We start from the raw sequence: 54,892 nt of genomic DNA, 5'->3' as shown, positions 1-54,892 counted from the left end.
CAGAATGACTGTCGTCCATTCGATCTCTCGGCCACCGAAGAGCTTCAGATCTTGCGGATTGTCCAGGAATCGCTGGCCAATATCCGCAAGCATTCCAAAGCGCACACCGTGAGGGTGATGCTGGCTCGGGAGTCCAACGGCCAACATGTGTTGCTGATCGAGGACGACGGGGTCGGCTTCAGCACCCCGGCGGAGGGATCCAATCCGGGCGAGCACATCGGCCTGACCATCATGGAGGAGCGCGCGCGGCGCATCGGTGCCGAGCTGCGCATCGAGAGCGAGGCCGGGGAGGGCACGCGTGTGGAGGTGATCTTCGACGGCAATCGGCGCACCCCGCGCCAGGGAAGGGTGGCGGCCTGATGCGCGTCCTGCTGATCGACGATCATGCCCTGTTCCGTTTCGGGCTTCAGGAGTTGTTGGAACGCCGAGGCATCCAGGTGGTCGCGGCGGTGGGCGATACCGCGATGGGTCTGAAGCGCGTCGCCGAGACCCTGCCCGACGTGGTCTTGCTGGACATGCGCATGCCGCAGCTCGACGGCCTGGAGATGCTCCGCCGGTTGCGTGCGGCTCATCCGGGGATGCCGATCGCGATGCTCACGACGAGCGCCGAGGAGCGCGACGTGATCGAGTCGCTGCAGGGCGGTGCGCAGGGCTATCTGCTCAAGGATATGGAACCGGATGCCCTGATTGCGGCGCTGAGCGAGATCGTCCAAGGCCGCACGGTGGTGGCACCCGAGCTGGCGATCGTCCTGGCCAAGGCCGTCCAAGGCGAGGCCGCGGGCATGGCCGCCGAGGGCCGGATCGCCGACCTGACGCCGCGCGAGCACGAGATCCTCTGCCATCTCGCCGAGGGTCAGAGCAACAAAGCGATCGCGCGCCGTCTGAATATTTCGGATGGGACGGTCAAGCTTCACGTCAAGGCGATCCTGCGCAAGCTCGATGTCCACTCGCGCGTGGAGGCGGCCGTGATTGCGGTGGAGCGCGGTCTGTGCGAGCGCAGAGCGGGCCGGGATATCGGATGAGGCCAAGACCGGGCCTGGAGAAAACCGAGGTTTGTCATGCGAGATAAGCGATGAAGAAATTTCTCGAGCTGATCAAAGACTGTGTGAGCGATGTGAAGGAGGTCATGCCCTGGGATCTCGAGGAGCGGCTTGCGGCAAACCCGGATCTGCTGCTGGTGGATGTCCGCGAGCCCGATGAATTCGCGGCCATGCATATCGAGGGGTCTCTGAATGTCCCGCGCGGTATCCTCGAGTCAGCCTGTGAATGGGACTACGAGGAGACGGTCCCGGAGCTGGTGCGTGCGCGCGACCGGGAGGTCGTGGTGGTCTGCCGCTCCGGATACCGCAGCGTCATGGCCGCCCATGCGATGAACCTGCTCGGCTACGGAGACGTTTCCTCGCTGCAGACGGGCTTGCGGGGCTGGAAGGACTACGAGCAGCCGCTGGTCGACGCGGCAGGTGAGTCGGTCGACCTGGACGATGCGGACCGCTATTTCACACCGCGCCTCAGACCGGATCAGATGCGCCCGGCAGACTGATGGCTGTTTCGGAAAACCTTTCGAATGCTCAATAAAACCAAGCGCTTGTTCACTTCGCTCTTGCCGGTCGACCCGGATCGAACGGGCGCGTGCAACCGTTGCGGTGCTTGCTGCAAGCTGCCCTACCCCTGCCCGTTCCTGCGTTTCGACGACGCGGGTTTGAGCAGTTGCGCGGTCTATGCGATGCGCCCTCCGAGCTGCCGGAAGTATCCGCGGGTGGCCTCCGAGCAGCTGACGCCGCAGGAATGCGGCTATTCCTTCGCCTCCGCAGACAAGCCCGTGACGGACGCGATCGGGCTTGATCCCGCGACCGATCTCCTCTGAGCGTACCTTTAGGCAGCACGGCCTCTCGGTGTCGGCAAGCGCAGGTTGTGCTCCTGTCGTCAGCACCACGCGTCTGGTCGGGAGGGGGTAGGGGCGATTGACGGCAGCACGGTCTCTCGGTGCCAGCCGGAGTGACCGTGGATCAGTGCCTCGCCGTGGTCCGGGTGCCATTCGGCCAGAACCGAGCGCACGGCCTCTCGGCCGTCGATCCGCACGCGATGATCGCCCGGACGGTGGGTGTGTCCGTGGATCAGGCGCACGGCGCCGTAGCGGTGTAGATAGCGGGCGACCGTCTCCTGGTTGACGTCCATGATGTCCGGGGTCTTCTCCGCGGTCGCGGCTCCGCTCTTGCGGCGGTAGTCGGCGGCGATCTTGCGGCGTGCCGCGAGTGACCGCCAGAGGAAGAGGCGCTGGAGGAGCGGGTTGCGGATGCGGCGCCGAAATCGCTGATAGGCGACGTCGTCGGTGCAGAGCAGGTCGCCGTGCATGAGGAGCGTGGGCTCGTCGGCGAACCGGGCGAGGGTCGGGTCGCGCAGGAGTCGGCACCCGGTCTCGCGGCAGAAGGCACGCCCGATCAGGAAGTCGCGGTTGCCGTGCATCAGATGACAGCGGACCCCGGATGCGGTAACCGCGGCGAGCGCGGCCTTGACCTCGGTGTTGGGCGTGCCCTCGTCGTCGTCGCCGATCCAGGCGTCGAAGATGTCGCCGAGTAGAAAGAGCTGATCGGCCTCGCGGGCGCGCCCGGCCAGGAAGGCGAGGAAGAGATCCACCGTCGCCGGTCGATCCGGCGACAGATGCAGGTCGGAGACGAAGACGCTGACGCCTTGAATGATCACGCGGCGGTCGTCGCTCCGGTCCCGGCGCGGGGCGTTACTCGACCACACCCGCCTGCTCGAGGACGACATCCTCGACCGGGACATCCTGGTGCCCGTGACGCGTTCCGGTCTGCACGCCGCGGATGGCGTTGACGACATCCATGCCCTCGACGACGTGTCCGAAGACGCAGTAGCCCCAGCCGTCCTGCCCCGGATAATCCAGGAAGCCGTTGTCCGCGACATTGATGAAGAACTGCGACGTCGCCGAGTGCGGATCCATGGTGCGTGCCATGGCGAGCGTGCCCTCGAGGTTCTTCAGTCCGTTCTTTGCTTCGTTCTCGACCGGAGCGCGTGTCGGCTTGGGCGTGAAGTCCGGCCTCATGCCGCCGCCCTGGATCATGAAACCGTCGATGACGCGGTGAAACAGCGTCCCGTCGTAGTGACCGTCGCGGACATACTGCTCGAAGTTCGCGCAGGTCTTGGGCGCCTTCTCGGCATCCAGCTCGAGGAGGATGTCGCCGTGGTTGGTGGTGAGCTTGATCATCAGAGATCTCCGCAGGCTGTACTGGCGCGCCGGCGGCGCACTCGGGTTTAAACCGCGCCCGGCGTGGTATGCGTCGTTTGTTGAATTGGCATGGCCGCGCCGGCTCCGAGACATGTTCGGAGCCTGCGCGGTTTAAAGTATTCAAAAAGATCAAGTTTTAAACCGCGTCCCCGCTAAGGGAGGTGGACGCGCCAAACGTCGAGTTCACTCGAAAGTGCGCATCTCGCTCTGGACGCGGTTTAGGTTCAATGGTACGGGCTTTGCGCAGTCGGGGAAAGGCGGGTTCACGCCTGCATCCTCGGCTTTGTTACCATGCCTGGCTTGCCGGAACCCGGCTCCGGACCTGTTGCGGCCCGGACCAACCCACTCGCGAGTGCATTCCATGTTGCAGATCCACAATAGCCTCACACGCCGCAAAGACCCCTTTCAGCCGATCGAGCCCGGCAAGGTGCGCATGTACGTCTGCGGGATGACCGTCTACGACTACTGCCATCTCGGCCATGCGCGCGTGATGGTGGTCTTCGATGTCGTCTATCGCTATCTGCGTGCGCTCGGCTACGAGGTGACCTATATCCGCAACATCACGGACATCGACGACAAGATCATCCGCCGTGCCGCCGAGGCCGGCGAGCCGATGCAGGCGCTGACCGAGCGTTTCATCCGGGCGATGCACGAGGACTCCGATGCGCTCGGTATCCTGCGGCCGACCGACGAGCCGCGCGCGACCGCGCACATGGACGAGATCCTCGCCATGATCGGCACCCTGATCGAGAAGGGGCTCGCCTATGTCGCCGAGAACGGCGATGTCTATTACGCGGTTGCGCGCTTTCCCGGCTACGGCAAGCTCTCGGGCAAGGATCCGCAGGACCTGCGCGCGGGCGCCCGGGTGGAGGTCGACGAGGCCAAGCGCGATCCGCTGGACTTCGCGCTCTGGAAGTCCGCCAAGCCCGGCGAGCCGGCCTGGGAGTCGCCCTGGGGCTCGGGCCGGCCGGGCTGGCATATCGAGTGCTCGGCCATGAGCACCTGCGCATTGGGCAGCCATTTCGACATCCACGGCGGCGGGGCGGATCTGCAGTTCCCGCATCACGAGAACGAGATCGCCCAGTCCGAGGGCGCGACCGGCGAGCCCTTCGTGAACGTCTGGATGCACAACGGGTTCGTGCGCGTGAACGAAGAGAAGATGTCCAAGTCGCTGGGCAACTTCTTCACCGTGCGCGAGATCCTGCAGCGCTTCCGGCCCGAGGAGGTGCGCTATTTCATCCTGACCAGCCAGTACCGCAGCCCGCTCAACTACGACGACGAGCACCTCGAGCAGGCCCGTGCGGCACTCACACGACTCTACACGGCCTTGCGCGGCGTGCCGGACCTTGCGCCCGAGGCCGTGGATGCGTCCGTTGCCACGCCCTTCGTCGAGCGTTTTCACGCCGCGATGGACGACGACTTCAACACGCCCGAGGCGCTTGCGGTCCTGTTCGATCTGGTGCGCGAGGTCAACCGTATTCGAGCGGATGATCCCGGGGCCGCCGCCGGCCCGGCGGCGGTGCTGCGACGACTCGGCGGCATTCTCGGCATCCTGCAGGAGGATCCGGAGCTCTATCTGCGCGGCCGGGCCGACGACGGCGGGATGTCGGACGCGCAGATCGAGAGTCTGGTTCAGGCGCGTATCGCCGCCCGCGCCGCCAAGGATTGGGCCGAGGCCGATCGTCTGCGCAAGCTGCTGAGCGAGGCGGGCATCGGTCTCGAGGATGGGCCGAGCGGGACGGCGTGGCGTCGCGGGGCTTGATCTTGGATCCGCAACGACTATGAATGCATCCGAACCGAGTGATCCGCGCGACGATCGCTTCCGCCGGAGGTGCGTTGGCGGGGCTGGGTTCAGGCGTTCGAGCGGGGACGACGGGTTTCGCTGCGCTTAACCATACTACGAATTTTTGGGGGGGTCAGGGGGCGTTGCGTGCCCGGCAGGCTTGCTCGCACTCGACGGCGCGATTGGCGCAGTAGCCGTAGAGATTCTCCGCACAGGACCACCAGGGATAACCGCAATCGGAGCGCTCGAATGCCGAAGCTAGACACCGGCGGTAGTCGACGAATGCCTCGCTGTAGCCGGCTTGGCACTGGCGATAGTCGTAGCGCGCATCGGCGTTGCACCTGTCGCGGGCACTTTTGCATGCGCCGATACAGCTGAGTTCCGCGAGTTGTCCGGGCAAACCCGGCGATTGGGCGCAGCCGCCCGACAGGACCGCGAGGAGCAGGCTCGAGAGGCCGAGGAGGAGTAGACGCGGGCTCGGCCGCGCGCCGAGCCGAGTCGTCTCGGGTAGCCCCTCGCCGAGCCCCTCTCTGAGCTTGATTCCGTGTATGAATGGCCTGGTTTGCATCCCTGAGTCGCTCCGTGTCGGGTTGATTTCGAGATCGGGGGCAGCCGCATCCGGGGCTCGCCGTTGCGGCAACTCTAGTCCGAAAGCGCCCCGCTGTGCAGGGCGGGATGCACGGGCTTCACGCGCCGATCCCTACATCGGCCGAGCAATGGACCGCGGGACCCGGGATTCGGGAGAGGGGTTGAAATGGCTCCCCGGCGGGGCCGATTGGGCCTAAACTGATCGCGTGCTTATCGGGCAAGGATCCGAATCGACGCGGCCTCGACCGGCACCCACAGCCGTCCTGACCCGACCGGCCGGCCCGCGACGTTCAACGGTCGTCTTGCGCGGAGAACGCTTATGACCCGACGCCATCTCGTCGCCCTGTTGCCGATCGTGCTCGGGGCCTGCGGACTCGTGCCGCCGAATCATCTCGGCGGGATCGGTGCGAGCGTTTCGCCGATGGATTATGCCCGGCGGCTCTGCGCGCACCTGGATCCGGAGTCCTACTCCTCCTGCGTGAGCCAGGTGCTCGACGAGATCGACCTCGGCCAACCGGATCCGCTGCCTGCGGGCTATTCCACCTCCGGCCCCTTCGCCGTCGTCATGGGCGGGGAGGTTTACGTCGGCGATTACCGTTCCAATCCCTTCAAAGCCGATTTTCGTGTCTCCAACGGCCGGAACGGCTGCCGCGGCGCCTACAACGCCATCACCGGATCGGCCGACGCCGTTTTCGATGTTTATTGCGACGACGGGCGCAGCGGCTGGGCCGACGTCATCCGCGCGGGCGACGGCCGCAACGGCATCGGCAAGATCGCACTCGACGACGGGGCCGAGGGCGATATCGTCTTCGGTCATCTGCCCCTCGGCGGTCTGGATCGGAGGCGGAACGACGCGCTGTAGATGGTGTAGGTGGTGTAGGGGCGACTTTAGTCGCCTCCTGGTCCCATGTAAGCGTTGGCTGGGCGACTAAAGTCGCCCCTACACCGCCCTACACCGCCCCTACACCGCCTGCACCACGGGGCTCTCCAGTGCCCCGATCCGCTCGATCTCGACCGTGACCCGGTCGCCCGCGCTCAGGAACAGCGGCGGGGTGCGCGCGAAGCCCACACCGGGCGGGGTGCCCGTGATGATCAGGGTGCCGGGCAGGAGTGTGGTGTCGCGGCTCAAGAAGGCGATCAGCTCGGCGATGGTGAAGATCATGTCGCTGGTGTGGCCGGTCTGGACGCGCTCGCCGTTGAGTGTGCAGATGACGCTCAGTGCCTGCGGGTCGGGGATCTCGTCCGCGGTGACCAAGACCGGTCCGAGCGGACAGAAGCCGTCGAAGCTCTTGCCGCGAATCCATTGGCCCGCACCGCCTTCCTTCTGCCAGCGCCGTGCGGAGATGTCGTTGGCGCAGGTGTACCCCAGCACGTAATCGAGCGCGGATGCGACCGAGACATCGCGCGCCGTACGACCGATGACGACGGCCAGCTCGGCCTCGTAGTCGACCTCGGGGCCGTGCTCGCAGGCGTTCGGCAGAATGATGGGTTCGCCCGGGTCCGTGATCGCCGTCGTGGGCTTCATGAAAACGACCGGGTTGGACGGGATGGCGGCCCCGGTCTCTTCGGCATGGGCGCGATAGTTCAGGCCGATGCCGTAGACGTTGACGGGTGCGATCGGCGCCAGCCAGCGTGCCACCGCGATCTCGTCGGTGGTCTCGGTCAGGCCCTCGTAGAGGTGCCCGCCAAGTCGGATGGCATGCCCGGCGTCGATCGGGGTTCCGTAATGGATGGTGCCGTGGATGTCCAGAAAGCGGGCGATCTTCATGTTCGGGTTCTCGTCGATAGCGTATGGATAGGGGATTCAGCCGGGGCTGCGGGCACGCAGCTGCTCGGTGAGTTTTTGGAATTCGCGTTGCATCTCCAAGTTTTCAAAGGGGCGCAGGGCCGGGACCTGGCGATTCATGAGTCCTTCGAGAAGCTGCTGGCTCGATCGGACCAGGCTGACCAGCTCGCCGGACACCCGCACCGTCTCGTAGGTATTCCAGGCGGCGGCGATATCCTTTTCAAGCTCGCGTCGAGCTTGCTTCACCTGTGTCGCCTGGTCCCTGAGATATCGGCGATAGATCTCGGCGGCCTGCACGGTCAGCTCTTGTGCCTCCAGGTTGGCCGCGAGCACCTCCTGTCGCCCCGGCGACTCGCGCTGCAAGCGTCGGGTCTCGCCGGAAAGTGTCTGCGCACGCGCGATGATGGCGTCGATCTGCGGCACATACTGCTCCCCGATCGCCTCCTCGATCTGCAGGTGCATGCGGTTGAGCGCCTGCAGCAGGACGACATAGAGGCCGTAATAGCGTCGCGCGCTCTGCAGATCCTCGCCGCTCTGGGCGACCAGCACCTCGAGCTGGGCGGTGATGGCCTTGACGTTGTCGAACAGAATGCCGAGGTCGACCATGTTGTCGCCGACCACGGTCGAGAGCAGCAGCTCGATCTGATCGTCGCCCAGGTCGATGCCCATTTGGCGCAGCTCGCCCGCGAACTCCCGTTTGACCGCGGCCAGCTCGCCGTTCAGACGATCGATGTCGTCCTCCAGCGACGCGATCGAGCGATCGTAATCCGCGACCGTCTTCTTGAGGGTCGACTCTGCAGGTGCGGAGATCCGTTTCTGACGGGCATCGGCGATCCCGACACGGGCCCTCTCGATCTCGGCTTGAAGGATCCGGATTCGCTCGCGGTAGTTTTGGATCGGCGAGGTCGAGAGGATCTCCACCGCGGCGTCGAGCAGTGCGTTGATCTCCTCTCGATTGGAGCGCTGGTCGGTCTCGAACCAGGCCCGCTCGGGCAACTCGCCGTGGCGCTCTTCCAGCACCAACGCCGAATCCAGCTTGGGGACAACGTTCTCCCAGACCCGGGCGAAATCCCGATCCTCGGCGAAGAGTCCTTTGGCGTCGGCGACCGCCCGGTCGGCGAAATCGCGCGAGCGTTGCCACCATTCGGTGGCGGTCTCGAGGGTTCGGTTCCAGACATCCGGCTGGGTTCGGGATGGCTCGGCCGCTGAAAGGTCGGTCTCGGCGGCGAGCGCGCCGGCGCCGCCGCCGATGAGGAGCGTCCCGAGGAGAAGGATGGGCGGTGAGATGGCGCGCATTGGGAATCAGGATGCCTCGGCGGGTCTGTTGGTGCGGGTCCCGAGCCGGCGGACTCGGCCATGACCGACGCTCGGACCCGGCCAAGGGTCGGACGCGACAAGTCTGCCACGCCCGAGCGGTCGGGTCGATGCGGGTGTCGGGCAAGTGCAGAAGGGCGCCTCGGTCCGGCGCGGATCGTCGGGCGTTTGTCTTCGGTCGTGCGCTTTGTTAACCTTGCACGTCGACTCGGGCCATGGTCCGGATGTCGATGTCATGGTGGCTTGCGCCGGTCCCCTCGCAACGCGAAACCGTGAACCCGGTCAGGCCCGGAAGGGAGCAGCCGCAGCGGTTGAAGCGTGTGCCGGGGTGTGGCTGGCGTCGGCCGCCGCCCCCGCCCGATCCGGACGGGCAAGTGGACGTCGTCGCGCAGGCCGTGAAGATCGGCTCGGCCGACATGACCCTCGAGTCCGCGCACTCATCGCCGGATGGACGGCAGTGTGGTCACCGGCAAGACCCGGCACCGGATGCCCGTTACCGTTCCTATCAGTCGCCTCCACACGGAATTCGTCCGACTCGAATCACGCATGTCCTACCAGGTGCTCGCCCGCAAATGGCGCCCCAAGAGCTTCGATGATCTGGTCGGACAATCGCATGTGGTCCGCGCACTCTCCAACGCGCTCGATCGCGACCAGCTCCATCATGCCTACCTCTTTACCGGCACCCGCGGTGTCGGCAAGACCACGCTTGCCCGTATCCTCGCCAAGGCGCTGAACTGCGAGGAGGGCGTGAGCGCGCGTCCCTGCGGTGTCTGCTCGTCCTGTCGAGAGATCGACGGCGGTCGATTCGTGGATCTCATCGAGGTGGATGCCGCCTCGCGCACCAAGGTCGATCAGACCCGCGAGCTTCTGGACAACGTCCCCTATGCCCCGGCCCGTGCACGCTACAAGGTCTATCTGATCGACGAGGTGCACATGTTCTCCAACCACAGCTTCAACGCCTTGTTGAAGACCTTGGAGGAGCCGCCGCCGCATGTGAAGTTCCTGCTCGCGACCACCGACCCGCAGAAGGTCCCGGTCACGGTGCTCTCGCGCTGTCTGCAGTTGAATCTGCGACGCCTCTTGCCCGAGGAGATCCGTGCCCGGCTTCAGCATGTCCTGGAGGCCGAAGGTCTCGTGTTTCAGGCCTCCGCGCTGCCCTTGCTGGCCCGCGGGGCCGACGGGAGCATGCGCGACGGCCTGAGTCTGCTCGATCAGGCGATCGCCTTCGGCGGCGGGCGGGTCGAGGAGTCGGGCGTGCGCACCATGCTCGGGACCCTGCCTGGCGATCTGACCCTGGACCTGCTCGATGCGCTGGCCGCGGGAGACGGGGCGCGTGTCTTGGCAGAGGTCGAGCGCGTGGCCTCGCTGACACCGGATTTCGAAGCGCTGCTGCGCGAGCTGATCGCGCTGCTGCACCGCTTGGCACTGCTTCAGCAGGTACCCGAGACGCTGGCCCCGGACGATCCGGACGCCGCGCGCCTGAAGGCGTTGGCGGATCGGCTCCCGGCCGAGGATCTTCAGCTTTACTATCAGGTGGCGCTGATCGGGCAAGGCGACCTGCCGCTCGCCCCGGATCCGCGTGCCGGCTTCGAGATGGTCCTTTTGCGCGCCCTGGCGTTTCGGCCGGGCACGAATCGGGACGAGCCGACCCGCGCGCCGCCACGCCCCGCGACCCTGCGCGAGACCGCGACCGGCGGTGCGATGCGTCCGGCCGAGTCCGCCGGCGGTGCGGCGGGCTCGCCGGTATCCTCGCCCGTATCCTCGCCGGTATCGATGCTCCGGCCGGTTGCCGAGCCGCGTCTTGCCGAGCCGGCGCCGGCGCATCGGGCCGCTGCCGCGACTCATGCGCCGACCGAGATTGCAGGCGCCGCGCGCGCAGTCGTACTCACCTCGCACGCGGAATGGCTCCAACTCGTCGATCGTTTGGAGCTGGGCGGGATCGCGAGCCAGATCGCCCATCATTGCGATCTGAAAGGCTGGGCCGACGGACAACTCTCGCTCGGCTTGGATCCGGCCGCCGAGCATCTGCGCTCGCCGGGTGCGGAAGCGCGCCTGCACGCCGCTCTGGAGAAGGCCATGGGGACGGCGGTGAAGCTCGACATCCAGGTCGCCCGGCCGCAGCGCGAGACCCTGGCTCGGCGACGCGAGCGCGAGACCGGCGAGCGTCGCCAGGCGGCGGTCTCCGCGATGGAGGAGGACCCGATCGCGCGCGCGATGCAGGACGAGCTCGACGCGAGCTGGATCGCCGGGAGTATCGAGCCGGCCGATTGAAGACCGGCGGGCGGTAGAGAACCGTCTCCCCGGGTGTTTCTGTTGCGCTGAATCTCCGCTCGGAGATTCGGATGGACTGGGGTCGCACTGCGACTGATTCTTCCAAAGAGATAGCCAACCGAGAAGAGAGGATGCGGGAGATGGACGGCGTTCGGCGCCGTGCGCTATCCCGCCTCGGCCCCGCGGCCGGGGTTTCCCGCGACGATGCATGATGAAAGGTGGAATCGGCAACCTGCTCAAGCAAGCGCAGAAGATGCAGGAAGACATGAAGCTGGCCCAGGAGCGGCTCGCCTTGGAAGAGGTCGTCGGCGAGTCCGGCGGCGGCATGGTGAAGGTGACCATGAACGGCCGCTATCAGGTCAGTCGGGTGGAGATCGACCCCGGTGTGATGGGCGACGATAAGGAGATGCTCGAGGATCTCATCACCGCCGCCGTCAACGGTGCAAGCCAGCGCGTCGCCGAGAAGGCGAAGGAGAACATGGCCGAGCTGACCGCCGGGCTGCCCTTGCCGCCCGGGATGAAGCTGCCCTTTTAGGCGCGGCCCATTGCCATGTCCGAGCGCCCGCTTCTCGGTCAATTGATCGATGCCTTGCGGTGCCTGCCCGGGGTCGGACCCAAGTCGGCGCAGCGTATCGCCTTCCACCTGCTCGAGCGCGATCGTGAGGGCGGGGCGCGTCTGGCGCGGATCATGGCCGATGCCATGATCCGGATTCGGCGCTGTCGCCGCTGCCGGACCCTGACCGAGCAGGATCTGTGTGCGCTCTGCACCAACCCGCATCGCGACGCTGCACTCCTGTGCGTGGTCGAGCAGCCGTCCGAGATTCTGGCGATCGAGCAGGCGACGGACTTTCGCGGACTTTATTTCGTGCTCGGCGGGCGGCTCTCGCCGCTCGACGGGATCGGCCCGGAGGAGCTTGGCCTGGACTCGCTCGACGCGCGTCTACAGGGCGGGGAGGTCCGCGAGGTCATCCTCGCCATCAGCCCGACCGTGGAGGGGAGTGCGACGGCACACTTCATTGCCGAGTCCGCCGATCGGCACGGTGTGAGCGCGACGCGCATCGCCCACGGTGTCCCGCTGGGCGGAGAGCTCGAATATTTGGACGGCGGCACGCTGGCGTTGGCCTTCAATGGTCGGCGCCGACTCTGACACCACTGGTTTCTGAACGGAGCGGATTGCAACGATGTCTGATACCATTTTCGGCAAGATCGCCGCAGGCGAAGTCTCGGCCGACATCGTCTATGAGGACGACGACCTGGTCGCTTTCCGAGACCTCCACCCGCAAGCGCCGACCCATATCCTGGTGATCCCGCGCAAGCCGATTCCGACCCTCAACGAGGTGCAGCCCGAGGATGCCGTGCTGATCGGCAAGCTGTTCCTGGCCGCGGCCAAGATCGCCGAGCAGGAGGGGATCGCGCGCAGCGGCTACCGGACCTTGATCAACTGCAACGCGGCGGCCGGGCAGACGGTGTATCACCTGCACCTGCATATCCTGGGCGGGCGCCCCATGCAGTGGCCACCCGGCTGATCCTTGTTGCGGGGTAGCGCGCGGTACGTGTAGGGTCTTGACGTCGTCGCCGAACGGCGACCTTGTGATTCATTCCAGCGGAGATCGACGGGCGTTTGCCCCGAAAGCAGCAACATGGCAGGGTATCAACGCACGTCTGTCGGGGATCGCCCCGCCGTCTTCGAGCTCAAGGCGGCCGGTTTCACCCTGCCGATCATTCGTCTGCTCGAGGCCGATATCGAGGCGGTCGCCGCCGAGCTGGGTGCCCGGGTCGAGCAGGCGCCGGAGTTTTTTCGCAATACGCCCGTCGTGATCGATCTGAGCGCCTTCCCCGAAGGCGGTGCCAAGGTCGAGTTTCCGCTCTTGGTCGGTTTGCTGCGCGGCTACGGCATGATTCCATTCGGCGTGCGCGGCGGCAACAAGGCCCAGAACGAGGCTGCCGAGGCGATGGAGCTGGCGATCCTCGGCGAGCACGAGACCCGCGCGACGCGTACCGAGCGCGCCATCGTGCCCGAGGAGCCCGCGCCGAGCGCCCCAGCGGCGGCCGCGCCGTCGGTGCAGCAAGGCGAGCCCGCGCCAATCCCGCGTGCAGGAGCCGGTGCGGCCTTCACCTTGGTGACCCGCCCGGTGCGCTCGGGGCAACGCGTCTACGCCGCCGGCGGAGATCTGTCCATCATCGCCGCGGTGAGCTCGGGCGCTGAGCTGATGGCCGACGGCAACATCCATGTCTACGGTCCGTTGCGCGGTCGTGCGCTGGCCGGCATGAAGGGCAACACGGACGCGCGGATCTTTTGCCAAGACCTTCAGGCGGAGCTGGTGTCGGTCGCGGGGCATTACCGGGTGAGCGAGAACATCCCGATGGAGCTGCGCGGCGTGCCGGTCCAGATCTATCTGGACCAGAAGATTCTGAGAATCGAAAAACTTTGACCCGATGCAGGGTTGGGCGACGGACCATCCCATTTTGGAGGCGGCTACTTTGGCGAGAATTATTGTGATCACCTCGGGCAAGGGCGGGGTCGGCAAAACGACCACGTCCGCCGCGTTGGCCATGGGACTGGCGCAACGCGGTCATCGCACGGTTGTCATCGACTTCGATGTGGGCCTGCGCAACCTTGATCTCATCATGGGTTGCGAGCGCCGTGTCGTCTACGATTTCGTCAATGTCATCAATCAGGAGGCCAACCTCAACCAGGCCCTGATCCGCGACAAGCGTTGCGACAACCTCTATGTGCTGCCGGCCTCTCAGACCCGCGACAAGGATGCGCTGACCAAGGAGGGTGTGGGTCGGGTGCTCGAGGAGCTCGCCCACGGTTACGACTTCATTGTCTGCGACTCGCCGGCCGGCATCGAGCACGGCGCGACCATGGCCATGTACTATGCCGACGATGCCATCGTGGTGACCAATCCCGAGGTCTCCTCGGTGCGGGACTCCGACCGCATGCTGGGTATCCTCTCGAGCAAGTCGCGCCGGGCCGAGTCCAACGAGGAGCCGATCCGCGAATTTCTGCTGCTCACCCGCTACGATCCGGCGCGCGTCGAGAAGGGCGAGATGTTGAGTGTGGACGACGTGCAGGAGATCCTGTCGCTGACCTTGATCGGCGTCATCCCTGAGTCGAAATCCGTCCTGACCGCATCCAACTCCGGAGTCCCCGTGGTCCTCGATCGGGAGAGCGATGCCGGCAAGGCGTATGCCGATACGGTTGCTCGCTATCTGGGCGACGAGGTGCCGCACCGTTTTCTCCAAGTGGAGAAGAAGGGCTTCCTGAAGCGCTTTTTCAGAGGCTGACCTATGGGCTTACTCGACTACTTCCGCTCCTCGCGACCGAAGGGTTCCGCAAATGTAGCCAAGGAGCGGCTGCAGATCCTGGTGGCCCACGATCGCACGCAGCGTGGCCGTCCCTCTTATCTCCCCAAGCTGCAGCAGGAGATCCTCGAGGTCATCCGCAAGTATGTGGAGGTGGATATGAACGCCGTCTCCGTGAAATACGAGCAGGAGGACAGTCATGAGGTCCTCGAGCTCAATATCGTCCTGCCGGATACGGCCGAGGGACGGATCTGAGGGCGGGCGGGCGAGGCCCGCAGCCTCCGGCCTCCAGCCTCCGGCTTTTTGGGTCGATGATCCCGACGTATGATCGGCGTTCGACCGAGATCGACCGGCATGCACGGGTTTTCCGTGCAATCTTCCGGACTACACTGACCTGGCGGCTGGCGGCTGGCGGCTGGCGGCTACGGCAGGATCTTGATCGGCGTGCCGTCGCGCACCATCGACCAGATCTCGTCGATCTCGTGGTTCTGCACCGCGATGCAGCCCTGTGTCCAGTCTCGGTTCGCGTATTGCTGACGCAGCGCCTCGGACTGGATGTAATTGGGCAGCCCGTGAATCATGATCATCCCACCCGGATTGGAATAACCGAGCGAGCGACTGACGAGCTTGTCGCGTTCGTTCGGGTAGGAGATGTGGATCGACTTGTAGAAGTTGCTGTTCGGGTTGCGCCAGTTGAGCAAATAGTCGCCGATCGGAGTGCGCTGGTCTCCCTCGCGAAACTTGTGACCGTCCGGTGAGCCGCCGAGCGCGATCCGGTATTCGCGGATCACCCGTCCGTTGTTGTGCAGCTCGAGCTTGCGCTGCGATTTCTTGACGACGACTTTGTCCGCATGGCTCGGCTCGACCGTCGCCATCTTCGGTGCGCTGCTGCATCCGGCGAATCCCAACGCCCCAGCAACGGCGAGCGCTGCCAGCAGGTATCGGGCCGGATGCGCACCCTGCGCGGGTCGGCGGGTAGGGTGCCGGGCGATGGCGGTCATGGGGTCTTTCGCGTCGGTGTGCATGGGTCTGATCCGGTGTCTGGAAGGGCGCCACGGCGTCGGCCGTGCTCAACAGCAACACGCGAAAGTGTAGGTAACCGCATGAGAAAACGCCATCTTGTTTGTCGATTTTTCGATCTGAAAATCCCGAGCCGAGCCCCGGGATCGCCGATCAGAACTCGGGAAGGACGCGGAAAAAGAGCGTCTTGAGATAGGCGGTCTCCGGGATCGCCGGATGCACCGGATGGTCCGGTCCCTGCTGTCCGGTCTCCAAGAGCTGCAGGGTGCGTCCGGCGCGGCGTGCCGCCTGCTGAACGGTCCGCACGAAGACGTCGCGACCCATGTGGAAGGAGCACGAGGAGGTCACCAGCAGGCCGCCCGGCTCCAGGAGCTCCATCCCGAGTCGATTGAGCCTCAGATACGCCTGAACCCCGTCCTTTTCGTCCTTGCGTCGCTTGATGAAGGCGGGCGGGTCGAGGAGCACTGTGTCGAAACGGGCGTCCTCCTCGCGCAGTGCGCGCAGGACCTCGAAGGCATCGCCGTGTCGGCCCTGGACGCGCTCCGCCAGCCGATTGCGTGCGGCATTGTCGGCGACCCGCTCGAGTGCCGGCAACGAGCTGTCGACACAGACGACCTGCTCGGCGCCCAGCGCCGCGGCACGCAGACCCCAAGCACCGATATAGCTGCAGACATCCAGGACGCGCCGGCCCACACCGTAGCGTGCCAGTCGGGTACGGTTCTCGGCTTGGTCGAAGAACCAGCCGGTCTTCTGGCCGGTCAGGGGCGAGACGAGGAACTCCAGGTCGTTCTCGATCAGGGGCAGGGTGTCCTCGGGCGAACCCAGGATGACCTCGACGCCCTGGGTCAGGCCCTCCATCTCGCGCACCGAGGTGTCGTTGCGCAGTACGATCGCCTTGGGGCGCAGCACCTGCTCGAGTGCGGCCAGGATCTCGCCCTGCACCCGTTCCATCCCGGCGGTGGTGATCTGCACGGCGAGCAGATCCCCGTAGCGGTCGACGACCAGGCCCGGCATGCCGTCGCTTTCCCCGAAGATCAGTCGATAGAAGGGGCGCGTGTAAAGCCGCTCGCGCAGGGCGAGCGCATCGTGGATACGCTTCAGCCACAGTGTCGGGCTCAGTGGCTGTGTCGGATCGCGGCTGACCACGCGGGCGCAGATCAAGGAGTGCGGATTCGCGTAGCCGTGGCCGATCCAGCGATCATGGTCGCTGCGGATCGCGACCGGCTGGCCCGGCTGGAGATCCTTCAGCGGCGTGGCCTTGGTATCGACCTCGTTGCTGTAGATCCAGCAGTGTCCGGCGATGAGGCGGCGTTCCTGGTCTTTGCTCAGGATGAGGGGTTGGGTCTTCATGATCGCGTGTCCTGTGGTGTCTGGGCGCTCGTCGTCTCGCGCGGTGACAGACTATCAGAACCGGCCGAGGTCGGTCGGGGCATGGAAAGGGGAGTCGGGGGGACCCACGTTCCGATATGAGCCGGCAGCCGGCAGCCGCCAGCCGCCAGCCGTAAGCTATCAGCTCGTAGGTTGTGCTGACGATAGGCGACACCACTTGCGCCGAGGTTTGGTTGCGTTTGTGCCCCGCACCGCTCGGGACAACCTAAGGCGCTGATGTCGAGACAGCTGACAGCGCACGGAGCCCGCCTATCAGTTGCGACCCATGCCCGGAGGATCAGCCATGTCGAACGCCCATCCGTCACCGACCGGCCATGCCAACCGTCTTGCTGGAACCACCAGTCCTTATCTCCGACAGCACGCGCACAACCCCGTGGATTGGTGGCCTTGGTGCGAGGAGGCGCTTGCCCTGGCGCGCGCGACGGATCGGCCCATCCTGCTCTCGATCGGCTATTCGGCGTGTCACTGGTGTCATGTCATGGCCCATGAGTCCTTCGAGGACGTGGGCACGGCGGAGCTGATGAACCGTCTCTTCGTCAACATCAAGGTCGATCGGGAGGAGCGCCCGGATCTCGACAAGATCTATCAGACCGCACACCAGCTGCTTGCGCGACGCCCCGGCGGTTGGCCGCTGACGGTGTTTCTGATGCCGAACGATCAGAAACCTTTCTTCGCCGGGACCTATTTCCCGCGCGAGCCGCGTCACGGCCTTCCGGCGTTCAAGCAGCTGATGCAGGGTATCGAGCGGGCCTATCGCGAGCAGAAGACGGCGATCGAGTCGCAAAACGAAAGCTTGATGGCGGCCCTTGCAGAGCTGGAGCCGAGTGCCTCGGACGCGCTGCCCGAGCGCTCGGTGATCGATGCGGCACTGCAGCAGCTCGACGAGAGCTTCGACACCGAGCACGGCGGATTCGGCGATGCACCCAAGTTTCCGCATCCGACCAATCTGGAGCTTCTGCTCCGGCACTCGGCGGGCGATTCGGAGGCCGTCGCGCCTGATCGCTCGGCGCTCCGGAAGGCCCTTTGGACGCTTGAGCGGATGATTCGCGGCGGACTGACCGATCAGCTCGGCGGTGGTTTCTATCGCTATTCGGTCGATACGCGTTGGATGATCCCGCACTTCGAGAAGATGCTCTACGACAACGGCCCGCTCCTCGCACTTTGCTGCGATGCCTTCGCCGTGACGGAGGATCCGCTGTTTCGGGATGCGGCCGTCATGACGGCGGACTGGGTGCTGCGCGAGATGCAGTCCCCGGAGGGCGGCTACTGGTCCAGCCTGGACGCCGACAGCGAGGGCGAGGAAGGAAAATTTTATGTCTGGGATCGCGACGCGATCCAGGCCCTGCTCGCACCCGCCGAATATGCTCCGTTCGCCGCCGTCTACGGTCTGGATCGCCCGGCCAACTTCGACGGCCGCTGGCATCTGCACGGTTATCGCAGGCCCGAGGCTGTCGCCGGTGATCTCGGATTGGAGCCGGCGCGGGTGCAGGCACTGCTCGCCGCTGCACGCGCGACACTCTATGTGGCGCGCGAGCGCCGCGTACGCCCCGGCCGGGACGAGAAGGTTCTCACCGCTTGGAACGCGCTCATGATCAAAGGCATGGCGCGTGCCGCGCGCACCTTCGATCGGCCCGATTATCTGGAGTCCGCCGAGCAGGCCCTCGCCTTCATCCGCGCCACACTCTGGCGCGAGGGTCGGCTGTTCGCGACCTACAAGGACGGCACTGCCCATCTGAACGCCTATCTCGACGACTATGCCAACCTGCTTGATGCGCTTCTGGAACTCTTGCAGACACGCTGGTCACGAGCTGATCTCGACTTTGCACTCTCGCTGGCCGAAGTGCTCCTGGAGCAGTTCGAGGACCCGATCGAGGGCGGCTTCTGGTTCACCGGCCGCGATCACGAGACACTGATCCACCGCACCAAACCGCTCGGCGACGAGGCACTCCCGTCCGGCAACGGGATCGCCGCCACGGCACTCCAGCGCCTCGGCCATCTCGTCGGCGAGCCGCGCTATCTCGCCGCGGCCGAACGGGCCTTGAAGCTGGCGGCCGAGTCGATCGGCCGCATGCCCTATGCCCACGCCACACTCCTCTTTGCGCTCGACGAGTGGCTCGATCCGCCCGAGACCCTGGTGATCCGCGCCGGCGACGAGCGTCTCGACGCCTGGCGCCGAGAGGCCCAACGCGGCTACCGACCGCGTCGTTTTGTGCTGGGTATCCCCGTCGAGGAGAGCCATCTCCCCGGCACGCTCGCCGCCATGGTGCCCGGCGATCGCCCGCGCATCTACCGCTGCCGAGGCACAGAGTGCGAGACGCCGACCGAATCACTCGGCGACGTCTTGAATCCAACCCCGTAGATTGCGCCGACGGTAGGAAGTACAACGCCGGCAGACGTGCCGAGTGCCGAACCTCGCGCCTTGCGCGCGCTCGGTACAAGCACCGCCGTCCGGCAAACCTCAGCCACCAGCAGGTCATCCTCCATGTCGACAGCCCGGCCGTTTCGACGGCATCTCGCCTATCTCGATTGGCTCTACAACCCCTTCGGGTCGTGGGACGTCACCCGCGTCTACGATCTCTTGTCGACCGACGTCGCCACCGAGAACGGGCTCTATCTCAATCTGGGCTACTGGAGCGCGGAGCAGACGCTGGACGAAGCCTGCCAAGCGCTCGCCGCCTTGGTGGCGGAGCGCGCATCGATGGGCCCGGGCGATCGGGTGCTCGACGTCGGCTTCGGTTTCGCCGACCAAGACATCTACTGGCTTCGGACCTACGCGCCCGATCATATCCAGGGCCTGAACATCACCGCCTCCCAGGTGGCCGTCGCACGCGGGCGGGTCAGAGACCTCGGTCTCGAAGAGCGCATCGATCTGCGTGAAGGATCGGCCACGGACATGCCGCTGCCGTCGGATTCAGTCGACACGGTCGTCGCCCTCGAGTGCGCATTCCACTTCAAGACCCGAGAGCGCTTCTTCGAGGAAGCCTTTCGCGTCCTGCGTCCGGGCGGCCGATTGGTCACGGCCGACATCATCCCCATGCCCTTGTCCGACGACTGGCTTACCCGCCTCAAACAGCGCTGGTCCTGGGGTCTGGTCGCGAGCAAGTTCGCGATCCCCGCCGAAAACGTCTACAGACGCGACATCTACGCGGAGAGGCTCGAAGCCTGCGGTTTCGGAGATGTCGAGGTTGCCTCCATCCGCGATCGCGTCTATACCCCCCTGCACGACTACCTGTCGAGACACCCGGAAACGCTCGATCGACTCCATCCGGCGACCCGACTCCCGGCCCGACTCGCACTCGGCATGAGCGCCGAGAGCGTTTACGGCGGTTTGGACTATGTGCTCGCCGTCGCCTATAAACCTCGCCTTTCGTGACCTACGCGCTTTTCTCGGAGACCACGCTCGCGACGACCAGGCGACTTATACCTGGCGAGTTTTGGAGGACTGAAAAACAAAAACGCGTTTACCCTCCTAAACCGCGTCTCAGCTAAGGGCTGAGGATGCACCAAACGTCGAGCTCACTCGAAAATTGAGCATCTCGCTCTGGACGCGGTTTAGTAAAGAAAGGGAATGAGCTTCTTCACCCCCTTCGCATACTCCGCATACTCGGGATGACGTTCGGTCAACCAACCCTCTTCTTTGCTCGCCTTGTAGTCGAAAAAGAAGAAGCCGACGACCAGTATGGCAAGGTGCGGGATGCTCAGCGTGAAGAGCACCCAGCCCGCCGCAGCGAAGAGCTGGCTGCTGTAGAGCGGATGGCGAACCCGGGCGTAGACGCCGTGCTTGACCAGCTGGCTGTGATCCACGGGATAGGGCAGGGGGGTCAGATACTCGCGGATATGGACCGAGCCGAAACCGCCGAGGACAAGGGCGACCGCCCAAAAGGCGATCAACGCCGGCCAGCGCACGGGGGCGAGTGCATCCAGCAATGCCGGGGTCGCGAGCGGATTCCATGCAGGGGTGAAGAGAAAGGCGAAGAAGAGCACGAATTGCAGTACGACGAGATATTCGCCGCGGTGGCCCTTCAGGAACGAGAAACGGGTCATGTCGATATCCTTGTCGGAGGTTGAGCGCCGGCGACGGTCTGTCGGGTCGCGAAGACAGGCATTGTCCGACATCCGCGGAGGTTGTGCCGAACACCGGTGGGCACAACCAACCCTGCCTCGATGCGGAATGCCCGGTTGGCTGCACAGCGCCGTTCGACGCCCGTCTTCGAGGTAAGGTGCCTGAACAGGTGCTTTCCGGTACACTCCCGCGGCTTGAGTCAAGCCCAAACATGCGGTCCATGCCGTGCCGACAGCGAGCGATCCCCGGTTGTTGACCTTCACCTGGCCGGTGCGGGTCTATTACGAAGATACCGACGCGGGCGGTGTGGTCTTCTACGCCAATTATCTCAAGTTCCTGGAGCGTGCGCGTGCCGAATGGCTGCGCGCCGTCGGCTACGAGCAGGGTGTCTTGCGCGCGCGTCGCGGGATCCTCTTCGCCGTGCGACGCGTGACCATCGACTACCTGGCACCCGCCCGTCTCGATGATTGCCTGAGCGTAACCTCCCGCCTGGTGCGTGCGGGCGGTGCGAGTCTGGAGTTCGACCAACAGGTCATGCGCGACGGGGACGGCACCTGTTGTTGCCGAGCCGCCGTGAAGATCGCCTGCATCGATATCGCCACCCTGCGCCCGGCGCGTCTGCCCGGCGATCTCTTGTCCGAGTTGTTGCCGTTCGCGAGCGGTCCAGCGGAGCCCTTGTCATGACGTCCGATCTGTCCTTGTTCAACCTGATCCTTCAGGCCAGCCTGGTGGTCCAGTTGGTCCTGCTAGTGCTGGTGATCGCCTCCGTGACCTCTTGGACCATGATTCTGGACCGCGCCCGCGTGCTCTCCAAGGCCCGCAAGAGCGCCAACGCCTTCGAGGAGCGCTTCTGGTCCGGCGGCGATCTCAGCGCACTTTACAAGGATCTGAGCGAGAACCGTAAGGGCGAGCACGGCCTGCCGTCCATCTTTCGCGCGGGCTTCAAGGAATACGTGCGGCTGCGCAAGATCGAGGGCAATGACCTCATGGCCGTGCTGCAGGGTAGCGAGCGCTCCATGCGCGTTGCCCTCAGTCGCGAGATGGACCGTCTGGAGACCAGCCTCACTTTTCTGGCGACGGTCGGCTCGACCAGCCCCTATATCGGGCTCTTCGGCACCGTCTGGGGCATCATGCATGCCTTCCATGCGCTCGGAAACGTCGAGCAGGCCACCCTCGCACTGGTTGCGCCCGGCATCTCGGAGGCCCTGGTTGCGACCGCCATCGGTCTCTTCGCGGCCATCCCCGCCGTCATCGCCTACAACCGCTATTCCTATCAGGTCGAGCGTCTCAATAGCCGCTACGAGGAGTTCATGGAAGAGTTCTCGACCCTGCTGCAACGCCAAGGCCGCAACTGAGCGTTCGAGGACGCCCGCAGATGCTTAAACGCACCCGTTCCAGACAACGTCGCCGGCCGATGGCCGAGATCAATGTCGTGCCCTACATCGACGTGATGCTGGTGCTGCTCGTCATCTTCATGGTGACGGCGCCCTTGATTACGCAGGGTGTGAAGGTAGCGTTGCCGCAGGAGAAGGCCGGCGGTATCCCGAGCCCGACGACCGAGTCGCTGATCATTACGGTCGATGAGTTCGGTGACTATTACATCGATATCGGGGACGAGAAGAACGCCCCGGCCAGCGAGCAGATCCTGTTCGACCGCATTCGTGTCGTGCTCGAATACACGCCCGAAACGCCGATCCTGGTGCGTGCGGACCATCGTGTCGATTACGGGCGCGTCGTGCGTGCCATGGTCGTCGCTCAGGCGGCTGGCGCTCCGGAGGTCGGTCTGGTGACGGTGCCGCCGGAGCGCCGCGAGCGCTGACGCGGCGGCACGAACCCCGACATGTGGCAGATCCTGAGGCAGAACCCGAGGGCCTTTTATTGGTCGTTGGCTCTGCATGTCTTTTTCGCCCTGCTCTTCTTCGTGGGCGTCAAGCTCGAGCGGCCCATCACGGAGGCCGGGAGCAAGCCGCGCGTGGTGCAGGCGAGCATCGTGAGCGATGCTGCGCTCGAGGCGATGGTCGCGGAGTTTCAGGCCGAGCAGGCTCGGCGACCGGCCGGTCCGCAGATCAGTCCCGAGGTGGGCACGGCGATCAGCCCGCAAGCGCAGGAGCCGCCGGACGCGGTGACGCTTGAAGACCTGAGCGCCGCCGAGGCCGCCCGGCTCGAAACCGAGCGGCTCGAGGCCGAGGTGGCCGAGGCGGAGCGTCGGGCCGACGCCGAACGCGAGGAGGCGCAGCGTCTTGCCGAAGCCGCTCGCGCCGCTGCCGAAGCCGAGCGCCTGGCAGCGGAGGCCGAAGCGGCTGCGGCCGAGGCGGAAGCGCGCCGTCAGCTGGAGATCGACCGCATGGCCGAGGCCCAGCGCCGAGCGCAGGCCGAACGAGAGGCCGAGGAGGCCGCTGCGAGGGCCGAGGCCGAAGAACGCGCCGAAGCCGAACGACGTGCCGAGGCCGAGCGTTTGGCCGCCGAGGCCGCAGCCGCCAAGGCCGAGGCGGAGCGTCTGGCCGAAGAGAAGCGTCTTGCCGCGGAGGCCGCGGCCCGCGCCGAGGCGCAACGCCGGTCCGAGGCGGTCCGCGCCGAGGACGAACGCCGAGCGAGGGCCGAGGCCGAGCGTCGTGCCGAGATCGAGCGTCGCGCGGAGGCGCAGCGCCAGGCCGATGCCGAGGCCGCCATCGAGCGCCAGCGTCAGCTTGAAGAGGAGGCCCGCCGGATGGCCGAGATGGAGGAGCGTCGCCTCGTCGAGGAGCTTGCGCAGGAGAGTATCGAGCAGGAGGCGAGGCGGATGGCCGAGGAGGATGCGCAGCGCGGGCTCGCCGCGGAAGAGGCGCAGCGCGCGCGTGAGGGCGACCCAAACTCATCACTGGCGACCGAGCAGCTCGCGCGCGAGGCCGATCGCTACGTCCCGGTGATCCGAGATCGGGTCCGTCAGGTTTGGGTCCGGCCGCCGGCGACCGGTCGCGATCTCGCCACGGTGGTCTCGGTGCGGCTTATCCCGGGCGGCGACGTCGTGCCGAACAGCGTTCGGGTGGTTAAGAGCAGCGGCAATACCGCCTTCGATCAGTCCGTGGTCGCCGCGATCAATCAGGCATCGCCCTTGCCCGTGCCGTCCGGACCCCTGTTCGAGCGCTTTCGCGAGTTTAATTTTACCTTCAGGCCTTAGCCAGGACAGACCCCTATGCCCCGACACCAGCGCCGCACCTCGATCCTCATGGCCTTTGCCGTTGTCCTGTTCGGATTCGGGCTCGGATTCGGGGCCGGGCCGGTACAGGCGCGTCTGAACATCGAGGTCACCGGCGGCGTCGAGGCCGCGCAGCCAATCGCCGTCGTCCCCTTCGGGGTGAGCGACGGGCTGATCCCGCCGGTGGACATTGCCGCGGTCATCAGTGCGGATCTCGCGCGCACCGGGCGGTTTCGTGCGATGCCGACACGCGACATGCTCGACATGCCGGCTCGTCACGAGGACGTGGATCTGCGCGACTGGACCCTGCTCGGGATGAACAACCTGGTCATCGGCCGCGTCGAGCCCGACGGCAGCGGTTACCGGGTCAGCTTCATCCTCTACGACGCCTTCCGCGGCGACCAGCTCGCCAACAGCACACTCATCTCCACCAAGGCCGGCATGCGCAACACGGCGCACCGCATCTCCGACATCATCTATCAGAAGCTCACCGGCCAGCGCGGCGTTGCGGCGACCCGTATCGCTTACGTGACCGCCACCGGTCAGGGCGAGGGCCAGACGGTGACCCTGCGCGTCGCAGACGCCGACGGCTACAATCCCCAGACCATCGTCTCCTCCGGCGAACCCATCATGTCGCCGGCCTGGTCACCCGACGGGCGGCGTGTCGCCTACGTGTCGTTCGAGAACAAGCGCGCCGCCATCTATGTCCAGGAGCTTGCGAGCGGGCGCCGCGAGCTGGTCGCGAGCCATCCCGGCATCAACGGCTCGCCGGCCTTCTCGCCCGACGGGCGCAAGCTCGCGATGACCCTCTCCAAGGACGGCAATCCCGACATCTATGTGCTGGATCTGACGAGTCGCGAACTGGTGCGTCTCACCGACCATTTCGCCATCGACACCGAGCCCTCCTGGTCGCCCGACGGTCAACAGATCATCTTTACCTCCGATCGCGGCGGCAGTCCTCAGATCTACCGGATAGGCTCGGGTGGCGGACCTGCCCAGCGGATCAGCTCCGAGGGCGACTACAACGCGCGCGCATCCTATTCCCCGGACGGGCGCTCCATTGTCTTGGTGACGCGGGTCAGCGGGCGGTTTCGCATCGGTGTGCTCGATCTGGATCGCGGCTTCACGCGGGTCTTGAGCAACGGTAGCCTCGACGAGTCACCGAGTTTCGCGCCGAACGGCAGCATGGTAATTTACGCGACCATCCACGGCGGCCGCGGCGTGCTGGCCGCGGCCTCGATCGACGGCGGCGGCAACCAGCGCCTGTCGCAGGATTCCGGCGAGGTCCGCGAGCCCGCTTGGTCTCCATTCATCAAATGATCCCGGCGCGCCTTAAGCAATCGAACGTCCAATCCCCGAAGCTGGGGCGAAGGAGTCTGTGATGACAACGAACCCCAACGGCATCCGGGCGCCGGCGCTCATGCTCCCTGCCATCGTGCTCGTCGTCGCCTTGGCCGCCGGCTGCACCAGCGCGCCGAAACAATCGACCGAGCCGGTGACGTCTCGGCCGGTGCCGACGGCGCCGACCACGACTGCCCCGCTCGAAACCACGCGCCCGGTCTATGCCGGGCCTTGGGAGGATCCCGGCAACCCCCTGTATCAGCGGACCATCTATTTCGACTACGACACCGCCGAGATCAAACCCGAATATCTCCCGGTGCTGAAGACCCATGCGCGTTATCTGGGTACCAACGCAGGGGTCAAAGCGACACTCGAAGGCCACACCGACGAGCGCGGAACACGCGAATACAACCTCGCGCTGGGCGATCAGCGAGCCGAATCGGTGCGGCGTTTGATGATCGCCGACGGTGTGCCGCCGAACCGGTTGTCCACGTTGAGCTACGGCGAAGAACGTCCTGCCAATCCGGGGCATAGCGAGCAGGCATGGCGGTTGAATCGGCGTGTCGTGATCCAGTATTGAATCGCGTCCGGTGCGACCTGCGGGTTTTCCGTCGGGATCGGATTTCGGCGTGTGTCTGCGGGTGTCGGCGTCGACGCGCTTGAAGTCTTTTGAGAATTTCATTCAATCTGCTTTTCTTGGCGCTCTGGGTCGTTGGTTGACTGTCGAGCGCGCAGGTTTCGGTTCTCACCGGAGCAGGCTTTAGGAGTGTACTCGATGGGTATCCGACCGATTGTCCTGATTCTGTCTGCGGCTCTGATCGCTGCGGCCGTCCCGGCAGCGACCTTTGCAAACCCTGCCCTCGAGGCGCGGCTCGCCCGCATGGAGCGCATCCTCGAGAATCAGGCCGGCTCCGATCTCCTGCTTCAGATGCAGCAGCTGCAGATGGAGATGCAGGAACTGCGCGGGTTGGTCGAGATGCAGCAGTTCGAGATCCAAAAACTGCAGCGGCAGCAACGCGATCAATTTCTCGATATCGACTCTCGGCTCGGCGCCGATCGCGGCGATCCCTTGGGTCCGGCCGAGCCGGGCGACCGCAACGGCGGCCTCGAAACCGGATCCATCGACATCAGCGGAAGCGATCTCGACGCCCCCGTCGGGACGCCCGAGCCGCCGCCCGCCATCGGCGCGCCCGTTCCCTCGTCGAGCGGAGCCGCCGGCATCCCCTCCTTGCCTTCCCCCGAGACGACCGGCGGCAGCGAGCGCGATGCCTATGCCGCCGCCTTCGAGCTGCTCAAAGAGCGCAAATACAACGAGGCTCAAGCCGGCTTCAACGACCTGCTCCGGCGTTATCCGCAGGGCCAGTTCACCGACAACGCCCGCTACTGGCTCGGCGAGACCTACTATGTCCAGCGCAACTACCCGGCCGCCTTGGCCGAGCTCGATCGCTTGGTCCAACTGAGCCCCGACAGCCCGAAGGTCCCCGGCGCCATGCTCAAGATCGGCTACATCCAGTACGAGCAGAAGCAGCTCGACCAAGCGCGCGCCGTGCTCGAGGACGTCGTCAAACGCTACCCCAACAGCACGGAGGCGCGTCTCGCCAAGAGCCGTCTGGAGCGGATCGGACAAGAGTTGCGCTGAGCGACATCGAGCCATATCGGGGGGCGCACGGCCGCGACGACGCTCGTTTTCACGAGCGCGCGTCGTAACCCTTCAAAAAGACAGCGCGCCGCTTTATACTAATCGGCTTTCGCGCCCTTAGCTCAGTTGGTAGAGCATCTGACTTTTAATCAGGTGGTCGCGCGTTCGAGTCGCGCAGGGCGCACCATAAAAACAACGGCTTAGGCGTTTTGCGCCTAGGCCGTTCGTGATTGGGCCATACGCGATCGTCGCCAATGCGCAGCCGATAGAGGCGGTCGCCACCTTGCGGCTTGCGGGTTTCCGGCATGCGTGGGTCGCTGGCCAGGGCTCGATCGCCGCGCCGATGCGCGTTCGGGAAGCCTTGCTCAGCGCCGGCAGGGCCATGCGCGCGCTGCGTTTGATCTTGATCCGTAGGACATTACAAGCCCGGTTCGGCCTTGACCGATTCCCATGGAATGGTGGGTTGATCCATCGCCTTGCGCGCGTCTTCCAGGTCTTCCAGACGTTATGACTCGGATCGGCATCGACCTCGGCGGGACCAAGATCGAGATCGTCGCGCTGGGTGCCGACGGGCGCGAGCTGCTGCGACGGCGGGTGGCGACGCCGCAGGGTGACTATGTCGCGACGGTCGGCACGGTCGCAGCCCTGGTAGAGGACGCCGAGCGGGCGCTCGGCGTGCGTGCCAGCGTGGGTGTCGGTACCCCGGGCTCGGTGTCTCGGCTCACCGGATGTCTGCGCAATGCCAACTCCACCTGTCTGAACGACAAGCCCTTGCAGCGCGACCTCGAGGCCGCGCTCGACCGGCCGGTGCGTCTGGCCAACGACGCCAATTGTTTCGCCATGTCGGAGGCGGTCGACGGCTCGGGGGCCGGCGCGGAGAGCGTTTTCGGTGTGATCCTCGGCACCGGGGTCGGCGGTGGTGTCGTGGTGCACGGCCGATTGCTGATCGGCGCCAATGCGATCGCGGGAGAGTGGGGTCATTCGCCGCTGCCCCTGCCGGATGCGGACGACCGACCGCTGCCGCCCTGTTACTGCGGTCGCGCCGGTTGCGTCGAAACCTATCTCTCGGGTCCGGGGCTCGCGGCCGATCATGCGCGACGTCACGCCGGGATGTTGGACGCTGCGATGATCGCCGCACGTGCCCTCGCAGGTGACCCGGCCTGCGAGGCCAGCCTCCGACGCTACGAGGCGCGTCTGGCCCGCGCGCTCGCGGTCGTCGTCAATCTTCTCGACCCGGATGTGATCGTGCTCGGCGGCGGACTCTCGAAGCTCGATCGGCTCTATCGCCACGTCCCGGATCTCTGGACGGCGCATATCTTTTCCGATCAGGTTGCGACCCGGCTGCTGCCGGCGCGGCATGGCGATTCATCCGGCGTGCGTGGTGCGGCCTGGCTGTGGGGTGTAACCTGACAGCCGATCGACTGCCGGTCTTCACGAGGAGCACCCAATGCACATCGCCCTTTTCGGCGCGACCGGGGGAACCGGACGCCAGGTTTTGGATCAGGCCCTCGCGCAGGGAGACGCCGTCTCGGCGCTGGTGCGGGATCCCTCGAAGCTTGCGGAGCAAACAGGATTGACCTTGGTCGTCGGGGATGTCCTGGATCAGGCTGCGACAACCCGCTGCATCCAAGGTGCCGACGCCGTGATCTGCGTCCTCGGCTCGCACGGGAGCCGGGAGCCGATCGAGGCGCTCGGCACGGGCGTGATCTTGGATGCGATGCGCGAAACCGGCGTGCGTCGGCTCGTTGCGGTGACCTCGCTGGGTGTCGGAGACAGTCGCGAGCAGATCAGCTGGGCGTTCCGCGTCATCATGGATCTGACGTTGAAACCCATCATGATGGCCAAAGAAGAGCAGGAACGGCTCATCAAGGCGAGCGGGCTCGACTGGACCATCGTGCGTCCGGGCGGATTGACCGATGGTCCCCGCACCGGCGCCTACCGCTTCGGGCGCGATCGTTCGATCAAGGGAGGGCGTATCAGCCGCGCCGATGTGGCTGATTTCGTGTTGCGGCAGTTGACCGACCCGGCCTTCATCCACCAGACCCCGGCGGTGAGCTGAGCAGCGGCGAGGTCATCGTCACCGAGGACCTATGAACATCGAATACAGCCCGATCGGCACCATCCACTCCCCGTTTGCGCAGCCCACGGACATGCCGATTCAACCGACCGGTGCGCTCGGCGTCCAGGGCACGATCGAGGTGCTCGAGGCTTTCCGAGAGGGCCTGAATGATCTCGATGGCTTCTCGCACCTGATCCTGCTCTACCACTTTCACCACAGCCGCGGATTCGATCTTCAACCCGTGCCTTTTCTGGATCGTGAACCGCGCGGGCTGTTTGCGACCCGAGCACCGAAGCGTCCGAATTCGATCGGCTTGTCCGTCGTGCGATTGGACAAGATCGAGGGCGGTCTGCTGTCCATCACGAACGTGGATATTCTCGACGGAACCCCGCTGCTGGACATCAAGCCCTATATCCCGGCGTTCGATACGCCGAGAGACGTGCGCACCGGCTGGTTCGAGAACGTCGCCTCGGCGCTCTCCAACCACCGATCGGATGATCGATTTCAGTAGGCCCCGAGGGTCTGGCTCCTCCTCCCGCGAACACGATACTCGGAGTGTCTACTGACCCCGATGCGCGGGAGGACAGCCATGAGCAAACCGGGAGCGAACGACGACAGGCTGGTACGGCGGATCAGGTTCTACTGGGACTCGCCGGTACGCAAATTCATCTGGGACTCGCTGCTGCGGGTGCCTTGGTTGATCGCCTACACCATCGCAGGGACCGCGGTTTTGGTGATCCTGTTCGCATTGACCTCCCAGGGTCGGGATCTGCTGCGTATCTCGGCCGAGCGCGGTTTCGCGCTCGCCGATCTCGGCTTTCTTTGGAACCTCTTGTTCCTGATCGGCACGCTGATCGGCTCTCTGTCGCTCTGGTACACATCGCGGCTCACGCTGGGTATCGAGTATCCCGCCTATCCGTTGGACCCCAAGTACGCGGCCTTCGGGCGGTGCTGGTGGCCGCGCGTCGTCGGTAGCCTGGTGCCGCTCGCCATCGGCTGGACCTTTCTGCAGATCGGCTCTGCGGCGCCGAGCAGCGAGACTCTGCTCGGCTGGCTCTACCTCGGGATGGGTTTTGCGTTGTTGCTCTTCTATGTGGCGCGCAGGCCGGTTTTCGGGGTGGCACGAGACGACATGATCCGGTGGCAGCCTCGGAACAAGGTTCGTGATCGGTTTCGACCCGTGAATGACCAAATTTGTTCGCATCGATGAGAACCGGCCAAAGGGCCTTTTCTGCGCCGTTGCCCAAACGTCGAACCGACCGGATCTTAGGATGATCGACGGCGTCCGGGGTGAAAAACGCGTCCTCCGAAGCCACAGGTTTACGGATAAGCTCGTTCGAGGAGGCCATCCCGATGAATGCGATTCTGATCGATCTCGACGGTGTCTTGTATCAGGGCGATGAGCCGATTCAGAAGGCCGATCAGGCCATCGACTGGGTCCGGCGCCGGGCGATTCCGCACCTGTACGTGACCAACACCACCTCTCGACCCCGTGCGGCCATCGTCGACAAGCTCGCGCGGCTCGGCATCGCCGTGGAGACGGACGAGATCCTCACGCCGCCTTTGGCGGCGAGTGCATGGCTCGCCGAGCGCGGTATCTCGCGGGTGGCGCTGTTCGTGAATCCGTCCACTCGGGCCGACTTCACCGGCGTGATCCCGCTTCCGCCGGACGCCGAGGAGGGTGCCGAGGCGGTGATCCTCGGCGACTTGGGCGAGGGGTGGGACTATGCGACGCTCAATCGCGCCTTCCGCCTCCTGATGGCCGAGCCCGGCCCGCTCCTGATCGCGCTCGGTATGACACGCTACTGGCGTGCTCCGGACGGTCTGCGTCTCGACACCGCGCCCTTTGTCGCGGCCCTCAAACATGCCACGGGCATCGAGCCGATCGTGCTGGGCAAACCTGCACGACCTTTCTTCGAGGCGGCGCTGACCGCCTTGCGGAGCCCCGCCGCCGACACCCTCATGATCGGCGACGATATCCGCAGCGACATCGCCGGCGCGCAGGCCGCCGGACTCAAGACACTGTTGGTGCGCACCGGCAAGTTCCGGCCCGCGGATCTCGAAACGGAGATCCGCGCGGACGGCGTGATCGACTCGATCGCGGATCTACCCGCATGGTGGCAGCGGACCGATCCGGCGACGTCTTGACAGACGCGCCCCGCGACGCCCGCCAACGCCACGCTCAGGCGGTGACCGGAGCGCTGGGGATGGAATCACCGCCAGGCTCCATGTGGACCTGATGTCGAAGTGGACTTTTGACACCCGCTCTGCGGTGTCACGCATGCCAGTCAGGCAGCGTGGCCTCATCGAGGTCCTGTCCGCGCGACCCGTAGCCCGACAGATTGCCGCGCAGGGGCTCGGGCTTGCCGATCCCGGCGAACGGCTCGCGAGCGGTGTCCGTGATCAGGGCACTAATCCGTTGCAGCGTCCTTCGGTCTTGTTTCCGCCAGCAGAGGTCAGCATCCCAAGCGTCGGGGACGAAGCGGTTCCCGCGCACGATCAACCGCCGTCCGCGTCGAGCAAGGCTCGCGGCCGGGCCTCGCCCGCCTGATCCTGTCGAATCGCGCGGGCCAGGGACTCGGCATTGGCGGGTGTCGAGAGAAGATGCAGGGTCTCCAGGTGGAGCGGTGCAGCGATTCCGAGCCCGTCCGAGATCATTTTCGTTGTGGTTATCGATGGTCGATGACGACAACGAACGGTCTCGACACATCTTCCCTGCTGCACTAAACCGCGCCTGACGCGGTATGCGATGTTTTTGGATTGGATCAGTGTTGGCAAATTCGGCGAGAGTCGGAGTCTGTGAGGTTTAAGATCTTGAATAATAAAAAATTCTAAACCGCGTCTCCAGCGAGGCCGAAGAAATCTCCGAAGCCAGACAGAGAATGAGAATGACGCATTTCGCTCTGGACGCGGTTTAGATCCGGGAGCTCACCTCCTTCGATTCGGAATCCTCCCGACGATCGCGGCAGGCCCGCCTCGAGCCCGTCGCCGAGGATGGATCCGCCGACGACGGGGCGACCGCCTATCCGCGCACCTCGGTGGCCTTGGCCTCGGCCGTCGGCTGCGCGTCGGCGTCTTCGGCCGTATCCTCCGGCTTCGACGTCATCCAGGCCCCCCCCTTTTCGCCGAGCCACTGGAACATGATGTAGAGGGCGGGGATGAGCAGGATGCCGAAGATCACGGCGAAGAGCATGCCGCCGAGCACGGTGGATCCCAGGTGGATGCGGGCGTTGGCGCCGGCACCGGTCGCGAGCACCAAGGGCATGAGACCGATGATGAAGGCGAGCGCGGTCATGAGCACGGCGCGGAATCGCATGTGCGCGGCGACGAGGGCCGCATCCAGCAGGCTCTTGCCGCCCTCGCGCTGCTCTTTGGCAAACTCCACGATGAGGATGGCGTTCTTGCCGGCGAGACCGATCAGCAGGACCAACCCGATCTGGGTGTAGAGGTCGTTGTCGAGTCCGGCGAGCCAAAGGGTCACCGCGGCACCCAGGATGGCGACGGTCACCGAGGTCAAGACGGCGAAGGGGATGGACCAGCTCTCGTAGAGCGCGACCAGGAAGAGGTATCCGAAGAGGAGCGCCAAGGCGAAGATGGCGATCTCTCCGCCTGCGCTCTGTTGTGCCTCCTGCAGCGACAGGGCGGTCCATTCGAAGCCATAGCCCTCGGGCAGTGCCTTTTTGGCGGCTTCCTGCATGGCGGCCATGGCGTCGCCTGCCGAGTGTCCGGGGGCCGGGCTGCCGCTGATCATTGCCGTGAGGAACTCGTTGTAGCGGAAGACCAGGTCTGTTCCCAGCTGCTCGCGGATGGTCGCCAAGGTGCCGATGGGGACCATGGCGCTGCTGGTCGAGCGGACATAGGCGCCCGCGAGATCGTCGACCGTCATGCGTGCATTCTGGTCGGCCTGGACGTTGACCTGATAGGTCTGCCCTTGATAAGTGAAGTTGTTGACGTAAGTGCTGCCGAAGGTGGCCTGTAGGGTGTTGAAGACATCGGCGACCGGGACATCCATGTACTGTGCCTTGGTTCGGTCAAGCTCCAGGTAGAGCTGCGGGACATCGGCGCTGAAGGATGAGTAGGCCCGCCCGATGCGCGGGTCCTGCTGGGCCGTGGCGATTAGACCCTGCAGCGTCTGGGTCAGCTCCATCGGGGACTGCCCGCCGAGGGCCTCGAGCTGCATGGTGAAGCCGCTGGCTTGGCCGAGCCCCGGGATGGGCGGCGGCGGGAAGAGGAACACCGTGGCCTCGGGGATGGTGCTCATCTGCCCTTGGAGGCTTTGGAGAAGACCCTTGATCCGCAGCTCCGGCGTGTCGCGCTCGTCCCAGGGGTCGAGGACGATGACGCCCATGCCGCTGTTGGACGAGGGGGCGCTGGTGAGCATGCTGTAGCCCGAGACCGTCATGACGTTGGCGACACCGGGCGTGCGCGAGGCGATCTCCTGGACCTGCTTGAGCACATCCGTGGTGCGCGGCAAGGCGGAGCCGCTGGGCAGGCTGACGTCGACGAAGAGGACGCCTTGGTCCTCGTTGGGGATGAAGCCGGTCGGCAGGCGGTCCAGGAGCAGTACGGCCGCGATCCCGATGAGGACGATCAGCAGGCCCGCCACCGCGGAGCGTCGGGCGAAGATGCGGACGATGCCCACATAGCCGTTGCGGGTCTTGTCGAATCCGGCGTTGAACCAGGCGAAGGGTCCGCGTTTCGCCGCCTTCGGCTTATGCAGAAAGAGCGAACAGAGGACCGGGGAGAGCGTCAGCGCATTCAGCGCGGAGATGGCCACCGCCGCCGAGATGGTCAGCGCGAACTGGCGGAACATCTCGCCCGAGATACCGGGCAGGAAGGCAACGGGCGCGAAGATCGCAAACAGCACCAGTGTGGTGGAGATGATGGGCCCGGTGACTTGCTCCATGGCCTTGAGGCTGGCGGCGCGTCGGTCGAGCCCCTCTTCGAGCATGAGGCGCTGGACGTTTTCCACCACGACGATGGCGTCGTCGACGACCAGGCCGATCGCCAGAACCACCGCGAAGAGACTGATGGTGTTGGCCGAGAACCCCGCTGCGAGCAGGACGACGAAGACACCGATCAGGGACACCGGGATGGTCAGTGCCGGGACGATGGTCGCGCGCAGGTCCTGCAGAAAGATGAAGACCACCAGGAGCACGATCACCGAGGTGATCGCCAGCGTGAACAGGATCTCCTGGATCGACGCCTTCACGAAGAGGGTCGAGTCGTAGATGACCTCGGCCTCCACACCGGCCGGGAAGCGCGTCTTGAGCGTTTCGAGCTCGGCGCGGACCGCCTCGGCGACATCCAGCGCATTGGCCTGCGGGGACTGATAGATGCCGATGGCTGCGGCCGGCTTGCCGTTGAGATAGGACATCTGACCGTAGGATGCGGCACCCAGCTCGACCCGGGCGACGTCCTTCACGCGCACGATGGCTCCGTCCTCTCCCGTACGCACCACGATCTGCTCGAACTCGCTCGGCTGAACCAGCTGGCCTTCGGTCACGATCGGGTATTGGAGCACCTGATCGTTGCCGATCGGCGGGCCGCCGATCTGGCCGAGCGCGGCCTGCAGGTTCTGGGCCTGGATGGCGCCGATGACGTCGCTCGGGGCGATCCCGAGCGCGGACATCAGCTCGGGCTCGAGCCAGATGCGCATGGAGTAATTGAGCGGTCCGAAGAGGTTGGCCTCGCCGACGCCCGGGATACGCGCGATCTCGTTCTGGATGTTGATGGTCGTGAAGTTGGACAGGAAGATCGGGTCCTTGCTGCCGTCCGGTGAGTAGACGTTGATGAAGAGCAGCAGGTTGGTGGACTCGGCCTGGACCGTGATGCCCAGCGCCTGGACCTCTTGGGGCAACTGGGCGAGGGCCTGGGAGACCCGGTTTTGGGTGTTGACCTGGGCGATGTTCGGGTCGGTGCCGACCTCGAAGGTGACCGTCAGGTTATAGGTGCCCGCGGCGGAGGCGGTCGAGGACATGTAGATCATGCCCTCCACACCGTTGACCTGCTGCTCGATCGGGCTGCCGACCGTGTCGGCGATGGTCTGGGCGTCGGCGCCCGGGTAGCTGGCCGTGACCTGCACCACCGGGGGGACGATATTCGGATACTGAGAGACCGGGATGTTGAAGATCGACAGGAGTCCGGCCACCACGATGACGGTCGAGACGACTGCCGCGAGGCGTGGCCGATCGACGAAGATCTTGGCGATCATGCTCAGCTCCCCGTCTTGGGCGCGGGTTGGGGTGTGGTCTGATCCGCGGCGTCGTTCTCTCTGGTCTCAGGCCCTGTCGTCGCAGGCATGGCGGCGCCGGTCTCGCTCGCGGGCGCAGGCGGTGTCTTCTCGGAGGGGGTTTCGCTTGTGGCGTCGGTCTTGGTGTCCTCCCCCTCTTCGGGCGCAGTCGCTCGTGTCGGCGTCACTACCATTCCCGCCTTGATCTTCTGAATGCCCGAGACGACGACGATCTCGCCTTCCTTGAGTCCGGAATCGACGACGAAGTCGGTCCCCATCTGACTGCCCGTCTTGATGGTCCGCAAGGCCACCCGATTGTCCGGACTCACGACATAGACCTGTTTGCCGTCCTTGGTCTGGATGAGCGCCCCGGCCGGAATCACGGGTTGACGCTTCTGCTCTGCGGTGTGGATGAGTGCCGTGATGAACTGGCCCGGCAGCAGCACGCCTTCCGGGTTGGGGAAGTCCGCATAGATGGCGATCGAGCCGGTACTGGCGTTGACCTGGTTGTCGACGAAGGCGATCGTCCCTTTTTGGGTATAGGTCGCGCCGGTCGGGAGGATCAGCTCGGGTACGTAGTCTTGAAAATTCTCGCCCGGTGTGCCGGCCGCCTCCGTGACGCGCACGAAGTCCGCGCTCGGGATCGAGAAGACTGCGCGGATCGGATCGAGCTGCACCACGGTGGAGAGGACCTTGCTGCTCGGCCCGACGAGGTTGCCGACGGTGTAGTTGGTCGCACCGATGCGCCCGTCGATCGGACTGGCGATGGTCGTGTAGCCGAGGTTGATTTGGGCGGTCTTGATGTCGGCTTGGGCCTGCAGCACGGCGGCTTTGGCCTTGTCCAGGTTCGCCTCGGCCATGTCGCGCTGAGCCCGCGATCGATCGAACTCGGACTGAGATGTGTCGCCCTTCTTCACCAGCGCCGAGAAGCGTTCGAACTGGGCCTGCGCGTCCAGCAGGTCCGCCTCGGCCTTGGCGACGTCGGCGACGGCCGAGGCCAGCTCGGCGTTGGCCGCGTCGAGCTGGGCCTGGAACGGGGCCTGATCGATCCGGTAGAGGAGCTGTCCGGTCTTGATCAGCGAACCCTGGTCGAACGCGACCTCATCCAGGAACCCCTCGACCCGTGCCTGGACGCTGACCTGTTGGATTGCCTGGATAGTCCCGATGAAGCGGCCGTGGTGATCCACGAGTCGGGTCTCCACGGCGGCGACCACGACGGCCGGTGGGGGCGGGGTCTTGTCCGCACCCGTGGCCGGCTGATCCGCTGCGAGCACCGTCGAGCCGACCGTCAGGATCAGCAACGCGGCGCTCAGCGTCGGCAGCGCCGAGTCGAGCCGCGAGCCGGCGAGCCGGCCGGGTGTTCTTGAATGCGTCGTCATGGGCCATGCCTCTCCTTGGGGTAGGGTGATTTGCGCCGACACCCTCGTCCGGGATGCGGGGCAGCGGGGAATCGGGCAGGGGGTGAAGCCGGCGACGGGGCGTGGCGGCCATACCGGACTCCGAGCGATGCCGGTCCGAACCTCTCGGGGTGTCGACAATTCGACAGGGATGCGGTCGGTCATGGTGCTCCCGGGGGCGGCCTCGAACGGCCGCATGGTGCAAGACACGAAGGTCGGGATTGTACAGCGACGCGTTGCGGACGAGTGACCCGTCGACGCCGAATCATGCCGGGGCTGCGACCTGCTCGACAGCGTCCCGCGGGGTTGACCCTGGTTGCCGGTGAGGAACGCGATGCCCCACGGCGTCCACCCCTGTCGGCGTGGCGCAGGCGATTCTTCCTGCGTCTGTGCCTGTGCGATAATCCGCGCCGATTTTCGAATCTTCACATCAGCCCGGATGACGATTGGCGACATGAGCTTTCCCGAGGTCAAGACCGGCAGCCGGCGTCCGCCGTCCTGGCGCGAGCGTCTGCATGCCTATGTGTTGCTGGTGCGCCTGCATCGGCCGATCGGCATCTTTCTTCTGATGTGGCCGGCGCTGTGGGCCTTATGGCTGGCGGGGGACGGTCAGCCGCCCTGGCAAGTGGTCACGGTCTTCGTGCTCGGGGTGGTGTTGATGCGCTCGGCCGGATGCGCGATCAACGATTTTGCGGATCGCAACTTCGACGGGCATGTCGCGCGCACGCGTGAGCGGCCGTTGGCGAGCGGCACGGTCTCTCCGCAAGAGGCGGTGGCGATCTTCGTGATCCTGTCTCTCGTCGCGTTTGCTTTGGTGCTCTTCATGAACTGGCAGACGGTGGCCCTGTCGGTGGTCGCGGCCCTGCTGACGCTGATCTATCCCTTCATGAAGCGCTTCACCCATGTGCCTCAGCTGTTTCTCGGCGCGGCCTTTGGATGGGCGATTCCGATGGCCTTCACGGCCGTGACCGGCAGCATTCCGGGGTACGCTTGGCTCTTGTTCGTCGCGACCCTGATCTGGGCGCTGATCTACGACACCCAGTACGCCATGGTCGATCGCGAGGATGATCTGAAGATCGGCATCAAGTCGACCGCGATCCTCTTCGGCGAGCACGACCGTCTGGTGATCGGGCTCCTGCAGCTGCTGATGCTGGGCCTATTGGTCTGGATCGGGCTGCTGGCCGAGCGCGGGCTCTTCTTCTTCGGCGGTTTGGCGGTTGCTTCGGGGCTCGCGCTCTATCAACAGCTGCTGATTCGGGAGCGTGCGCCGGTGCCTTGCTTCAAGGCGTTCCTGAACAACAACTACTTCGGGATGGCGATCTTCGTCGGGCTGGTCTTCGACTACGCCTTCGCCGTTGCGGCTTGATCCCGGCCGGATCGTTCGGCCGGGATCCCGACCTCGGGACTCAGTGTGCAGGATGGGATGTCTGGTGCTCGTCCTCGATGACCCGAGCCTCCGCGTTCGGGAAGCGGGCGACGACCCAATCCGGGAGCTTGGCCTGATTGGCGTGATAGAGGGCATCGGACTCGACGATGATCAGGACGAGGACCGTGGCCATCACGGGCAGGATCCCGACGCCGATCACCAGCGCCCAGACCGCCTCCTTCATCATCCCGCCGTAGGTGTAGCCGACCCAGCCGAGCACGACGGCGCTCAGGAGCAGACCGAGCATCACCAGGAAGATCCGGCTGCGTTTCGCGCAGACCTGCCAGTGACACATGACATACCAGGAGTCGCGCCCGATGCCGCGCTTTGCGCGCCAGAGCGTGAAGCCGAGGATGCTGAAGGAGATCGCCGGGATGATCGCCATGACCCAGGGAAAGCTTCCGGCCAAGCCGCCCATCGCGACCGCAAGCAGGATGTGGTTGGCGATCAGGTTGGTCAGAAACAACTCGTGTGGGATGTTGGCCTTTTTGATTTGATCCGGGCTGATTTCAAAGCGCATGAGAGGGGTGACCTGTTCGACTGCTCGTTTTGAAAGGGTCGGGTGCGCCTGTTCGCGATGATGCGCCCCGATGCAGATGGATGTGCCGCCGGTGTTCAGTCGCTTGAGCGGCTGCAAATGGATCGCGGCGGACACCCTGTTTTCGCTTTGCGTGCTGATGCGTGCCGTGGATGGCGAATCATCGGCCTCTTTTCAGACGCGCGTGACCGAACAGATCGGGCATTGCGGATCGGAAGGCAAGCGCAGGCTACGCCACTGCATGAGTGCTGCATCCAGCAGGAGGAGGCGCCCGAACAGCGGCTCTCCCAGTCCGGTCAGGATCTTGATCGCCTCGGTTGCTTGTATGCTGCCGACGATGCCGACCACCGGGGCTAGTACGCCGTTGGTCGAGCAGGTCTCCTCGATGCCTCCGTCACGCGGATAGAGGCACTGGTAGCAGGGTCCGCCGGGTTGTCCGGAGAAGGCCGTGACCTGTCCCTCGAGACGGATCGCCGCGCCGCTGACCAGCGGGATACCGGCAGCCACACAGGCCGCGTTCACGGCAAACCGCGTCTGGAAGTTGTCGCAGCAGTCGAGCACCAGGTCCACGTCGGCGAGGATGCCCGGCAGCGTTTCTTCGACGAGGCTGCGCTTGACGGTCACCAGATCCACGTCCGGATTGAGCGCGGCGAGCGCGATGCGGGCCGACTCCGCCTTGGGCCGTCCGATATGAGCGGTCGTGTGGACGATCTGGCGCTGGAGGTTGGACAGATCCACCGCGTCGAAATCAGCCAGCACCAGCCGCCCGACACCGGCCGCGGCGAGATACATGGCCACCGGCGAGCCCAATCCGCCGAGTCCGACCACCAGGACGCTGGATGCACGAAGCCGCTCTTGACCCTCGATCCCGAAATCGGGCAGCAGGATCTGGCGGCTGTAGCGCAGAAGCTCGGCGTCGGTCACGCGGAGACCCCGGCTCCGAGCCGCCGGCCAGGGTTGGCTTGGAGCTGCTTGCGGTCGACGAGGCGCGCTCGCTCGGCATGCTGTCGAGCGATCAGGTCGTTCGCATCAGGTGCAACGCGCTCGAGGGCGGATATCAGGGTGCCGGCCGCGGTCCACATGCTGGAGGCTGGAGGCTGGAGGCTGGAGGCTACAAATACCTCCGCCAGTGCTCCGGCCGATCGTCCCGACATCCGTGCTCGATCAGCTCGTAGCGCTTGGCGAAGACCTTCTTGGTGCAGTTGCTCTCGCCGTTCGGACACCCGCAGTTGGCGCGGAAGGTGTCTTCCGTGTAGTAGTAGAGCGCACGCCTGAGACGGTAAATCAAGCGGTTGTCGATGTGGAGACCCAGCTCGGTCAGTGCCTCTTCGATCTCTTGGAGGCGGGTAACGAGCACGTCGTAGGTGACCCGCAGCAGGATCGGTGCGACGGGGTCGGTGTCGAGGATGCCGTCCACATCCCTCAGGAACCGTGCGGCGGTCGCGGCCTGATGCGGATCCGGATGGATCTCCTGGAAGGGGATCTCGCGGGACTTGATGCGGTCGGCGTCTGAGATGTCCATGGTATCCTTATGCTAATCGCGGTACGCGAATTCTCAAAGCGGAATCCTGCCGGCTCGATTGCTGCTCGATCGAGCCGGGATGTTGCTCCGGTCGGCGCTCGACGCGAGGCTTTTCGGAGTCGAGCTGTTTTCGCCACCCGCGGCCGCTTGGCCGAGGCTGCGCTCGCTCCCATGTTCCGTGCCGAGGCCATCCGTAACCAGTCACGGAACAGCGTATGACCGAAAGACATCGTCCCGACGCCGATCTTGCAGTACGGCAGGCGCCGAGTGCCGAGCGAACAGAAGCATCCGGCCGGGATGCTTCCGTCGGGCGCCCGATCGGCGTCGGTATCAGGCTTCGAAGCATCCTCTTCTTCGTGCTCTACAATCTGATGGGGATTGTTCACAGTCTCGTCAGTGTCGCTGCAGCCCCATTTCAGACTTTCGAGGAACGTTATCGCTTCGTCAACCTCTGGACGCAAGCGACCATGTGGTTGCTGCGTCGGCTCAACGGTGTCGAGATCGAGGTCACCGGGCTCGAGAATATCCCGTCGGACGAGCCGGTGGTGGTCTTGGCCAATCACCAAAGTCAGTGGGAAACCTTCTACCTTCAGTTGCTCTTCACGCCTCAGGCGACCGTGCTCAAGCGCGAGCTCCTCTGGGTGCCGTTCTTCGGTTGGGCACTCCACCTGCTGCGACCGATTGCGATCGACCGAGGCCAGCCGGGTCAGGCCTTGAAGACGCTCTTGCGGGTCGGTCAGGAACGGCTCGCGCAGGGTGTCAGCGTGGTGATCTACCCGGAAGGGACGCGTCAGCCGCCGGGGCATATGGGGCAATTCAACGCAGGAGGCGCCATGTTGGCCTGTCGTGCGGGACGACGGGTCGTCCCGATCGCCCACAATGCCGGCGACTGCTGGCCGGCCCGTTCGCTGTGGCGCGTCCCGGGCACCATCCGGGTCGTGATCGGAGAGCCGATCGATTGCGCGGGCGAGACCGCGAAAGCGGTGAACGAGAGGGCCGAGGATTGGATTCGCGCGACGCTAGAACGCCTGTGAGGGGCGTGCGGTCGTCGCATCCACGAAAAAGACCGGGCCGTTGAAAAGCGGCCCGGTCTTTTTTGTCGAAGACGCGATGTGGTCAGTTCGTCACGGGCTCGCGCCCCTCGACGACCGCAGCGTAGTAGGCGCTGGTCTCCAAGAGCTCGATCACACGCGGATCCGCCAAGACGTGGGCGATCTGCTCCAACTCGGCGCTCGCGAAACGACCGCTCGGCGAGGCATCACCCCGAACACAGGTATCCGGCACGACCGCGTCGGACGACTCGTGCAGCTTTGCCAGCATGTGCTCGGCCATGAGCTCTGCGGCGATCCTGCGCTGCTGTTGGTACCAGTCGTGACCGGCCTGTGTCGCGAACGTGCGGTCGTGCTCGAAGCTGCCGTCGAGGGCGATTGCGAGCGGGCGGGTGTCGGCAATCGCGGCGGACGAGCCGATCAAAGTCGAGATCAAGAGGATCGAGGTTGACTTCATGAGTCTTTGCTCTGCTATAAAATAAGTTATTGCTAATATACTGACATTCTGAGTCTGAGTCAAGGCGTCGGGAAATGGGCCGGCAGCGGTCTGCCGCCAGCCGCCAGCCGCCAGCCACCAGCGAATCTATGAAAGCTGATAGCTGGCGGGATGAAGCATAAGGCCGGAAGCAGGAAGCAGGAGGCAGGAGGCAGGAGGCAGGAAGCCCCCGAATCACACGCGCCCGAGCGTCAGACGATCGTGGCCGGCGAGGTCGCTTCGGGTGCTCGGCGCCTTGATGCCTGCGTCGGCGAGGATTCGGCGAATATCGCTGCCTTGGTCGTAACCGTGCTCGAGGAAGAGCCATCCGCCGGGGCGCAGGCAGCGGCGTGCATCGGCTGCGATCGCGCGATAGGCGTCCAGGCCGTCGCCGCCGGGGGTCAGGGCCTCGGGCGGCTCGTATCGAAGGTCGCCGCGGGTAAGATGGGGGTCGCCGTCGGCGACGTAGGGCGGGTTGCTCGCCAGGGCATCCAGGCTTCCCGGCGCGAAGGCGTCCGACCAGTGCGCCCTGAGCAGGGTCACATTTCGCAGACCGAGCCGGACGAGGTTCTCGCGAGCAACCTCGAGCGCGTTGGGAGAGCGATCCGTCGCGACAAGCTGCCATGCGGGCCGCTCTGTGGCCAAGGCCGCGGCGATGGCGCCGCTGCCGGTGCCGAGGTCGGCGACCCGCAGGGGTGCGTCGGCGCGGAGCAACTCGAGCGCCGTCTCGACCAGCAGCTCGGTCTCCGGGCGCGGGATCAGTGTGGCGGGTGTGACGAGGAGTTCCAGGCTCCAGAAGTCCTGTCGACCTCTGATGTAGGCGATGGGCTCGCCGGCCAGACGGCGGGCGAGCAGTGCGTCGAAGCGCGCATGGGCATCGGGTGCGACGGGGTGGTCTGGCCAGGCGAAGAGACGGGTCCGCGACCAGCCTGTCGCTTGGGTCAGGAGCAGCTCGGCCTCCAAACGAGGCGTGCCTTCCGGGAGGATTGCGAGCGCCGCTGTCGCCTGCTGTAGGATGGCCTCGACGCGCAACTCGACCGCGCGTGCCGTTCCGCAGGGTTCTGCTGTGGACTCCGAGCCAGCCCCGTCCGGTCCGGTCTCAGCCATGCATCATCGCGGTCAGCTCCTCGGCCTGATACTCCTGAAGCAGCGGATCGATGACCTGATCGAGCTGGCCCGTCATGATCTCGTCGAGCTTGTAGAGGGTCAGGTTGATGCGGTGGTCGGTCAGTCGGTTCTGGGGGAAGTTGTAGGTGCGGATCCGCTCGGAGCGGTCGCCGCTGCCGACCTGGAGCTTACGCGATTGCGCCTGCTCGGACGCCTGAGTCGCGCGAGCGCCCGACAGCAGCTTGGCCTGGAGCAGCGACATGGCCTTGGCCCGGTTCTTGTGCTGGGAGCGTTCCTCCTGGCACTCGACGACGATCCCGGAGGGCAGGTGAGTGATGCGGATCGCCGAGTCGGTCTTGTTGACATGCTGGCCGCCTGCGCCCGAAGAGCGGTAGGTGTCGATGCGCAGCTCGCTCGGATTGATTGCGATGGAATCGATGGCGTCCGCCTCGGGCATGACGGCGACGGTACAGGCGGAGGTGTGGACGCGGCCTTGGGATTCGGTCTCGGGGACGCGCTGTACCCGGTGCGCGCCGGGCTCGAACTTGAGGCGCGAGAAGACGCCGTTGCCGATGATGCGCACGATCACCTCTTTGTAACCGCCGAGCTCGCCGGGGCTCTCGGCAATCGGCTCGACCTGCCAGCGCATCAGCTCGGCATAGCGCAGATACATCCGCAGCAGATCGCCGGCAAAGAGTGCCGCCTCGGCGCCGCCGGTACCGGCACGGACCTCGAGAAAGACGTTGCGCTGATCGTCGGGATCCGGCGGGACGAGGAGGCGATAGACCTCGGGCTCGAGCTGCTCGCGCCGGTCGTTCGCCTCGGCCATCTCCTCGCGCGCGAGTGCGGCCATCTCGGGGTCGGCGAGCATCTCCTCGGCGGCGGCCACGTCGAGCTCCGCCGCGCGATACCGGTTGTAGGCTTCGATGAGGGGTTCGAGCTGGGCATACTCGCGGCTCAAGTCGCGGAAACGATTCTGATCGGACTGGGTCTCGGACTCCGCCAGCAACGCGACGACCTCGCCGAAGCGCTCCGAGATGCGCTCCAGCTTGCTTCGGATGGATGGGTTCATTGAGTGGAGATGGCGCGGTTCGGGTCGAGCTGGAAGAGCTCGTTGGCCGCCACCAGGATCTCCGCTTCGCCTTCGCGGGCGGCTTGGCGCAGGCGCGAGCTGGGCGCATGCAACAGTTTGTTGGTCAGGGTGTGGGCGAGATAGTTGAGCACCTCGGTCGGCGGCTTGCCGGCGTCGAGCTGGCGCTGGGCGCGCGCAAGGACATCGTCGCGCAGCTCTTCGGCGCGTTGGCGATAATCCTGGATGAGCCCGGCGGCATCGAGCGAACGCAGCCAGGCCATGAACTCGTCGGCATGGAAGCCGATGATGTCCTCGGCCTGAGCGGCGGCGGCCTGACGCGAGCGCAGCCCTTCGTCGATGACACCCTGCAGATCGTCGATGGTGTAGAGATAGACGTCGCTGAGCTCCCGGACCTCGGGCTCGATGTCGCGCGGCACCGCGATGTCGACCATGAACATCGGACGATGCTTGCGTTTCTTCAACGCACGCTCGACCGTGCCTTTGCCGAGCACGGGCAAGGGGCTGGCGGTGGAGGCGATGATGATGTCGCCCTCGGCCAGGTGGTTGCCGAGCTCGGTCAGGGCGATCGCGAAGCCGTCGAACTGCGAGGCGAGCTCATGGGCGCGCTCGACGGTGCGGTTTGCGACGATGATGCGTCCGATACCGGCGCGGTGCAGATGGCGAGCGGCCAGCTCGATGGTCTCCCCGGCACCGATCAAGAGTGCGGTCTGTTGGGAGAGATCACTGAAGATCTGGCGTGCGAGGTTCACCGCGGCAAAGGCGACCGAGACCGGGCTGCTGCCGATCGCCGTCTCGGTGCGGACGGTCTTGGCGACCGAGAAGGCGTGCTGGAAGAGTCGTCCGAGCAGCTTCCCGGTGGCGGTACAGTCGGTCGCGGTCTGGTAGGCGTTCTTCACCTGCCCCAGGATCTGCGGCTCGCCCAGGACCATCGAGTCGAGCCCGCTGCACACACGCAGCAGGTGGGTGACCGCATCGCGTCCGATGTGGGCATACAGAAAAGGCCCCACACGCTCTTGGTCGACCCCGTGGAATCGGCTCAGCCAGTGCCGGGCGGCCTCTTCGGAGCAATCCTGTACCGCACAGTAGATCTCGGTGCGGTTGCAGGTGGAGAGTACGACGCCCTCGGCGATACCGTCGCAATTGGTGAGGTCGCGCAAGGCGCCGACGATGATGTCGGGGCCGAAGGCGAGCCGCTCGCGGACATCGACCGGCGCCGTCTTGTGATTGAGTCCGAGAACGAGCAGCTTCATAGTTCCGAGGATGTCAGGTGGTGATCCTCGCGATTGTCCGACTTTCGGGGGTCGATGAAAACCCACCGACGTCGATCTTGTGGTTTTTCGGGTGTAGGAGGAAGGAACTGCTTCGCTATACTGGGCTCTCACGATCACAATCGTTGTTGGATTGGCTCTTGCCGGATCATACACATGCCACGCTCGTCTCTGCTTTCCACTGTCGGCGGGTTCTTTGCCGTTTTGGCGTTTCTGTCCGCGGGCGCGTTCGCGCAGATCCCGGATCCTGTATCGAGCCCGGCGCCGACCAGCACGCCGCAGCCCGAGCGATCCGCCGACACGCCGATCGATCGCCCCGAGGCCGATGCGGCGGGTCTCTCCGGGGGTCTGGACGCCGATCAGATCTATGCGGTCCTGGTTGCCGAGATCGCCGCACGGCGCGGCGATATGGATACCGCATTCACCTACTATCTGGAGGCCGCCGACCTGACGAAGGATCCTCGCCTGACCGAGCTGGCCGTGCGTTCGGCCATCGCTGCGGGCAACGATGCGGCGACCGAGCAGGGCTTGCAGCGCTGGCTGGACCTCGATCCCACATCGACCGGCGCGCATCAGCTGGGCGCCTTCTCCCGCATCAAGGCGAACGACCACGAGGGGGCGCTCCTGCATCTGATGCGCCTCGTGCAGCTCTCGCCCGATGACCCGGACGCGGCCTTCGGACAGGCCGCCGCCATCATTTCGCGGGCGCCGATGCCTGCGGCCCGTGTCGGACTGATGCAGGCGCTGGCCGACCAGTTTCCGCAGAGCGCGCATGCGCAGCAGTCGCTTGCGATGGTGGCGGCCAGCGCGTCGCAGCTCGAGATTGCCGATGCCGCCGCACGCCGAGCGCTCGAGCTGAGCCCGGAATGGAACAAGCCGAGACTGTTTTTGGTGAAGCTGTTGATCTCCTCGGACAAGCGCGGCGAAGCGCGGTCGTTGCTGGAGGAGTATCTCGCGCTGAGTCCCGACGATCAGGTCTTGCGGATGCTGTACGGACAGCTCCTCGTCGAGGAAGAAGAATTTTCCAGCGCACGCGATGTCTTTCAGCGCCTACTCGACAATCGTCCGAAGGAGCCGGATGTGCTGTTCGCCGTCGGCGTCCTGTCGTTGCAGCTCGAGGATACGGAAGGAGCGCGCATCTATTTCACGCGTCTGTACGAGACCGGCGAGCGTCGAGACGAGGCGGCCTTCTATCTGGGGCAGGTCGAGGAGCGTGCCGAAAATCCCGAGGCCGCGCTTGCGTGGTACGGCAAGGTCAAGGGCGCAAATGCGGTCGATGCGCAGATCCGCACGGCATTGCTGAGTGCGAAGGGCGGCGATGTACGGCGTGCGCGCGAGATCCTCCAGCAGTTGCGTGACCGCGGGCCCGAAAACGCCGTTCTTCTCTACTTGGTCGAGACCGAGATCCTCGAGTCGGTGGGCCGACCCGACGAGGCGATGACGATCTTCGACAGCGCCTTGCAGGCATTCCCGGACGATGAAAATCTGCTTTACGCGCGGGCGCTCTCGGCGGTCAAGCTCGATCGGATCGTCCTCGCCGAGCAGGACCTGAGGCGGATCATCGAGATCGATCCCGGGCATGCCGACGCCCTGAATGCGCTCGGCTACACGCTGGCGGATCGAACCGACCGCTACGCCGAGGCCAAGGGATATATCGAAAAGGCCTATGCGCTCAAGCCGGACGAGCCGGCAATCCTCGACAGTATGGGCTGGGTGTATTACCGCCTCGGCGATTACGAGACCGCCCTCGATTATCTCAAGCGCGCGCTCGAGAACTTGAGTGACGGGGAGATCGCCGCGCACCTCGGCGAGGTACTCTGGGCCATGAATCGTCGCGAAGAGGCCCTCGAGGTTTGGGATGCGGCGGCCAAGGAGCATCCGGACCACGAGTACCTCAAAGAGGTCATGAGCCGGCACCGCGCGTCCGGCGGCGAGCCGTCGCAATGAGCCAGAACCCGATCAGTCGGAGCCCGATGAGCCAGAGCCCGATGAGCGAGCCGTTCAGGTTCGAGTCGTCCCCCGAGTCGTTTTGGCCCGCGCCCGCCAAACTCAATCTTATGCTGCGCATCGTCGGACGTCGGCCGGATGGTTATCACGAGCTGCAGACGGTGTTCCAGTTCATCGACCGTTGCGATCGGCTTCGGTTCGAGGTGCGCGAGGACGGGTTGATCCATCGTCTCCTCGACGTGCCGGGTGTCGCGCCGGAGGACGATCTGACCGTCCGCGCGGCTCAGACGCTGCGGGACGCGACCGGTTGTCGTCTCGGGGCGGATATCCGCTGCGAGAAGCTGCTTCCGATGGGCGGGGGGCTCGGGGGCGGCAGCTCCGATGCGGCGACCACGCTGGTTGCACTGAATCGGCTTTGGGCCACCGGTCTCGACGAGGACTCACTCGCGGAACTGGCCTTGCCTCTGGGCGCCGACGTGCCTGTCTTCGTGCGCGGATTTGCGGCTTGGGGGGAGGGTGTCGGGGAGCGCCTGACGCCGGTCACGCTGCCCGAGCCCTGGTATCTGGTGCTGTCTCCGCCCTGCTCGGTCTCCACGAGGGATGTGTTTATGCATCCTGAGTTGACACGAGATTCGGTGCCCGCCACACTAGCGGACTTCGTTGCCGGCGACGTTTCGAACGATTGCCTGAGCGTCGTGCGACGCGGATATGACCCGGTTGCAGAGGCTCTCGACTGGCTTTCGGGCTGGGGCGGTGGACGTTTGACCGGAACCGGCGCCTGTGTTTTTGCGGTCTTCGAAGATCCTTCTCAAGCACGGTGCGCGCTGGAGCAATGTCCGCCCGCGATGCGCGCGTTCGTCGCCCGCGGGTTGAATCGATCGCCGCTGCTCGCGTACATGGACAGGCTGCCCTAATCGTGCGTCGTGCAGAGTGCTTGTTTTCGAGGTCTAGATCAGTTTTTTGGGGCGTAGCCAAGCGGTAAGGCACCGGGTTTTGATCCCGGCATCCCCAGGTTCGAATCCTGGCGCCCCAGCCATACCCTGTCGAGCCAGGATACGCCGCGTCGGTCAGCCGACGCGATATGGCGTTTCATTCGAGCCCCGGTCCCGGTGTTGTCATCCCCCAGTGAGACGTCAGGAAATCGCCAGTGCCTGCCAGCCATTTGATGGTTTTTTCCGGGAATGCCAATCCGGAGCTCTCGGTCGAGATCGCCGGTTATTTGAGCGTTCCGCTCGGTAAGGCCGTCGTCGGTCAGTTCAGCGACGGCGAGGTCATGGCCGAGATCCAGGAGAACGTGCGCGGGCGCGATGTCTTCGTCGTGCAGCCGACCGGGGCTCCGACGAACGATAATCTGATGGAGCTGCTGGTGATGATCGACGCCCTGCGCTGGGCGTCGGCCAAGCGCATTACCGCGGTCATCCCCTACTTCGGCTATGCTCGGCAGGATCGCCGGCCCCGCTCCGCGCGTGTTCCGATCACGGCGCGACTCGTCGCCAAGATGATCGGTCAGTCCGGTGCCGATCGCGTTCTGACGGTCGATCTGCACGCGGATCAAATCCAAGGCTTCTTCGATATCCCGGTCGACAACGTCTACGCCTCGCCGATTCTGTTGGGCGATGTTTGGCGAAAACGCTACGACGCTCTCATGGTCGTCTCGCCGGATGTCGGCGGCGTGGTCCGCGCGCGCGCGCTCGCCAAACGGCTCGACGATGCGGATCTCGCGATCATCGACAAGCGCCGTCCGCGGGCGAACGAGGCGAAGGTCATGAACATCATCGGCGATGTTCGGGATCGCTCCTGTGTCATCGTCGACGACCTTGTCGACACGGCGGGGACACTCTGCAGTGCCGCTGCAGCGCTGAAGGATGCCGGTGCCTGTCGGGTCGTGGCCTACTGCACCCACGCGGTGCTCTCGGGGCCGGCCGTCGACAACATCTCGGCATCCCGGCTCGACGAGCTGGTGGTCACCAACACCATTCCGTTGCGTCCGGCGGCGAAGGCTTGTCCCAAGATTAGGCAGTTGAGTATCGGCGAGCTGCTTGCCGAGACGATGCGCCGGGTTTCGAACGAAGAGTCGGTCAGCTCGCTGTTCGTCGACTGATTTAACCATTCAGGCGTCGTGATCCTGGTCGCGGGATCCGGCGCGTTTTTGTAGTCATCATCAACCGGAGAACGCCGATGAGCGTCAGTTTCGAGATCAACGCGCAGCCCCGCGCAACGGCAGGAACGGGTGCGAGCCGCCGCCTGCGTCGCACGGGTCAGGTGCCCGCCATCGTCTACGGTGGCCATCAGGAGCCCGAGATGATCTCGGTCGGTCATAACGAGCTGCTCAAGCACCTGGAGAGCGAGGCATTTTACTCGCACGTCCTCGATCTGAAGATCGGTGAGCGCTCGGTGAAGGTCGTCTTGAAGGACCTGCAGCGCCATCCAGCCAAGCCTTTCGTGCAGCATGCGGATTTTCTGCGGATCACGCAGGACGAGAAGCTGCGCATGAACGTACCCTTGCATTTCATCAACGAGGACCGCTCCAAGGGCATCAAGATGGGTGGGCAGGTGTCCCACAACATCACCGAGCTCGAGATCGTCTGTCTGCCGAAGGATCTCCCGGAGTTTATCGTCGTCGATATGGGCGATACGGATATCGGCCAGATCATCCATCTGTCCGAGATCCAGTTGCCCGAGGGTGTGACCCTTGCGCATGCTCCCGAGTCGGACGAGGCCGTCGCCATGATTTATGGCCCGCGCGGCGGCGGTGACGAGGCGGAGGAGGAAGAGGAAGGCGCCTGACATCATCGGGCGCTCGAGACGGCCGACGACAGTGCCGATTTGCCTCCCTGAAAGACGCTTTTTCGGCGACGACCGGGTGCTCGAGGGTCGCTTTTCCGGCCTGCGCCGCCCGTGTTGTGCCTCGGTCGGCGGTGTCCGGTGAGCGAGCCCGCCGGTATCCGTCTGATCGTCGGGCTCGGCAATCCCGGTGAGCAGTACGAGGCGACGCGTCACAACGTCGGCTTTTGGCTCGTCGATCGGATCGCCGAGGATTTTCGCGAGACCTTTCGCGCCGAGCCGAAATTCTTCGGCCAACTCGTCCGAATCCGGGTCGGCGGCGCGGATGTGCGTCTGCTCAAGCCCTCGACCTACATGAACCGCAGCGGTCAATCGATCGCCGCGGTCGCCCGCTTCTATTCCATCCCTCCCGAGCAGATCCTCGTCGCTCACGATGAGCTCGACCATCCTGTTGGCCAGGTTCGCCTCAAGCAGGGCGGCGGTCATGCCGGGCACAATGGGCTGCGCGACACCATCGCCGCACTCGGGGGCAGTCGTGACTTCTGGCGTCTGCGGATCGGGATCGCCCACCCGGGCGAGCGTACCCTGGTGACAGGTTATGTCCTCGGACGTCCGTCCAAGGCCGACGCCGAGCAGATCGATGCAGCCCTTGCCGACGCCGAGAGGATCCTCGCGGATCTCGTCGCCGGTCGCTTCCAGATCGCCATGAATCGTCTCCATTCGCAACGGTCCGCTTAAACGGCGTTCGGGTTCTCATGCGTGGTTCGCGCGCGCACTCGACCCCGCAGGGGCCAAATCGGTGGGAGCCACGCCTGAAATCCTTTAAGATCCTGATTTTTGTTCTCCTAAATCGCGTCAGCGACAGTGTCGATGATGTCGGCCGAGTTTGAATCGGCGTCCAGCGTCGATCGTTGACTCCGAACGCGGTGTAGCGGCGTTTGACAAATCGCAATCCCGAGCCGAATATTCCGTCTGATCTCCGTGATCGCCGCGTGTCTCGGCCCTTTCCGTAAAAGTGCCCCACCGCGTCTTCCGAAAACATTCCGTCGAAGGATGCCGTATTCGGGATCGAGCAATCGCTCGCACTGAATCCGAAGTCTTCCGACCAGTCGGTGGGCGAGGTCGTCTCCGCGGTCTTCAATGATGGCTCAACTCCGCATTCGTCCACCCGTCGATGCTGGTTTTGGATCGCCCGTCGAACGGGGCTCGACTATGCCAACGACAAAATTAGCCGTTCAAGCGGCACGATGACTGGAGGAGTTTTCGCACATGACCGGAACATTGAAGTGGCCGTTGAGGGCTGTAGTAATTGCGTGCGCATCCTTGCCGACACTGGCAGTGGCCACCAACGGATATTTCTCGCACGGCTGGGGCACCAAATCCAAGGCGATGGCGGGTGTCGCCGCGGCATTGCCGCAGGACACGCTCGTTACGGCCACGAACCCTGCCGGAATGGCATTCGTCGGGACTACGCTTGATGTGGGTTTGGCCTTCTTCAGTCCGTCTCCGCGCGGCTACGACGCCAGCGATGACTTCTCGGTAGGCCGTCCGTCAGGCTTTCCGACCGGGCCTTTCGTTACTCCGGGCCGATACGACAGCGAAGGGGATTGGTTTTTGATTCCGAGCTTCGGCTTCAACTACGAACTCGATGAAAAAAGCACGATCGGCTTTTCCGTATTCGGCAACGGCGGGATGAACAGCGACTATCGGGACCGTCCGGTCTGGGAGAACTTTGCCGCGGCACCCAATCAGCTGGCGATCGGACCCGGGATGAAGCCGCCCCCCGGCACCATCGCGAGCCCTGGCGGTCTTCTGTTTACGCAGACGAATCCGCCGATGCCGGTCACGGATCCAGACATGCCCCCGCCGCCGAACGGCAACAACGCCAACCCCGGCGGCTTTCTGAGCGCGACCGGCTCGACCGGCGTCAACCTCGAGCAGTTGTTCATCGAGATCCCCTATACCTTCAAGTTTGCCGACGGCAAGCAAGCGGTCGGTATCGCGCCGGTTTTTGCGATGCAGAGTATCGAGATCAAAGGGCTTCAGCCGTTCCGCGCGGCCTCCCTTTACCCGGATAAGGTCTCGAACAACGGAACCGACTGGTCCTATGGCGCCGGCCTGCATCTGGGGTGGTACGGCGAGGTGACCGAGCAACTGGCGTTCGGGATGTCGTATCGCAGCAAGATGTGGATGTCGGAATTCGACGACTACAAGGGGTTGTTTGCAAATCATGGCGAGTTCGATATCCCGGCGATGTTGAACTTCGGCGTCGCCTTCAAGGCGCGGCCGGATCTGACCTTCGCGTTCGACTACCAGCGCATCTTCTACGGCGAGGTCTCGTCGATTTCCAATTCGAACGACAACGACATCTCGCCCTGTTTCACCTCGAACCCCAAACCCGCGTTCTGTCTGGGCGGGGATGACGGGCTCGGGTTCGGATGGGACAGCATGGACATCTTCAAGTTGGGCGTGCGTTACGACCACGACGAGAAGCTGAGTCTGATGGGCGGTGTGAGCTACAACACCGAATTCGCCTCCGGTCGGCAGGCCCTTTTCAACATTCTGGCGCCCGCGACCATTCGTTGGCACCTGACCTTGGGTGCGTCCTACCGCTTTACCGAGAAGGATGAGTTCGCACTCGCCTTTTCCTACATGCCGGAGGAAGAGCTGAGCGGTACGAGCCCCAGCATCACCCAGACCCAATCGGGGTCCATCTATATGGAGCAGATGGATATCCAAATCGGTTGGAATCACCGTTTTTAAACAGCGCCCGGCGCGGTATGCGATGTCTCTGGATGGGGTCGGCCCGGAAGATTTGACGACCGCCGGAGCCGGCACGGTTTAAGGGACCGTCGACGACGCTCGTCCGGTGTGCCGGGCAAGCGTCGTCGCAATGTTGTCTGGGCAGGCTCGCGCCGCTGCGTGGGCGGGTCGAGGGTGTGGGCGATCCCGGTGAGGCGTTATTGCGCCGTCATCGGTAAGCGACCGATCGAGATATAGGTCAGTCCGGTTGCGGTCGCGAGATGCCCGTCGAGGATGTTGCGACCGTCGAAGATCACGCCGGCCCTGAGCTTGTCCTTGATCATCCGGAAATCCGGGCTGCGAAACTGCGCCCACTCGGTCAGGACGGCGAGTGCGTCCGCACCCTCCAATGCCGAAAGGGCGTCGTCGACCAGTGCCAGATCGGCCCGTTCGCCATAGATTCGCCGAGTTTCGGGCATCGAAACCGGGTCGAATGCCTGAACCCTCGCTCCTGCCTCCCAAAGCGATTCCATCAAGACGCGACTCGATGCCTCGCGCATGTCGTCGGTATTGGGTTTGAACGACAGACCCCAGAGGGCGATCGTGCGGCCCTGCAGGTCGCCGTTGAAGTGCGCGTGAATCTTTTTGAACAATAGATCCTTCTGTCGGAAGTTCACGGCCTCGACGGCATGCAGCAGCTGCGGGTCGTAGCCCAAGCTGCGCGCGGTGCGCTCGAGCGCGCGCACGTCCTTCGGGAAACAGGAGCCGCCGTAGCCGCAGCCGGGGTAGATGAATTGGTAGCCGATGCGCGGATCCGAGCCGATGCCGACACGGACCTTTTCGATGTCGGCTCCGACAGCTTCGGCGATATTCGACAGCTCGTTCATGAAGCTGATCTTGGTCGCCAGCATGGCATTGGCCGCATATTTGGTCAGCTCGGCCGAGCGCACGTCCATCAGCATGACGCGGTCGTGGTTGCGATTGAAGGGGGCGTAGAGCGCGCGCAGCAGTTCGCCGGTGCGCGGGTTGTCCGTTCCGACGATGATACGGTCCGGGCGCATGAAGTCGTCGATCGCTGCGCCCTCCTTCAGGAACTCGGGATTGGAGACCACGTCGAAATCCACCGTCGTGCCGCGAGCGGCTTGAGCATCGCGAACGGCGGCAGCCACCTTATCGGCGGTCCCGACGGGTACGGTCGACTTGTTCACCAGGATTCGGTACGCGTCCATGTGCTCGCCGATGCTGCGTGCGACCGCGAGGACGTATTGAAGATCGGCCGATCCGTCCTCGTCCGGCGGCGTGCCCACCGCGATGAACTGAAACAGCCCATGACGCACCCCTTCCTCGGCATCGGTCGAGAAGGTCAGCCGTCCGGCATCGCGGTTCTGCTTGATCAGCTCGTCGAGTCCGGGCTCGTAGATGGGCACGCCGCCGCTGTTGAGGAGGGCAATCTTGGCGGGATCCACATCGATGCAGAGGACGCGATTGCCGACCTCCGCCAAGCAGACGCCAGTCACCAGTCCAACGTAACCGCTGCCAAAAATCGTAACGTCCATTCTTTATCGTCTCCGGGCTTTTTCAGTCGGATCAACAGGGATCGGGGTGGCCGTCCGGTCGCACGCAGCGCCGTTGCGCCGTTGAGTCCGGCGCGCGGCTCCCGGCTCGGCTCGTCGATTGTATATCCGCCGGGCCGGGGTGTATCGACTCGCTTGCCTCGGGTATCGAGCGCGGCCCGGTTGTCTTGCGCGCAATCATTCACGCCGGCTTGACGCTGGCGGTTCTGCCTTTTATACTGCGTCGCTCTTTAAGGAGGGGTTCCCGAGCGGTCAAAGGGATCAGACTGTAAATCTGACGGCTCAGCCTTCGGAGGTTCGAATCCTCCCCCCTCCACCAAATCTTAGACCGCAGCGATGTCGTTGCGGATGGCCTTTGCGGGCTGGGCGTGCGAATCGAGCGTAAGGCCTCGAGGCGCGACAACGACGAGGCCTGCCGGCAGGTCGTTGGTTGTCCTCCAAGCCCGTCGTTCGGCGTGAAAGCGCTGCGGGTGTAGTTCAATGGTAGAACCTCAGCCTTCCAAGCTGATGGTGTGGGTTCGATTCCCATCACCCGCTCCATTGAGAAGTGTGCTTTGCGATCGCCCATGTAGCTCAGTTGGTAGAGCACACCCTTGGTAAGGGTGAGGTCACCGGTTCGACTCCGGTCATGGGCTCCACTTTCGTTTTTCCAGATTCAGTCGTCGATCTTGGATCGTCGTATCAGTAGCGTCCAGCGCGACTTGTCGATTTGAACCATGCGGGGAGCCGTTCATGTCCAAAGCAAAATTCGAGCGCA

At 64.8% G+C, this 54,892-nt stretch carries 55 protein-coding genes, 5 tRNA genes and 1 other RNA gene (1 of these 61 cut by a window edge); 41 read left to right on the top strand and 20 right to left on the bottom strand.

The window, feature by feature from the left end; translation table 11 throughout:
• The 4 genes in view from B4N44_RS04835 to B4N44_RS04820 are tightly spaced (at most 50 nt apart) and all read left to right on the top strand, a layout consistent with a single transcriptional unit that may run on beyond the window.
• On the top strand, positions 1–360 hold the end of the coding sequence (locus B4N44_RS04835) for a GAF domain-containing sensor histidine kinase (RefSeq protein WP_296697438.1). 1,257 nt of this gene lie to the left of the window's left edge; only the last 360 of its 1,617 coding nucleotides appear in the window; its start codon lies off the left edge, out of view; its stop codon occupies positions 358–360.
• Positions 360–1,022, top strand: coding sequence for a response regulator (locus tag B4N44_RS04830; protein WP_296697436.1), 663 nt, complete (start codon positions 360–362; stop codon positions 1,020–1,022). Before B4N44_RS04835 ends, B4N44_RS04830 begins: the two co-directional genes overlap by 1 nt.
• A gap of 50 nt (positions 1,023–1,072) precedes the next feature.
• Positions 1,073–1,540 carry a rhodanese-like domain-containing protein gene (locus B4N44_RS04825; RefSeq protein ID WP_296697434.1) on the top strand — a complete coding sequence of 156 codons (468 nt, stop codon included), beginning with the start codon at positions 1,073–1,075 and terminating at the stop codon, positions 1,538–1,540.
• Positions 1,541–1,564: 24 nt separating this feature from the next.
• Complete coding sequence (locus B4N44_RS04820) at positions 1,565–1,864, top strand: hypothetical protein (protein ID WP_296697433.1); 300 nt, start codon at positions 1,565–1,567, stop codon at positions 1,862–1,864.
• Positions 1,865–1,923: 59 nt separating this feature from the next.
• Here B4N44_RS04820 and B4N44_RS04815 read toward each other — a convergent pair whose 3' ends face one another.
• Both B4N44_RS04815 and B4N44_RS04810 read right to left on the bottom strand, forming a co-directional pair.
• Positions 1,924–2,769, bottom strand: coding sequence for a UDP-2,3-diacylglucosamine diphosphatase (locus B4N44_RS04815; RefSeq protein ID WP_414718113.1), 846 nt, complete (start codon positions 2,767–2,769; stop codon positions 1,924–1,926).
• On the bottom strand, positions 2,735–3,223 hold the full coding sequence (locus tag B4N44_RS04810; protein WP_296697429.1) for a peptidylprolyl isomerase: 489 nt from the start codon (positions 3,221–3,223) through the stop codon (positions 2,735–2,737). Before B4N44_RS04810 ends, B4N44_RS04815 begins: the two co-directional genes overlap by 35 nt.
• 382 nt (positions 3,224–3,605) lie before the next feature.
• Here B4N44_RS04810 and cysS point away from each other — a divergent pair, with 382 nt between their 5' ends.
• On the top strand, positions 3,606–5,006 hold the full coding sequence (gene cysS / locus B4N44_RS04805; protein ID WP_296697427.1) for a cysteine--tRNA ligase: 1,401 nt from the start codon (positions 3,606–3,608) through the stop codon (positions 5,004–5,006).
• A 154-nt stretch (positions 5,007–5,160) separates the two neighbouring features.
• On the opposite strand, the gene B4N44_RS04800 is transcribed toward cysS, so the two are convergent.
• Positions 5,161–5,595: a hypothetical protein gene (locus B4N44_RS04800; RefSeq protein WP_296697425.1), complete on the bottom strand. Its 435-nt coding sequence runs from the start codon at positions 5,593–5,595 to the stop codon at positions 5,161–5,163.
• A 339-nt stretch (positions 5,596–5,934) separates the two neighbouring features.
• Between B4N44_RS04800 and B4N44_RS04795 the strand changes: the two genes are divergently transcribed.
• A complete protein-coding gene (locus tag B4N44_RS04795) occupies positions 5,935–6,477 on the top strand; it encodes a hypothetical protein (protein WP_296697423.1) in 543 nt (180 codons plus the stop codon).
• 99 nt (positions 6,478–6,576) lie between these two features.
• On the opposite strand, the gene B4N44_RS04790 is transcribed toward B4N44_RS04795, so the two are convergent.
• The gene (locus tag B4N44_RS04790; RefSeq protein ID WP_296697421.1) at positions 6,577–7,383 is read right to left on the bottom strand and encodes a fumarylacetoacetate hydrolase family protein; all 807 of its coding nucleotides are present in this window, start codon (positions 7,381–7,383) and stop codon (positions 6,577–6,579) included.
• A gap of 36 nt (positions 7,384–7,419) precedes the next feature.
• Entirely contained in the window at positions 7,420–8,697 is a 1,278-nt protein-coding gene (locus tag B4N44_RS04785) for a hypothetical protein (RefSeq protein ID WP_296697418.1), read from the bottom strand.
• Positions 8,698–8,961: 264 nt separating this feature from the next.
• Between B4N44_RS04785 and ffs the strand changes: the two genes are divergently transcribed.
• From ffs to minE, 8 genes are all read left to right on the top strand, one after another.
• Positions 8,962–9,058: signal recognition particle sRNA small type (gene ffs, locus B4N44_RS04780), an RNA gene on the top strand.
• 203 nt (positions 9,059–9,261) lie between these two features.
• On the top strand, positions 9,262–10,986 hold the full coding sequence (gene dnaX / locus B4N44_RS04775; RefSeq protein ID WP_296697416.1) for a DNA polymerase III subunit gamma/tau: 1,725 nt from the start codon (positions 9,262–9,264) through the stop codon (positions 10,984–10,986).
• Positions 10,987–11,197: 211 nt separating this feature from the next.
• Entirely contained in the window at positions 11,198–11,521 is a 324-nt protein-coding gene (locus tag B4N44_RS04770; protein WP_040731662.1) for a YbaB/EbfC family nucleoid-associated protein, read from the top strand.
• A gap of 15 nt (positions 11,522–11,536) precedes the next feature.
• On the top strand, positions 11,537–12,133 hold the full coding sequence (recR, locus tag B4N44_RS04765; protein ID WP_296697414.1) for a recombination mediator RecR: 597 nt from the start codon (positions 11,537–11,539) through the stop codon (positions 12,131–12,133).
• Between the two features lie 34 nt (positions 12,134–12,167).
• Positions 12,168–12,512, top strand: coding sequence for a histidine triad nucleotide-binding protein (locus B4N44_RS04760; protein WP_296697412.1), 345 nt, complete (start codon positions 12,168–12,170; stop codon positions 12,510–12,512).
• Positions 12,513–12,626: 114 nt separating this feature from the next.
• Complete coding sequence (gene minC / locus B4N44_RS04755) at positions 12,627–13,418, top strand: septum site-determining protein MinC (RefSeq protein ID WP_296697410.1); 792 nt, start codon at positions 12,627–12,629, stop codon at positions 13,416–13,418.
• 49 nt (positions 13,419–13,467) lie between these two features.
• Positions 13,468–14,277, top strand: coding sequence for a septum site-determining protein MinD (gene minD / locus B4N44_RS04750; protein ID WP_296697407.1), 810 nt, complete (start codon positions 13,468–13,470; stop codon positions 14,275–14,277).
• A gap of 3 nt (positions 14,278–14,280) precedes the next feature.
• Positions 14,281–14,550 (top strand): cell division topological specificity factor MinE, encoded by a 270-nt coding sequence (gene minE / locus B4N44_RS04745; protein WP_296697405.1) that lies wholly within the window; start codon positions 14,281–14,283, stop codon positions 14,548–14,550.
• Positions 14,551–14,717: 167 nt separating this feature from the next.
• On the opposite strand, the gene B4N44_RS04740 is transcribed toward minE, so the two are convergent.
• Together B4N44_RS04740 and B4N44_RS04735 are read right to left on the bottom strand one after the other, a co-directional pair.
• Positions 14,718–15,320: a L,D-transpeptidase family protein gene (locus B4N44_RS04740; RefSeq protein WP_296697403.1), complete on the bottom strand. Its 603-nt coding sequence runs from the start codon at positions 15,318–15,320 to the stop codon at positions 14,718–14,720.
• 148 nt (positions 15,321–15,468) lie between these two features.
• Positions 15,469–16,665: a class I SAM-dependent rRNA methyltransferase gene (locus B4N44_RS04735; protein ID WP_296697402.1), complete on the bottom strand. Its 1,197-nt coding sequence runs from the start codon at positions 16,663–16,665 to the stop codon at positions 15,469–15,471.
• Positions 16,666–16,987: 322 nt separating this feature from the next.
• Here B4N44_RS04735 and B4N44_RS04730 point away from each other — a divergent pair, with 322 nt between their 5' ends.
• On the top strand, positions 16,988–19,063 hold the full coding sequence (locus B4N44_RS04730) for a thioredoxin domain-containing protein (RefSeq protein WP_296697401.1): 2,076 nt from the start codon (positions 16,988–16,990) through the stop codon (positions 19,061–19,063).
• Positions 19,064–19,186: 123 nt separating this feature from the next.
• The gene (locus B4N44_RS04725) at positions 19,187–20,077 is read left to right on the top strand and encodes an SAM-dependent methyltransferase (protein ID WP_296697399.1); all 891 of its coding nucleotides are present in this window, start codon (positions 19,187–19,189) and stop codon (positions 20,075–20,077) included.
• A 179-nt stretch (positions 20,078–20,256) separates the two neighbouring features.
• On the opposite strand, the gene B4N44_RS04720 is transcribed toward B4N44_RS04725, so the two are convergent.
• Positions 20,257–20,748: a methyltransferase family protein gene (locus B4N44_RS04720; protein WP_296697397.1), complete on the bottom strand. Its 492-nt coding sequence runs from the start codon at positions 20,746–20,748 to the stop codon at positions 20,257–20,259.
• 268 nt (positions 20,749–21,016) lie between these two features.
• Between B4N44_RS04720 and ybgC the strand changes: the two genes are divergently transcribed.
• The 13 genes from ybgC (at position 21,017) to B4N44_RS04655 (ending at position 31,129) form a co-directional block, all read left to right on the top strand.
• On the top strand, positions 21,017–21,451 hold the full coding sequence (ybgC, locus tag B4N44_RS04715) for a tol-pal system-associated acyl-CoA thioesterase (RefSeq protein ID WP_296697396.1): 435 nt from the start codon (positions 21,017–21,019) through the stop codon (positions 21,449–21,451).
• Positions 21,448–22,122 (top strand): protein TolQ, encoded by a 675-nt coding sequence (tolQ, locus tag B4N44_RS04710; RefSeq protein WP_296697394.1) that lies wholly within the window; start codon positions 21,448–21,450, stop codon positions 22,120–22,122. The genes ybgC and tolQ overlap by 4 nt, the downstream gene beginning before the upstream one ends.
• A 20-nt stretch (positions 22,123–22,142) precedes the next feature.
• Positions 22,143–22,586, top strand: coding sequence for a protein TolR (tolR, locus tag B4N44_RS04705; RefSeq protein ID WP_093027393.1), 444 nt, complete (start codon positions 22,143–22,145; stop codon positions 22,584–22,586).
• A gap of 21 nt (positions 22,587–22,607) precedes the next feature.
• Complete coding sequence (gene tolA, locus B4N44_RS04700; protein ID WP_296697392.1) at positions 22,608–23,924, top strand: cell envelope integrity protein TolA; 1,317 nt, start codon at positions 22,608–22,610, stop codon at positions 23,922–23,924.
• A gap of 15 nt (positions 23,925–23,939) precedes the next feature.
• A complete protein-coding gene (gene tolB, locus B4N44_RS04695) occupies positions 23,940–25,262 on the top strand; it encodes a Tol-Pal system beta propeller repeat protein TolB (RefSeq protein ID WP_296697390.1) in 1,323 nt (440 codons plus the stop codon).
• 61 nt (positions 25,263–25,323) lie between these two features.
• Positions 25,324–25,863, top strand: a complete 540-nt coding sequence (gene pal, locus B4N44_RS04690) for a peptidoglycan-associated lipoprotein Pal (protein ID WP_296697388.1) — start codon at positions 25,324–25,326, stop codon at positions 25,861–25,863.
• Between the two features lie 195 nt (positions 25,864–26,058).
• Positions 26,059–26,922: a tol-pal system protein YbgF gene (gene ybgF, locus B4N44_RS04685; protein ID WP_296697386.1), complete on the top strand. Its 864-nt coding sequence runs from the start codon at positions 26,059–26,061 to the stop codon at positions 26,920–26,922.
• A 111-nt stretch (positions 26,923–27,033) separates the two neighbouring features.
• Positions 27,034–27,109 (top strand) — tRNA-Lys (locus tag B4N44_RS04680).
• A gap of 320 nt (positions 27,110–27,429) precedes the next feature.
• Positions 27,430–28,332 (top strand): ROK family protein, encoded by a 903-nt coding sequence (locus B4N44_RS04675; RefSeq protein WP_296697383.1) that lies wholly within the window; start codon positions 27,430–27,432, stop codon positions 28,330–28,332.
• Positions 28,333–28,369: 37 nt separating this feature from the next.
• A complete protein-coding gene (locus B4N44_RS04670) occupies positions 28,370–28,981 on the top strand; it encodes an NAD(P)-dependent oxidoreductase (RefSeq protein WP_296697379.1) in 612 nt (203 codons plus the stop codon).
• A gap of 31 nt (positions 28,982–29,012) precedes the next feature.
• Positions 29,013–29,492 carry a tRNA (N6-threonylcarbamoyladenosine(37)-N6)-methyltransferase TrmO gene (gene tsaA, locus B4N44_RS04665; protein ID WP_296697378.1) on the top strand — a complete coding sequence of 160 codons (480 nt, stop codon included), beginning with the start codon at positions 29,013–29,015 and terminating at the stop codon, positions 29,490–29,492.
• A gap of 78 nt (positions 29,493–29,570) precedes the next feature.
• Positions 29,571–30,191 carry a hypothetical protein gene (locus B4N44_RS04660; protein WP_296697376.1) on the top strand — a complete coding sequence of 207 codons (621 nt, stop codon included), beginning with the start codon at positions 29,571–29,573 and terminating at the stop codon, positions 30,189–30,191.
• Between the two features lie 143 nt (positions 30,192–30,334).
• Complete coding sequence (locus B4N44_RS04655) at positions 30,335–31,129, top strand: TIGR01458 family HAD-type hydrolase (protein WP_296697374.1); 795 nt, start codon at positions 30,335–30,337, stop codon at positions 31,127–31,129.
• Between the two features lie 127 nt (positions 31,130–31,256).
• Here B4N44_RS04655 and B4N44_RS04650 read toward each other — a convergent pair whose 3' ends face one another.
• The 4 genes from B4N44_RS04650 to B4N44_RS04635 all read right to left on the bottom strand — a co-directional run bounded on the left by B4N44_RS04650 (position 31,257) and on the right by B4N44_RS04635 (position 36,592).
• Complete coding sequence (locus B4N44_RS04650; protein ID WP_296697373.1) at positions 31,257–31,478, bottom strand: type II toxin-antitoxin system YoeB family toxin; 222 nt, start codon at positions 31,476–31,478, stop codon at positions 31,257–31,259.
• 2 nt (positions 31,479–31,480) lie between these two features.
• Entirely contained in the window at positions 31,481–31,639 is a 159-nt protein-coding gene (locus tag B4N44_RS04645) for a hypothetical protein (RefSeq protein WP_296697371.1), read from the bottom strand.
• Positions 31,640–32,003: 364 nt separating this feature from the next.
• Entirely contained in the window at positions 32,004–35,195 is a 3,192-nt protein-coding gene (locus B4N44_RS04640) for an efflux RND transporter permease subunit (RefSeq protein ID WP_296697370.1), read from the bottom strand.
• A gap of 2 nt (positions 35,196–35,197) precedes the next feature.
• Complete coding sequence (locus B4N44_RS04635; protein ID WP_296697368.1) at positions 35,198–36,592, bottom strand: efflux RND transporter periplasmic adaptor subunit; 1,395 nt, start codon at positions 36,590–36,592, stop codon at positions 35,198–35,200.
• 472 nt (positions 36,593–37,064) lie between these two features.
• On the opposite strand from B4N44_RS04635, the gene ubiA reads away from it, so the two are divergent.
• Positions 37,065–37,976 (top strand): 4-hydroxybenzoate octaprenyltransferase, encoded by a 912-nt coding sequence (gene ubiA, locus B4N44_RS04630; RefSeq protein WP_296697366.1) that lies wholly within the window; start codon positions 37,065–37,067, stop codon positions 37,974–37,976.
• A 40-nt stretch (positions 37,977–38,016) separates the two neighbouring features.
• On the opposite strand, the gene B4N44_RS04625 is transcribed toward ubiA, so the two are convergent.
• From B4N44_RS04625 to B4N44_RS04615, 3 genes are all read right to left on the bottom strand, one after another.
• Positions 38,017–38,556 carry a hypothetical protein gene (locus tag B4N44_RS04625; RefSeq protein WP_296697365.1) on the bottom strand — a complete coding sequence of 180 codons (540 nt, stop codon included), beginning with the start codon at positions 38,554–38,556 and terminating at the stop codon, positions 38,017–38,019.
• 192 nt (positions 38,557–38,748) lie between these two features.
• Positions 38,749–39,498, bottom strand: coding sequence for a HesA/MoeB/ThiF family protein (locus B4N44_RS04620; RefSeq protein ID WP_296697363.1), 750 nt, complete (start codon positions 39,496–39,498; stop codon positions 38,749–38,751).
• Between the two features lie 187 nt (positions 39,499–39,685).
• A complete protein-coding gene (locus B4N44_RS04615) occupies positions 39,686–40,096 on the bottom strand; it encodes a hypothetical protein (protein ID WP_296697362.1) in 411 nt (136 codons plus the stop codon).
• Between the two features lie 215 nt (positions 40,097–40,311).
• Here B4N44_RS04615 and B4N44_RS04610 point away from each other — a divergent pair, with 215 nt between their 5' ends.
• Positions 40,312–41,130, top strand: coding sequence for a lysophospholipid acyltransferase family protein (locus B4N44_RS04610; protein WP_296697360.1), 819 nt, complete (start codon positions 40,312–40,314; stop codon positions 41,128–41,130).
• Between the two features lie 82 nt (positions 41,131–41,212).
• Here B4N44_RS04610 and B4N44_RS04605 read toward each other — a convergent pair whose 3' ends face one another.
• From B4N44_RS04605 to hemA, 4 genes are all read right to left on the bottom strand, one after another.
• On the bottom strand, positions 41,213–41,602 hold the full coding sequence (locus B4N44_RS04605; RefSeq protein ID WP_296697359.1) for a hypothetical protein: 390 nt from the start codon (positions 41,600–41,602) through the stop codon (positions 41,213–41,215).
• A gap of 213 nt (positions 41,603–41,815) precedes the next feature.
• Positions 41,816–42,727 (bottom strand): peptide chain release factor N(5)-glutamine methyltransferase, encoded by a 912-nt coding sequence (gene prmC / locus B4N44_RS04600; protein WP_296697358.1) that lies wholly within the window; start codon positions 42,725–42,727, stop codon positions 41,816–41,818.
• Positions 42,720–43,799, bottom strand: coding sequence for a peptide chain release factor 1 (prfA, locus tag B4N44_RS04595; protein WP_296697356.1), 1,080 nt, complete (start codon positions 43,797–43,799; stop codon positions 42,720–42,722). The genes prmC and prfA overlap by 8 nt, the downstream gene beginning before the upstream one ends.
• Positions 43,796–45,070 carry a glutamyl-tRNA reductase gene (hemA, locus tag B4N44_RS04590; RefSeq protein WP_296697354.1) on the bottom strand — a complete coding sequence of 425 codons (1,275 nt, stop codon included), beginning with the start codon at positions 45,068–45,070 and terminating at the stop codon, positions 43,796–43,798. Before hemA ends, prfA begins: the two co-directional genes overlap by 4 nt.
• Positions 45,071–45,244: 174 nt before the next feature.
• Between hemA and B4N44_RS04585 the strand changes: the two genes are divergently transcribed.
• The 7 genes from B4N44_RS04585 to B4N44_RS04555 all read left to right on the top strand — a co-directional run bounded on the left by B4N44_RS04585 (position 45,245) and on the right by B4N44_RS04555 (position 52,582).
• Positions 45,245–47,035 carry a tetratricopeptide repeat protein gene (locus B4N44_RS04585; protein ID WP_296697352.1) on the top strand — a complete coding sequence of 597 codons (1,791 nt, stop codon included), beginning with the start codon at positions 45,245–45,247 and terminating at the stop codon, positions 47,033–47,035.
• Positions 47,036–47,061: 26 nt separating this feature from the next.
• Positions 47,062–47,949, top strand: coding sequence for a 4-(cytidine 5'-diphospho)-2-C-methyl-D-erythritol kinase (gene ispE / locus B4N44_RS04580; RefSeq protein WP_296697350.1), 888 nt, complete (start codon positions 47,062–47,064; stop codon positions 47,947–47,949).
• Positions 47,950–47,996: 47 nt separating this feature from the next.
• A tRNA-Gln gene (locus B4N44_RS04575) sits at positions 47,997–48,071 on the top strand.
• Positions 48,072–48,182: 111 nt separating this feature from the next.
• A complete protein-coding gene (locus B4N44_RS04570; RefSeq protein WP_349681064.1) occupies positions 48,183–49,136 on the top strand; it encodes a ribose-phosphate diphosphokinase in 954 nt (317 codons plus the stop codon).
• 77 nt (positions 49,137–49,213) lie between these two features.
• The gene (locus B4N44_RS04565; protein WP_296697348.1) at positions 49,214–49,822 is read left to right on the top strand and encodes a 50S ribosomal protein L25/general stress protein Ctc; all 609 of its coding nucleotides are present in this window, start codon (positions 49,214–49,216) and stop codon (positions 49,820–49,822) included.
• A gap of 138 nt (positions 49,823–49,960) precedes the next feature.
• On the top strand, positions 49,961–50,557 hold the full coding sequence (gene pth / locus B4N44_RS04560; RefSeq protein ID WP_296697346.1) for an aminoacyl-tRNA hydrolase: 597 nt from the start codon (positions 49,961–49,963) through the stop codon (positions 50,555–50,557).
• Between the two features lie 531 nt (positions 50,558–51,088).
• Entirely contained in the window at positions 51,089–52,582 is a 1,494-nt protein-coding gene (locus tag B4N44_RS04555) for an OmpP1/FadL family transporter (RefSeq protein WP_296697345.1), read from the top strand.
• Between the two features lie 197 nt (positions 52,583–52,779).
• Here B4N44_RS04555 and B4N44_RS04550 read toward each other — a convergent pair whose 3' ends face one another.
• Positions 52,780–54,117 carry a UDP-glucose dehydrogenase family protein gene (locus tag B4N44_RS04550; protein WP_296697343.1) on the bottom strand — a complete coding sequence of 446 codons (1,338 nt, stop codon included), beginning with the start codon at positions 54,115–54,117 and terminating at the stop codon, positions 52,780–52,782.
• 252 nt (positions 54,118–54,369) lie between these two features.
• Here B4N44_RS04550 and B4N44_RS04545 point away from each other — a divergent pair.
• The 3 genes from B4N44_RS04545 to B4N44_RS04535 all read left to right on the top strand — a co-directional run bounded on the left by B4N44_RS04545 (position 54,370) and on the right by B4N44_RS04535 (position 54,773).
• Positions 54,370–54,454, top strand: a tRNA-Tyr gene (locus B4N44_RS04545).
• A 147-nt stretch (positions 54,455–54,601) separates the two neighbouring features.
• Positions 54,602–54,675 (top strand) — tRNA-Gly (locus tag B4N44_RS04540).
• Between the two features lie 22 nt (positions 54,676–54,697).
• Positions 54,698–54,773 (top strand) — tRNA-Thr (locus B4N44_RS04535).
• The last annotated feature ends 119 nt before the right edge of the window (positions 54,774–54,892 follow it).

Origin of the sequence: Thiocapsa sp. UBA6158, assembly GCF_002423035.1 — a bacterium.
Lineage (GTDB): Bacteria > Pseudomonadota > Gammaproteobacteria > Chromatiales > Chromatiaceae > Thiocapsa.
This window is presented reverse-complemented; position numbering and strand designations above follow the sequence as displayed.

What these genes read in the sequence shown, in the direction of transcription:
- B4N44_RS04585 (WP_296697352.1), top strand. Translation starts at nt 45,245, where the DNA reads ATGCCACGCTCGTCTCTGCTTTCCACTGTCGGCGGGTTCTTTGCCGTT.
- tsaA (WP_296697378.1), top strand. Translation starts at nt 29,013, where the DNA reads ATGAACATCGAATACAGCCCGATCGGCACCATCCACTCCCCGTTTGCG.
- cysS (WP_296697427.1), top strand. Translation starts at nt 3,606, where the DNA reads ATGTTGCAGATCCACAATAGCCTCACACGCCGCAAAGACCCCTTTCAG.
- B4N44_RS04565 (WP_296697348.1), top strand. Translation starts at nt 49,214, where the DNA reads ATGAGCGTCAGTTTCGAGATCAACGCGCAGCCCCGCGCAACGGCAGGA.
- tolQ (WP_296697394.1), top strand. Translation starts at nt 21,448, where the DNA reads ATGACGTCCGATCTGTCCTTGTTCAACCTGATCCTTCAGGCCAGCCTG.
- recR (WP_296697414.1), top strand. Translation starts at nt 11,537, where the DNA reads ATGTCCGAGCGCCCGCTTCTCGGTCAATTGATCGATGCCTTGCGGTGC.
- B4N44_RS04610 (WP_296697360.1), top strand. Translation starts at nt 40,312, where the DNA reads ATGACCGAAAGACATCGTCCCGACGCCGATCTTGCAGTACGGCAGGCG.
- B4N44_RS04800 (WP_296697425.1), bottom strand. Translation starts at nt 5,595, where the DNA reads ATGCAAACCAGGCCATTCATACACGGAATCAAGCTCAGAGAGGGGCTC.
- B4N44_RS04670 (WP_296697379.1), top strand. Translation starts at nt 28,370, where the DNA reads ATGCACATCGCCCTTTTCGGCGCGACCGGGGGAACCGGACGCCAGGTT.
- B4N44_RS04735 (WP_296697402.1), bottom strand. Translation starts at nt 16,665, where the DNA reads ATGAAGACCCAACCCCTCATCCTGAGCAAAGACCAGGAACGCCGCCTC.
- tolB (WP_296697390.1), top strand. Translation starts at nt 23,940, where the DNA reads ATGCCCCGACACCAGCGCCGCACCTCGATCCTCATGGCCTTTGCCGTT.
- hemA (WP_296697354.1), bottom strand. Translation starts at nt 45,070, where the DNA reads ATGAAGCTGCTCGTTCTCGGACTCAATCACAAGACGGCGCCGGTCGAT.
- B4N44_RS04740 (WP_296697403.1), bottom strand. Translation starts at nt 15,320, where the DNA reads ATGCACACCGACGCGAAAGACCCCATGACCGCCATCGCCCGGCACCCT.
- B4N44_RS04660 (WP_296697376.1), top strand. Translation starts at nt 29,571, where the DNA reads ATGAGCAAACCGGGAGCGAACGACGACAGGCTGGTACGGCGGATCAGG.
- B4N44_RS04635 (WP_296697368.1), bottom strand. Translation starts at nt 36,592, where the DNA reads ATGACGACGCATTCAAGAACACCCGGCCGGCTCGCCGGCTCGCGGCTC.
- B4N44_RS04725 (WP_296697399.1), top strand. Translation starts at nt 19,187, where the DNA reads ATGTCGACAGCCCGGCCGTTTCGACGGCATCTCGCCTATCTCGATTGG.
- B4N44_RS04550 (WP_296697343.1), bottom strand. Translation starts at nt 54,117, where the DNA reads ATGGACGTTACGATTTTTGGCAGCGGTTACGTTGGACTGGTGACTGGC.
- B4N44_RS04825 (WP_296697434.1), top strand. Translation starts at nt 1,073, where the DNA reads ATGAAGAAATTTCTCGAGCTGATCAAAGACTGTGTGAGCGATGTGAAG.
- minC (WP_296697410.1), top strand. Translation starts at nt 12,627, where the DNA reads ATGGCAGGGTATCAACGCACGTCTGTCGGGGATCGCCCCGCCGTCTTC.
- ispE (WP_296697350.1), top strand. Translation starts at nt 47,062, where the DNA reads ATGAGCCAGAGCCCGATGAGCGAGCCGTTCAGGTTCGAGTCGTCCCCC.
- B4N44_RS04655 (WP_296697374.1), top strand. Translation starts at nt 30,335, where the DNA reads ATGAATGCGATTCTGATCGATCTCGACGGTGTCTTGTATCAGGGCGAT.
- prfA (WP_296697356.1), bottom strand. Translation starts at nt 43,799, where the DNA reads ATGAACCCATCCATCCGAAGCAAGCTGGAGCGCATCTCGGAGCGCTTC.
- B4N44_RS04790 (WP_296697421.1), bottom strand. Translation starts at nt 7,383, where the DNA reads ATGAAGATCGCCCGCTTTCTGGACATCCACGGCACCATCCATTACGGA.
- B4N44_RS04720 (WP_296697397.1), bottom strand. Translation starts at nt 20,748, where the DNA reads ATGACCCGTTTCTCGTTCCTGAAGGGCCACCGCGGCGAATATCTCGTC.
- B4N44_RS04820 (WP_296697433.1), top strand. Translation starts at nt 1,565, where the DNA reads ATGCTCAATAAAACCAAGCGCTTGTTCACTTCGCTCTTGCCGGTCGAC.
- tolR (WP_093027393.1), top strand. Translation starts at nt 22,143, where the DNA reads ATGCTTAAACGCACCCGTTCCAGACAACGTCGCCGGCCGATGGCCGAG.
- B4N44_RS04785 (WP_296697418.1), bottom strand. Translation starts at nt 8,697, where the DNA reads ATGCGCGCCATCTCACCGCCCATCCTTCTCCTCGGGACGCTCCTCATC.
- B4N44_RS04640 (WP_296697370.1), bottom strand. Translation starts at nt 35,195, where the DNA reads ATGATCGCCAAGATCTTCGTCGATCGGCCACGCCTCGCGGCAGTCGTC.
- B4N44_RS04810 (WP_296697429.1), bottom strand. Translation starts at nt 3,223, where the DNA reads ATGATCAAGCTCACCACCAACCACGGCGACATCCTCCTCGAGCTGGAT.
- dnaX (WP_296697416.1), top strand. Translation starts at nt 9,262, where the DNA reads ATGTCCTACCAGGTGCTCGCCCGCAAATGGCGCCCCAAGAGCTTCGAT.
- ubiA (WP_296697366.1), top strand. Translation starts at nt 37,065, where the DNA reads ATGAGCTTTCCCGAGGTCAAGACCGGCAGCCGGCGTCCGCCGTCCTGG.
- B4N44_RS04555 (WP_296697345.1), top strand. Translation starts at nt 51,089, where the DNA reads ATGACCGGAACATTGAAGTGGCCGTTGAGGGCTGTAGTAATTGCGTGC.
- tolA (WP_296697392.1), top strand. Translation starts at nt 22,608, where the DNA reads ATGTGGCAGATCCTGAGGCAGAACCCGAGGGCCTTTTATTGGTCGTTG.
- B4N44_RS04730 (WP_296697401.1), top strand. Translation starts at nt 16,988, where the DNA reads ATGTCGAACGCCCATCCGTCACCGACCGGCCATGCCAACCGTCTTGCT.
- B4N44_RS04625 (WP_296697365.1), bottom strand. Translation starts at nt 38,556, where the DNA reads ATGCGCTTTGAAATCAGCCCGGATCAAATCAAAAAGGCCAACATCCCA.
- B4N44_RS04795 (WP_296697423.1), top strand. Translation starts at nt 5,935, where the DNA reads ATGACCCGACGCCATCTCGTCGCCCTGTTGCCGATCGTGCTCGGGGCC.
- B4N44_RS04605 (WP_296697359.1), bottom strand. Translation starts at nt 41,602, where the DNA reads ATGAAGTCAACCTCGATCCTCTTGATCTCGACTTTGATCGGCTCGTCC.
- minE (WP_296697405.1), top strand. Translation starts at nt 14,281, where the DNA reads ATGGGCTTACTCGACTACTTCCGCTCCTCGCGACCGAAGGGTTCCGCA.
- B4N44_RS04770 (WP_040731662.1), top strand. Translation starts at nt 11,198, where the DNA reads ATGAAAGGTGGAATCGGCAACCTGCTCAAGCAAGCGCAGAAGATGCAG.
- ybgF (WP_296697386.1), top strand. Translation starts at nt 26,059, where the DNA reads ATGGGTATCCGACCGATTGTCCTGATTCTGTCTGCGGCTCTGATCGCT.
- B4N44_RS04675 (WP_296697383.1), top strand. Translation starts at nt 27,430, where the DNA reads ATGACTCGGATCGGCATCGACCTCGGCGGGACCAAGATCGAGATCGTC.
- B4N44_RS04760 (WP_296697412.1), top strand. Translation starts at nt 12,168, where the DNA reads ATGTCTGATACCATTTTCGGCAAGATCGCCGCAGGCGAAGTCTCGGCC.
- B4N44_RS04615 (WP_296697362.1), bottom strand. Translation starts at nt 40,096, where the DNA reads ATGGACATCTCAGACGCCGACCGCATCAAGTCCCGCGAGATCCCCTTC.
- B4N44_RS04645 (WP_296697371.1), bottom strand. Translation starts at nt 31,639, where the DNA reads ATGATCTCGGACGGGCTCGGAATCGCTGCACCGCTCCACCTGGAGACC.
- prmC (WP_296697358.1), bottom strand. Translation starts at nt 42,727, where the DNA reads ATGGCTGAGACCGGACCGGACGGGGCTGGCTCGGAGTCCACAGCAGAA.
- B4N44_RS04830 (WP_296697436.1), top strand. Translation starts at nt 360, where the DNA reads ATGCGCGTCCTGCTGATCGACGATCATGCCCTGTTCCGTTTCGGGCTT.
- pal (WP_296697388.1), top strand. Translation starts at nt 25,324, where the DNA reads ATGACAACGAACCCCAACGGCATCCGGGCGCCGGCGCTCATGCTCCCT.
- B4N44_RS04815 (WP_414718113.1), bottom strand. Translation starts at nt 2,769, where the DNA reads ATGTCGTCCTCGAGCAGGCGGGTGTGGTCGAGTAACGCCCCGCGCCGG.